This window comes from Bradyrhizobium sp. sGM-13 (assembly GCF_018398875.1).
Taxonomy (GTDB): Bacteria; Pseudomonadota; Alphaproteobacteria; order Rhizobiales; family Xanthobacteraceae; genus Bradyrhizobium.
This window is the reverse complement of record NZ_JAGWDK010000039.1, coordinates 1-44,196: the sequence shown is the minus strand read 5'-3', so window position 1 is coordinate 44,196 and position 44,196 is coordinate 1. Positions and strand designations below refer to the sequence as shown.

Sequence of the window (44,196 nt, the reverse complement as noted above, 5' to 3'; positions counted from 1 at the left end):
GGAGGAGGAGCGTGACCGCGGCAACGTATTCGACATCCCGCTGTTGGCATCACGGTTTGCAGACGCCGCAAACTGGAGCCGCAACAGGCCAGGGCTCGCGAAGTTTCCGATTGGCTATTTCGGCGCAAGCACCGCATCGCCACCGGCGCATCCGTGAAAGCCGTGCTGAGAGCGCTCGTTAGGGCGAAGTCGGGCCGTCTCGTCCTTGCGGTGCCGGTTGCGCCACGCGATTCGCTTGACGAACTGAGTGGGGAGGCAGACGAGATCATTTGTCTCAAGAGCCCCGATCCGTTCTTTGCGGTCGGCATGCACTACAGGGATTTCGGCCAGACTTCGGATCAGGAAGTTACCGAGCTCTTGCATCGTTCAAAGGCCAGCAGCCCGAACCAGGCGCGTGCCTGAGGAACGGCGATCAGTGATCGCCTTCAGGTTTTGTCGTGATCTTCTCGGCATTGGACCCCGGCCGGGTCAAACCTCTTCCGCATCACAATTTCGCGGTACCGGGCTCCGCCACCCTGCGGTGCTGCCGAGCCAGAATCGCCGCGGGAGTGACGTTGGCTACGGCGGACTGGATCTTGTTCTTGAGTCCAGTGACGATATCTCCTTCCCCAGACATCATCGCCTCAAAGCCCGCTCTTGCGACCTCGGCAGCGTCGTCCTTCTTCGCGGTACCGACATAGGTATCCATCATGTCGGCGCGGCGGAAGAATTCCGTCTCCGTCGCACCGGGCATCAGGCAAGTGACGGTGATATCACTGCCGCGCAGCTCTTCCCGAATGGCGAACGAGAAGGAATCCAGAAACGCCTTCGTTCCGTTGTAGACCGCCTGGAAGCTGCCCGGCATGAATCCCGCGATTGATCCGGTGATCAGGATACGCCCGCTATTTCGCTGGCGCATGCCGCTTCCGATGCGGTGGATCAGATTGAGGGTGCCGGTGATGTTGGTATCCACGACTCTCCTAATCCGGTTGAACTCCTGATCCAGGAACGCTCGGCCGAGACCCACGCCTGCATTTGCGAGCAAGGCGTCCACCGGACGTCCTCGCGTGGCGGCGCATAGCTGATCGACTCCTTCAAGGGATGCGAGGTCGACCTGGACCGGATCCACCGTCACACCAAGTTTGCGCAGTTCGTCTGCCGCGGTTGCGATCGCGGGCTCATCCGCTGCAATGAGGAGATCAAAGCCGGCGCCCGCACAGCATCTGGCAAGTTCCAGTCCGATGCCGGTGGAAGCACCGGTGACAATCGCGAAGGGGCCGTCGGCAGGCATCGCCGCCTCCTCAACTTGAGCGTTTGCCCTTCAATTGCCGCAGCGCCTGCTCGTTCCAATTCTCCGGGCGCAAAAATAAGGAACCGGCCGCAATTTTGCGATTTAAGTCTTTGGTCACTTATACGCCGGAGCTCATTCGATGCGCGCCCTCACTTGGCACGGCAAGACCGACATCCGCTGCGATACCGTGCCCGACCCGAAGATCGAGCACGGACGCGACGTCGTCATCAAGGTAACGGCCTGCGCGATTTGCGGCTCCGACATCCACCTTTACGACGGCATCATGCCAAGCATGGAAAAGGGCGACGTGCTCGGACACGAGACCATGGGCGAGGTGGTCGAGGTGGGGCCGGAGATCAAGACGCTGAAGGCCGGCGACCGCGTCGTCGTACCATTCACAATCGCCTGCGGGGAATGCTTCTTCTGCAAGAATGGCTTCTACTCAGGTTGCGAACGATCCAACCCTAACGCGAAAACCGCAGAAAAACTGTGGGGGCATTCGCCTGCCGGTTTGTTTGGCTATTCACACATGCTCGGCGGGTTTGCCGGTGGCCAGGCCGAGTATATGCGCGTGCCGTATGCCGACGTTGGACCCATCAAGGTTCCTGACGGTCTCAACGATGAACAGGTGCTGTTTCTCTCGGACATCTTCCCAACCGGCTACATGGCCGCCGAGTTCTGCGACCTCAAAGGCGGCGAGACGGTTGCGGTCTGGGGTTGCGGGCCGGTCGGGCAGATGGCAATCAAGAGCGCATTCCTGCTCGGCGCCGGGCGAGTGATCGCGATCGACACCGTGCCGGAGCGATTGGCACTGGCGCAATCATCGGGTGCCATCACACTCGATTTCAGGAAAGAAGAGATCTACGACCGTATCCAGGAGTTGACCCAAGGCCGCGGTGCCGACGCCTGCATCGATGCAGTCGGCACCGAACCGGACATCCGCTCCGGCTTCGACGCGGTCGTCGATCGGGTCAAGGTCGCCACGTATCTCGGCACCGACAGTCCGCACGTCCTGCGCCAGGCCATCCATTGCTGCCGCAATTTCGGCGTGGTCTCGATCGTCGGCGTCTATGGCGGATTGCTGGACAAAATCCCGATGGGCTCGGCGATCAACCGCGGCCTCACCTTCCGTATGGCCCAGACACCAGTGCAGCACTACCTGCCAAAACTGCTTGAGCGGATCACCAAAGGCGAGATTGATCCTTCCTTTGTCATCACCCACCGCGCCACGCTCGAACAGGGACCGGAGCTGTACAAGACGTTCCGGGACAAGAAGGACGGCTGCATCAAAGTGGTGATGAAACCCTAGTGCAGCTTGAAGGCACCTTTGACGGACGTGCAGCAGCGGTCCCGGCGCATCAGCTTCGGTCGCGCTGGATCGCTGCGGCGGAGCTTGGACTCATCAGCAGCACGTTCTCAACCATCGTCAGCCAGCTTTTTGCTGCGCGTATCGGGCGCGATGCATGGGTCGACTGGATGACGGTCGCCGCGATACCAGCACGCGATTGGGCGCTCAGTGCCGAGCCTTCTTGGAGCGCGGTCCTCGCGGGAATTGCCTTTCATCAATGGGCGGACTTTTCCTGGGCGATGGTGTTCTTCGGCGTGCTCGGCCGCTGGACCGCGCAGCTTCGCCCGCTCGCCATCCTGCTGCTCGCCCTGCTCTGGGCCGCGTTCTCGTCGGCGACGGAATGGCTCTTGCTGGTGCCGCTCCTTCCATTCTGGCAACCGCTGTTCACGCTTCAGCAGCCCTATTGGATCGCCCTCCTCGTTCACGGCGCATCGGCCCTCATGTATCCGCTGTTTGCATGGCTGCGCTGGGCGCCCGGCTGCGCCCCGAAGAGAGATCTGCGCGTCGCCAAAGTGTGGGCGGCAGTGTCGGCGGCTGTAATCCTCGTGCTCGGTGGCATAGCGTTGTTGAGCGTTGTCGGGCGCGAGTTGCCATGGATGGGCCAGGACAGGGATGCGGGCCAAGCCTATATCCGCCACATGACCACGCATCATGCCCAAGGCATCGAGCTGGCCAGTCTCGGCGCCGAGCGGGCCCGCGATCCGCATCTGCGCGCGCTCGCGGCTCTAATGGTCGCAAGCCAGAGCGGCGAGAACAGGATATTCGAGAGCTGGTGGCAAAGCTGGTTCAAGACACCGATGCCGGATTGCACGGCGGATGAGCGCGCGGCCATGCCGGGCTATCTGACGCCCATGCAGATACAGCAGGTCAGGACTGCAGCGCCGGAGCAATTCGATGCGCAATTCACCGCAATGATGACCCTGCATCACAAGGGTGCCGTCAAGATGGCCGATCTGGCTTGGCGCAGCCCCGCAGACTTTCGCCTGCGCATCATGGCGCACGCGATCCGACACGAACAGCAAGGCCAAATCGCGCTCATGCAGAGGATGGAAGGAACAGCGGCAGTCGCGACGGCGCTCCGCAATATGTTTACCGACAATGTCAACTAGCCGATCTCCAACGACGGCCGATCACCTGCGCATCCGAGCATACGGGCGTTAGCGGTTCGGTTGCGGCCGGGGAACTCGCGCCACCCAAAGAATGTTAGTGGCGTGAGGATCCTGCCCTCTCAAAGCAAGCGACAGTCATGAACATCATTTCAGTTTCACCCATTACGCGGACCATGCGCGCGGCTGTTCTTCGCGGGCCGGGCGTGGTGCGCGTCGAGACGGTGCATCGGCCAGAGCCTGCGGCCAATCAGGTACGCATCCGCTTGCAGGGCTGCGGCGTTTGCGCGTCCAACCTCGCGGTCTGGGCGGGTCCGCAGTGGGCGACGTTTCCAACTGAACCCGGCGGTCTCGGTCACGAAGGCTGGGGCATCGTCGATGCCGTTGGCGAGAACGTCACGGGTATATCGATCGGCGAACGGGTGGCCGCGCTGTCCTATCACAGCTACGCCGAATATGATCTGGCGGATGCGAACGCTGTGGTGCCGATCCCCGTAACGCTCAATGAACAACCGTTTCCAGGCGAACCACTCGGTTGCGCCATGAACATCTTTCGGCGGAGCGAAATCGGCGCGAGACAGACGGTAGCGATCGTCGGAATCGGATTTCTCGGCGCTATCCTGACGAGCCTGGCCGCCAGTGCCGGCGCCAACGTCATCGCTCTCTCCAGACGACCGTTCGCCCTCGAAATGGCCCGCCGAATGGGAGCAGCCGAGACCATTCTGATCGATGACAAATCCAGCGCCGTCGAGCGCGCAAAAGCGCTGAACGGGGGGGAGCTCTGCGATCGCGTGATCGAGGCGACCGGCAAGCAGTGGCCGCTGGATCTTGCCGCAGAGCTGACGCGCGAGCGCGGCCGCCTGATCGTCGCAGGCTATCATCAGGACGGACCGCGACAGGTGAACATGCAGCTTTGGAATTGGCGCGGGATTGACGTGATCAATGCGCATGAGCGCGATCCGCAGATCTACATGCGCGGCATTCGCGACGCCGTCGACATCGTCACTGCGGGCCAGCTCGATCCGAGCCCCCTGTACACGCACAGTTTTCCCCTCGATCGCCTTGGTGACGCCCTCGACGCCACACGCGATCGTCCAGATGGCTTTCTCAAAGCGCTGGTGACATGCATATGACGCAGGCATCAATCGAAAGTAGCTGCGCACCCACAACGACGCGCCCGCGGGTCGGCTTCCTCGGCGTAGGTTGGATCGGACACCATCGTATGAGAGCGATCGCCGAAGCGGATGTGGTCGAGATCGCCGCAATTGCCGATTCTGTCGATGCAATGATTGCGCAGGCGGCGCCGCTTGCGCCTGATGCCAAGGCGCTTTCGACGCTCGAGGAGCTTCTGGACCAGGACATCGACGGCGTCGTCATTGCAACGCCAACAGCGCTCCATGCCGAGCAATCGATCCGTGCACTCGCCCGTGGAAAAGCGGTGTTTTGCCAGAAGCCGCTGGGACGCACGGCTAAAGAAGTCCGCGCCGTGATCGATACGGCGCGCTCGGCAAACCGGCTGCTCGCAGTCGACCTTTCGTACCGATTTACTGAGGCTATGCGGCAGATCCGACGGTTGGTGCATAATGGCGAGCTCGGACACGTCTACGCCGTGGAGCTGACCTTCCATAACGCCTACGGGCCGGACAAGCCGTGGTTCTACGAACCGGCGTTGGCCGGTGGCGGTTGCGTGATCGATCTGGGAGTTCACCTGGTCGACCTGGCGTTATGGGTGCTTGATTTCCCCAAGATCGTGCGCACGTCGTCACGGCTCTTTGCCAATGGCCAGTTGCTTTCCACCTCTGCCGAGCGCGCCGAGGACTATGCACTCGCCACAATCGATCTGGAAACGGGCGCTACCGTACATCTCACCTGCTCCTGGCGGCTGCCCGCCGGGCGCGATGCCGCGATTTCCGCGGCCTTCTACGGCACCCGGGGCGGCGCCGCGATGCGGAACGTCAATGGATCGTTCTACGATTTTGTCGCCGAACTCTATCGCGGAACGGCAAGTGAAACGCTCGCGGCTCCGCCGGATGCATGGTTCGGGCGCGCCGCCGTCGAATGGGCGCGGGCACTCGCCGCGGGAACGAGCTTCGATCCTTCCGCCGAACGATGTGCCGAGGTGGCGGCGGTGTTGGATCGGATATATGGCAGGTGAAATCCTTGCCTGCAGCTACACCACGTTTGACGCGCCTCAGCGAGGCTTCAGGATGCGAGCGGTCTCGCCATCCAGTCTGATGTTGCCATCGATGCCGATCTCCTCACCGGTCAAGAGATCGCTCAAGCTCCCGCCGGACAGCTTTTCGACGATCTCGCGCGGAATCGGCACGTCTGCGGGCGACATACCGTAATTCAGAAGCACCAGCACGTTGTCTGACGGTGTGCCGGCCATTCGCAAATAGGCCAGCACATTCTGGCCGTCGGCCACGTCCAGCATGCGGATTTGGCGCGAACGCAGCGCGGGATGCTCGCGACGCAATGCGATCAGCCGCTTGTACCAGTGCAGCAGCCCGTAGCTATCATCCCATGCGATCGGGTGGGCGTTCTTGTACGGCTCGTAGGCTGCACCGACCTCTTCGCCCGTATAGATGCCGGGAATGCCGGGCAGCGTCAGCAGCATGGCCGAAGCGACCCTGGTCCGTCCAACTCCGTGTCGTGAACGGAAACGCGGCCCGGTGTCATTGTTATCCAGAAACCGGAATACCAGGACGTCGCCTGACGCTGATGCTTCGATCGCGGAACGCAGCCGTCGCGCCGTGTTTGGCTTGTCTTCGAATGCATCGCGCCAGGCCCACTCGCCAAGCTTCCCGGTCCAGTCATAGGCTGCATCAAACCCATGTCGGCCGTAATAGGGGTCGCGCGCGGAAGCCTCGGCAAGCAAAAACAGATCTGGTTTGATGCGCTTGAGCTCCGCACGCCAACGGGGCCAGAACTCCGGCGCCCGCTGCTTCGGGCCCCATGCGGCGTCGACGCGGAAGCCATCCACATCGAATTCGCGCACCCAATATGCGAAGGCCTCGATCACCAGGCGCTGCACCTCCGGGTTGGCGTAGTTGAGATTCTTGAGATTGCTCCAATCGAAGTAGTGCTCGGCCTTGCCATCCTGCCCGCGCGCGAAGAAGCTGAAGTAAGGTGACGAGCGCTTACGCCGCAGGGAATCTGCGAAATAGGCGTGCTGGTCCGACAAATGGTTCGGAACGAAGTCGATGATCACCCGGATCCCACGCGCGTGAGCGGCCTCGACCAGTTCACGCAGCTTCCGTTCGTCGCCAACGCTCTGCCGCATCCGAAAATAGTCCGTCACGGCGTAGCCGAAGTCGCCCGGCGGGCTTTCGGTAATCGGCGAAAGCCATAGGGCCGTCACCCCAAGCTCTCTGAGCTGATCGAGGCGCGCGGTAACATCGGCAAGGCCGTCAGGGCCGAACAGCGTGGGCACAACACCATATACGACGGCGCGGTCGATCCAGGCGGCGTGATCGTGCTCGGCATCAACCGTTCGCAGGATGCCGCCCCGCGCACGAAGCATTACCGTCGCCTCGTCGGCGCGACCGTTGGCGTCCGTGACCTTGACCGTGACGGAATACTCGCCATCCGAGGGCACATCGGAGAGCTCGATGCGCGCTCCGTTCGCCGGCAATCCAGCAAGCGGTGCCGGATTGTCATCGCGCGCTCGCCATTCGTACGTGGCGATCGCACTGCCGCGGACCGGCGCAGGCAAGCTTCGTTGCGCACTCAGCGTGACGCCCGTGCCGTTCTCGGATGCGTCGACCAATGCGATCGGCGTGTTGCGGAGCCGTACATTCCAGCTCTGCTGTGCCGATCCGCGCTCGATGCCGTTTTGCCGACACTCGGCCCTGACCTGATTATCACCAGGCTGAAGCGAAATCCGGGCGCGAGTCCGCCCTTGCTTGGCCGGCAGCGTGACGGCCGAGCCGGGTGAGGTCACCACAATTTGATCGCAGCGGCCTTTAGGGACAGTGACGTCAACCGATTTCGAAAAGTCCCACGCATCGCCTCCGGCGGTGCCGAATGAGACGGGAACCTGATCCGTAGCGCCCGTCAACAACAGGGCCGCGCCAAGCAGGCCGGCACGTATCAGATGCAGGTACTTGCGAGACGCAATTTGCCGGGACGCGATTTTCATGGCCGCTCCCGACCCGACGTCATTGGCCGAGACTTTCATCCGCTATCTCGAGGAACAGGTGCGGAATAGTCCGTATACCCGGTTCCATCAAGCCGTACGGATGGGTCGACATCGTTGGCGATCAAACCGCGACTTTGCCGTTTCACCAACGACGCGTAGTAGCCGCCGGTGTTCATCAGCGAGCCGTGGGTTCCGCTCTCCGCGACGGTTCCGTCCTTCAGAACGACGATGCGGTCAGCACTCACCACCGTCGATAGCCTGTGCGCAATGATGAAGGTCGTTCGGTGCCTCTTGAGATTGTCGAGCGCGTGCTGCACTGCCTCCTCTGACTCCGCATCGAGCGCAGACGTAGCTTCGTCGAGCACCAGGATCGGCGGATTCTTCAGCAGTGCGCGCGCAATGGTGATGCGTTGGCGCTCCCCTACCGAGAGCTGACTGCCACGCTCCCCTACGAACGTATCGTATCGATCCGGCAGCCGGTCGATGAACGCTTGTGCCTGGGCGGCGCGTGCGGCCGCCAGGATGTCCTCTTCACCCGCCTCGGGACGCCCATAGGCGATATTGGCGCGGATGGTATCATTGAATAGCAGCGGATCCTGCAGCACCACGCCGATGTTCCGGCGCAGCGAACTCTGCCTGACGGTACGGAGATCACGGCTGTCGAGGGTGATCCGGCCTTGCTGTGGATCGTAGAATCGCATCAGCAATGCCATCAATGTGGTCTTTCCCGACCCGCTCGGCCCGACGATGGCTATTGATTGCCCGGGCGCAACGTGCAGCGACACATTCTTGAGAACCGGTCGCGACGCCTGCTCATATGGAAATTGCACTTTCTCAAACCGTACGTCGCCCCGAATATCGCCGAAATCCGTCGCGTCCGGAGAATCGCCCAGATGTTCCTGGATGCTAAGTATGGAGAATATCTTATCCAGCGAAACGGCGGCCTTGCTGAGGCTGGAATAGACCCCGCTCAATCCCTGCACCGGAGCAAACAGGCCTCCGACGTAGCCTAGAAACGCAATCAATGTGCCTAACGTGACCTGCCCGTTCCATGCCAGGTAGCCTCCGACACCGATCGCCGAAAGCCGCGCGAGAGCGATCGAGAGATTGCTGGCGGCGCCGTAGCCCGCATCGGTCGCAACGCCGCGGACGACGACCTGGTTGGCCGCAGATACATCGCGCAGGAAGCGCGACTTCTCGGCATCCTCCATCGCAAAGCTGCGCACCACCACGATGCCGGACAGCACCTCGTTGAACCGGGAGTAGATATGCGCCCAGCGATCGAGCAGCGCCCGCTCCCGACGGGTCTGCTCGGGCCCGGCGTACATTGCGATCAATGCCGGTATCGGCGCGAACATCAAAACGATCAGGGCAAGCCGCCAATCAAGGCTGAACATGATGGAGCCGGCGACGCAGAGAAAGATCAGGGATGGCAGAACATTGAAAAGGATCAAGCTTACCGCGCTGGTAAACCCCTGGATGCTGCGGTCGAGCCGCGTCATGATCGCGCCGACACCTTCGCTGCGCTGCATTCGCAACGGCATCTTGTGAAGCTTGCCTATCGCCGCCTCGAGCAGCGCGTATTGCAGGCCAATGCGCGTACGCCAGGTCAGCCAGTTTGCCGTTGCGTCCAAACTTTCGCGCAGGAGTGCCAAGCCGCCCAAAGCGAGAATGCTCAGCACCAGATTTTCTGCACGATGGCCTGTCAGCTCATCGAACACCGTCTTGATGACGAGCGGCTCGACAGCATTGAGCGTGGCAATAGTAAGGGTGAGCGCCAGGATGATGCCGATCGCATGCTTCTGCGGGTAGTGCAAACCGCACTGCCTGGTATAATCGTCTGGGCCTGCTCTGCGATAACTGCCCCGCCAGAAATGTTCCTGCAGGTGATCGTCCGAGTTGTCATGCCTCTGCCCGACCCTTGCCAGCAGCCGCCCAAACGCTCCTCTCCCAAGTGTTCCTCTCAAGCCAGCAGACACATGCTTGGCCCCGTAAGCTGCGGAAGTGATGGAATGGGCAGGAAAAAAGGCAGGCCTGCCAGCGCGGCATCCATCAGGGCAATCAGCACCCATCCGATGGCCGGGCCAGCTTGGAACCTTCGTGTGGCGGGCTCTTACTTACTGCGCAGATGACCGATTGACGAACTTGTGAAACCGGCTCAGCTCACCTGACTCGGTCCGATCCTGATGCAGGAATGCAAGATCTTCCTTGTCGAACTTCTCGAAGAACTCATCCCACCCGATCGGTTCCAGGCTTTCGTCGCGCGGTTCGAAGTCGAGGCGAAGCACACCGGGCTCGCCACCCTCCTTCGTTCGTTTGACGGTGGCCGGCGTGCCGCCACGTTCCTCGGCCCAGCGCCTAATACTCTCATGGTTCGTCGTAGTGTTACCATTGGACATAGCTCGTCTCCTCGCTCACGTCCCTTCTCGAATCCCGTCTGGTGCGCGGGCGTCGCTACACTCTAATTCGATGACGGCAGCAAGCGTTCCAGACACCAAATCACCTGGTGGGAGTTACCTCTGACGCCCAGCTCGACCTTGTTTGCTATCCTGCTGTTGCCATCATCATCTTCATCATCTCCTTCTGTCGGCCATCCTCCTCCTCATCATCATCTTCTTCTTCATCATCATCTTCATCCTGCCGCTGTCATCAGCATCATCTTCCTCCGATCATCTCCAGAAAGAGATCGCTCGACGCGGCCAAGCAGGAACAAACAATCACACGCCGGCATTACGAATTGCAGAAACCGTCTCCAGCGACATGGCCTGCAATGCAACAGACATCCCTCTCTCAAAAGGTTCGCGTCGGCATCGTCGGCGTTGGCAACTGCGCTTCCTCATTCGTGCAAGGCCTCACTCACTACGCCGATGCTCATGCCAACGAGCCGCTTGCCGGCCTGATGAATGTCGATCTCGGCGGCTATCACATCCGGGATGTCGAGATAGCTTCTGCGTTCGATGTGAACGCAAAGAAGGTTGGACGGGATGTTTCGGAGGCGATCTACGCTCCCCCCAACAACACGTTCCGGTTCGCCGACGCTAGACCGACCGGCACTACCGTCGAGCGTGGCCCTACAATGGACGGACTGGGCCGCTATCTTCGTGAAGAGATCGAGGAATCGGACCTGCCCGTGGTGGATGTTGCCGAGCGCCTGGCAAGCACCCGCACTGACGTGCTCGTCTCCTATCTCCCCGTCGGCTCGCAGCGCGCCAGTGAATGGTACGCAAGCTGCGCACTGGAGGCCGGATGCGCCTTCGTCAATTGCATCCCTGTGTTCATTGCATCCAACCCGCTCTGGCGAAGCAAGTTCGAAAGCCGCGGACTTCCCCTTATAGGCGACGATGTAAAGAGCCAGGTTGGTGCAACCATTCTGCATCGCATGCTGGTCAATCTCTTTCGCGAGCGCGGCGTTCGGCTCGATCGCACCTACCAGCTCAACTTCGGCGGAAACTCCGATTTCAGGAATATGCTCGAACGTGAACGTCTGGAATCGAAGAAGATCTCAAAAACCCAATCCGTGCTCAGCCAACTCGACGTGCCGCTGCCCGATGGCGGTATTCACGTTGGTCCGAGCGATCACGTGCCGTGGCTCGCCGATCGCAAGTGGGCCTATATCCGGCTGGAGGGCACCACCTTTGGCGACGTTCCGCTCAATCTCGAGATGAAGCTCGAGGTCTGGGATTCGCCCAACTCTGCCGGGGTGGTCATTGACGCCGTGCGTTGCGCCAAGCTTGCGATCGATCGCGGCATTGGCGGAGCCCTGGTTGGCCCGTCGAGCTATTTCATGAAGTCACCGCCACAGCAGTTTTCGGACCACGAGGCTCGTGAGAGAACTCTGGGCTTCATCGCAGGGACGGGTTGAGCCGGATTCCGCCATGACGAAATTCTCGCTGATCAGACACGGAGTTCATGACGTCGTCGATCACATCCTGGTCGGCCGCATGGCGGGCGTGCGGCTGAACGGCCGAGGGCGCGATCAGGCCCGGCGGATCGCCGACATCTTTGGCAGCAGTAGCGACATCAACTCGGTGCACTCGAGCCCGCAGACGCGGGCGCTGGAAACGGCAGAGCCGCTGGCGCAACGGCTCGGGCTTGCCGTCCAAATCTTCGCCGGCATTGACGAACTGAACGCCGGGGCCTGGACTGGGCGCTCCTTCGCATCGCTCCATAACGATCCCCTGTGGGGTCAGTGGAACACGAAGCGAGGTCGCGTGCGCCCGCCGGACGGTGAAAGCATGCTGGAGCTACAAGTGCGCGCTGTTGACCACCTGAACAAAATCGCGGCATCGCAGCCGGACGGCCACATCGCCTTGTGCAGTCATGCCGAAGTCATCCGCGCCATCCTTCTGCACGCTTTGAGGCTGCCGCTCGATGACTATCACCGCCTCGATATCGCTCCCGCCACGATCAGCACTATCTCAATCGGTCGAGGCGGCACTGAAGTCATTTCATTGAACCAGCCGGTCGTATCATGAAGCTCGTCATCTTCGGTCTCACATTCAGTTCGTCATGGGGAAACGGTCATGCCACGCTCTGGCGCGGGCTGTGTTCTGCACTGATCCGGCAAGGACACGAAGTTGTCTTCTTTGAGCGCGACACGCCTTACTATGCGATGAACCGCGATCTGTTCGCCCTGCCCGGCGGCGAACTCGTTATCTACCCCGACTGGAGCTCCGTCCAGTCGAAGGCGCAGCGCGAAATACGCGAGGCAGACGCTGCGATTGTCACATCCTATGCCGCTGATGCCCTGGCCGCGAGCGACCTCATCATTTCCGCAAGCCGGACACTCAGCGTCTTCTATGATCTCGATACGCCGGTCACGTTGTCGCGACTCCGGCGCGGCAATACGATCCCCTACATCGGCGCACGAGGCCTCGCAGACTTCGATCTCGTCCTGAGCTACACCGGCGGCGCGGCACTTGACGCGCTTCGTGACGAGCTCGGCGCGCGGCAGGTCGTTCCGCTTTACGGTCACGTCGATCCGGACGTGCATCGTCCTCTCCGAGCGGCATCCCTGCGCCAGTTCGCTTTGTCATACCTCGGGACCTACTCCGCAGACCGACAGGATGCTCTCGATGCGTTGTTCCACGCTCCCGCACGAGCGCGGCCTGAGCTTCGGTTCGTCATCGGCGGCGCACAGTATCCGCAGGACTTTCCCTGGTGTCCGAACATCTTTTTCGTTCATCACCTGCCTCCGACCGATCACCCGGCATTCTATGCCTCGTCTCGCCTCACGCTGAATGTGACCCGCCGACCGATGGCCGATCTGGGCTGGTGCCCATCCGGACGGCTGTTCGAAGCTACTGCCTGCGGTGTGCCGGTTCTTTCCGATGCCTGGGCAGGGCTGGAGACATTCTTCACGCCAGGGGATGAGATCCTGGTTGCTCGCGATACTGCCGACGCGCTCGCCGCGATCGAGCTCTCCGATGCCGAACTGGCGCGCGTGGCCAGGGCCGCGCGTGAGCATACGCTTGCCGCGCACACGTCGGAGCAGCGGGCCCACGAACTGACCGCCACGATGTCCAAGACGCTGATCTCGCCAGCGCGTGAAATGGAGCAGGTATAGCCATGTGGGGTATCGTGCCCGCAGCAGGACGTGGAAGCCGGATCCAGCCGCTTGCATTCTCGAAGGAATTGCTGCCGGTCGGCAGTCGCACCGAAGGCGGCATCGAGCGTCCCTGCGCCGTCAGCGAGTATCTTGTCGAACGCATGGTTTGCGGCGGCGCGGACAAGATCTGCTTCGTCATCTCTCCCGGCAAATCCGACATCATGGAGTATTTCGGGGCGAGCTACGGCTCCACGCCAATCGTGTACGTGGTGCAGGAACAGCCGATCGGACTTTGCGACGCGGTGTTCGCGGCGCGGCCGATTGTCGACTGCAACGCGCCCGTTGTCATCGGCTTGCCTGACACAGTCTGGTTTCCCGAAGACGGGCTCGCCGAACTGCCCGACGACGTTCTGTCTTTCCTGCTGTTTCCGGTTGAACGGCCCGAATTCTTCGACGCCGTTGTTCTCGATCAAGACCAGGTGCGGGAAATCCAGGTCAAGCAACCTAGCCCCGATTCGAACTGGATCTGGGGCGCCTTCAAGATGCCGGGAGGCGTGTTCGAGGAGCTTAGGCAGCTCTGGCTGGCGCGAAACCGAACGGACGAATATTTCGGCACGCTGGTGAATGCCTACCTCGCCCAGGGAGGCAAGGCCGCCGCGGTGAAAGCAGGCCAGGCCTATGTCGATGTCGGGACCCTGCATGGCTATCGAGCCGCCATAAGCCTGCTCGAGGACATCAGGGGCAAGTCGCCGTCGGACAGCGGCGTTGCCGCGGCACTGCCTCATATGCGGCGCGACAGCAACCCGCTTGCACACGAGGTGCGGACGTGATGAGCACCGGGCATTTGACGACGGAGGACATCCGGCTGCGGATCGAGCAGCTCGGGCCATGGTTCCACAACCTCGAGCTCGGCGGCGTCAGCACGGCGCCGACGCATTTCCTCGGCGACTACCCTTCGGTGAAGTGGCGCCGGTTTGCGCAGGCGATCATACCGGAGATCGAGGGCCACAGCGTTCTCGATATCGGCTGCAACGCCGGCTTCTATTCACTCGAAATGAAGCGGCACGGAGCAACACGCGTGCTCGGCATCGATACGGATGAGGATTATCTGCGCCAGGCGCGCTTTGCTGCGGAAGTCAGCAGCCTCGACATCGAATTTCGCAACGTCTCCGTGTACGACGTTGGGACGCTTGGAGAACGGTTCGACATCGTGCTGTTTCTCGGCGTGCTCTACCATTTGCGTCATCCCCTGCTCGCGTTGGATCTGATTCATGAACATGCGGCACGCGATCTGCTCATTTTTCAATCGATGCTGCGCGGCAGCGCCGCAGTGGAGCAGTTGAAGCGGGACTATGGATTCTGGGAAGACGATCACTTCAATCGTCCCGGCTATCCCAAACTGCACTTCGTGGAAGATCGATACGCTGATGATCCGACTAACTGGTGGATTCCGAACAACGCCTGCGCGGAGGCGATGCTGCGCAGCAGCGGGTTCAAGATAGAGCTGCAGCCCGAGCACGAAGTCTATATCTGCCGACGGACCGAGGCCCCGCCGGGCGCCGGCGCGGTCTATCCGAAGAGAGGTCGCTCGACATGATCGAAGCCGTGATGATCTGGAACGAGCCGAACAACAAGTCGCATTGGGATCCCGAGATCGACCCCCACTGGGACCTGTTTGCCGAGATGGCGATCGGCGCCGGCAAGGCGATAGAACGGGTCAATCCGTCATTGCCACGCGTGCTCGGAGGCATCTCTCCTATCGATCCGGCTTTCATTGCAAATATGATGGGAAAGGGCGTGCTCGACCATGTCGATGCAGTGGCCGTGCACGGCTTTCCGCTCGACTGGAACCTTTGGCAGATCGAAGACTGGCCGGCCAAGATCCAGGAAATCAAAGCGGTTACCGATATGCCAGTCTGGGTGTCGGAAGTTGGCGTATCGAGCTTCGGCGCCGAGGAGGTGCAGGCTTGGGGACTTGATCGCACGGCGCAACTGCTGATCGGGCAAGCGCCGCGCATTCACTGGTACAGCCTTTATGACCTGCCGCGCGCGTGGCCGGCCACGACGCGGCACAAGGAGGCCGAAGGATCCTCGTACTACCGTCATTTTGCGATGGGCCTGTTGCGGGAGGATGGGTCTCCGAAGATGGCGGCTGAGCGCTTTCCGCGCCACGCACCTGCACTTGGAATCTGTCAGTGGTTTCATTTTGAAGATCATCGGCTCCACGAAGCCGTAGCGTGGATGAGACGGCTGGGCGTCCGCAGCCTGCGGACCGGCCTCTCCTGGGCGGACAGCTTTCGCCCCAACGCGCTCGACTGGTTTGACCGGCAGATGGAAGCGCTATCGGAGTTCGACGTCACGATCACCTACTGCTTCACGCCGGAACATCGCGGCATCGCATCGCACCACACGAGCGCGCCTCAGGTGCCGGAGGAGTTCGCCGAATTCTGTGCCGCTATGACCGACCGATATGCGCCGCCGAGAATTACCGGAAACCAACCGTTCAGATCGGCAGCCGCCGAACAGACGGAAGCCGCGCAATGACCGCCACGGCAATGAACGAGCAAAACGCAGCGCCGCAACGTGCGGCAGGCGAGGCACTGCTCAAAATCCTGGCCGATCCCAACCGCGCTCACGCCGCCGCAGATGACGTTGCCGTCATCGTTGCCCATCCCGACGACGAAACCATCGGCTGTGGAGCTCAGCTTCACCGACTTGATAACGTGATCGTGGTCGTCGCGACAAATGGCGCACCGCGTGACGGCGCAGATGCCCGGGCGCACGGCTATGCCAGCCCGACCGCTTACGCGACCGCCCGCGAGCGCGAGCTTTGCAACGCGCTGGGTCTGGCGAATCTACCGGCAAGCAGGATCCTCGAGCTCGGCTTTTCCGATCAGACCACCGCATTTCGTCTCGCCGATCTCGCGCGCGCAATCCTTGTTCTCGTTGCGGCACGCGACATCAAGGTCGTTCTCTCGCACGCGTTCGAAGGAGGACACCCGGACCATGACGCCACGGCATTCGCGGTGCATGCGGTCGCCGCATTAAGGCGGCACCATGGGCAGACGCTCGATCTAATCGAGATGCCGTTCTATCACCGGGAAGACCACGGCTGGGCGACGCAACGCTTTTCGCGCCATCCGAGACGACCCGCCATCGCGGTCCGGCTGAATGCTGCAGAACGGGACTGGAAGCGCCGCATGGTTGCGGCGCACACGACCCAGCGTGCTACACTGTCGGCCTTTGATTCCGACGTTGAACGCTTCCGATTGGCGCCTGCCTACGATTTCCACTCGCTGCCCAACCGGGGAAAGCTACTCTACGAGCAGTACAATTGGGGGCTCACCGGCAACTCCTGGCTCATGCTGTCCCGTTCCGCGCTGAGTGAACTTGGCCTGGCAGGCGAACGATGGTTCTGACGGTACTCAATGTCGCATATCCCTTTGCTCCGGTCGGCCCCAATTCGGTTGGCGGTGGAGAGCAAGTGGTTCATCAGCTCGATAAGGCGCTGATCAATTCCGGTCATCGTTCGATCCTGATCTCGTGCGAGGGGTCTCAGGCCGCCGGCATTCACATATCGGTTCCTCGCGTATCGGGCGATTTGCGTCAGGTCGAGATCGAGGCCGCGCAGTATCGACACCGCCACGCCGTCGCACTCGCCCTAGCGCGCTGGCCAATCGATATTGTCCATCTGCATGGTGTCGACTTTCATGCCTACCTGCCGCGAGACGGCCCGCCTGTGCTCGTGACCCTTCATCTTCCGATCGATTGGTATCCGGCGGAAGCTCTCAGCCCACGTCGACCGAATGTGTGGTTCAATTGCGTCTCGCGATCTCAGCATGCAGCCTCGGCGCCCAATCCGCACATGCTGGCTCCCATCGAGAACGGAGTTGCAGATCACTTCTTTGCCGCCAGCGGCGCAAAGCGCAATTTTGCCTTGATGCTCGCGCGCATATGCCCGGAAAAGGGCATCCATCTTGCGATCGAGGCCGCCAAGCGAGCAAACATGCCGCTCGTGATCTGCGGCGAAGTCTTTCCCTATGCGGCGCATCGGCGGTACTTCGAAACGACCGTCAAACCGGCGTTGGACCGCCTGCGTCGCTTCATCGGACCTGTCGGCCTCGCTCGCAAGCGCCGCCTGCTCGCGATGGCCAGATGCGTGCTCATACCCTCTCTTGCACCCGAGACAAGTTCTCTGGTTGCGCGCGAGGCGCTTGCGTGCGGCACACCGGTGATCGCGTCTGCCCGCGGCGCGCTTGCAGAAACCGTCGAACACGGCCGGACCGGTTTTCTCGTTCGCGATGAGGTGGAGATGGCCAAAGCCATCACGCAGGTGTCGGCGCTTGACGGCGAGGCCTGCCGCCGTTCGGCACGTCAGCGATTTTCACTTGAGCGGACGAACAGGAGCTATCTGTCGGTCTATGAAGCGCTCAGCCGAATGGCAGTATCAGGTGCGGCATGACGGCTCCGTTCACATGTCGCGTGATTACGGACGTATCCGAGCTTGCGGCGCTCGCGCCGGAATGGTGGGAGTTGTGGCGGCAATCGCCGACCGCGACGCCATTCCAATCGCCAGCGTGGTTACTGTCGTGGTGGAGTAATCTTTCGGACGGTGACGCTTGCGTTCTCGCTGTTCACTTCGATCGACGGCTGGTCGGGCTAGCACCGTTCTACTGCGAGCGCTGCCCGCGCGGACGGTTTGCTCGGCTGATGGGATTTCCCGTGACCGACTATCACGATTTTCTGATCGCCCCCAAGCTCGAGGGTCCCATACTGGCGCTGCTGAGTTCGCGTCTCGCCGACGTCGGCTTCTGGGACGTTCTGGAACTCACGGAGCTGCCGCCGGATGCTCACGCGCTCCGGATGGCAGTCCCGCCCGGCTGCGATGTGACCAGCGCGTGCGCCAGTGCATGTCCGGTCCTAAACTTGCCAGGCACGCCTGACGACTTGTCGCGGATACTGCCGCCAAGAAAGCGCCGTGCACTTCGCACCGCCCACAATCGCGCTGCGCGGCGTGGCTCGCTCCAGGTCAAGGCGGGCGACCGCAACTCCGTCGTCGATATATTCGAGTTACTTGTTGCGCTTCACCGGAATCGTTGGAGCTCGCGCGGCGAGCCGGGTGTTCTTGCCGATTCCCGTGTGCAGCAATTTCATCGCGATGCGTTGCCGGACCTGATGGCCGCCAACCTGCTGCGCCTCTATCTCCTGCAAATCGACGGCCAACCCGCGGCAGCCTACTACGGCTTTATGCACCGCAATCAGGCCTATGGCTATCTCACCGGGTTCGACCCTGCCTATGCCTTCGAGTCTCCCAGCGTGGTCCTCCTCGAACATGTTATCGCGGAATCGATCTGCGAAGGCGCCCACAAATTCCATTTTCTTCGCGGCCGGGAGCCATACAAATATGGGTGGGGCGCGCGCGATTGCTGGAACGAATGCCGCCTGTTTCATCGCATCAGCGTCGACAGCCATGACATCGCACGAAAAGCCTGACGATCTCATCGACGGACGGCTGCTCGAACCTGCGCTTCGCGGGGCATACGGCCGCACGCCTGAAAACGTCGCCCTGGCGCAGATATTAATGGCTGCCTGTTGTGCGGACGAGGCCAACCGGGCACTCGATGCGGCGATCCGCCATATCCGCTCCGATCCGCATGAGCGCAGCGAATCCGTAAGGCGACTCCAGCGCATGCGCGCACTCTGGGATCAAACGCCCGATGCATTTGCAAGCATAAAGGCCGTCATGCACTCGCTCGACCACCCTGGGGCGCGGGATTCCCACCCGTCCCCCGAAACATGGGCGACGATCTTTGACGACGCCGTCGGCGTCTCACGCGAGGCAAGCGTCGCGCTCTACAGCCTCGGCCGCGCGGATCTGTTGCGTGCTGCGACCGACGAAATTGTAGAGCGCATTCGCACGTGGAATTTGCTCAGGGATGATGCCTGCGTGCTCGATGTCGGTTGCGGCAGCGGACGCATCGTCGAGGCGCTGGCCCGACACGTCAAAACAGCAATCGGCATCGATGTGTCTATGCATATGCTTCAGGCTGCACGCGAGTGCTGCGCCGCTTGCCCCAATACCACCTTCGTTCGCACTTCCGGACAAGACCTGTCGGTCTTCCAGGACGAGTCCGTCGATCTGGTTTGTGCCGTCGACGTGTTTCCCTATTTCGTGATGTCCGGTCTCGCGCAGCGCCACATCGGCGAAATGGCGCGTGTGTTGCGCCGCGACGGTCATCTGCTGATCCTGAACTATGCCTACAGCGATGATCCGAGAGCGAGCGGAGACGAATTGCGGCGTTTCGCGCAAGAAGCGGGGCTAAGCGTGCGGCACGGCGCGACGCGGGAATTCTCCCTCTGGGACGGCACGTGCTTCCTGCTGCGGAAATCAAGCCAGCAGGAACGTTCGATATGATCCGGAGTTGGCCCGCAACTGCCGTGCGAACGGAGGAGTGACGATGGCGCGCGCTCTTGTCCTGGTACTTGATTCCGTTGGTATCGGCGCCGCTCCGGACGCAGCCCGTTACGGCGACGAAGGCGCGGACACCATAGGTCACATCGCAGATGTCTGCGCGCGGGGCCAGGCTGATCGCGCATCGCTGCGCACCGGTCCGCTTCGGCTACCGAACCTGGTGGAACTCGGGCTCGGAGAGGCGTGCCGACTTTCGACCGGTCGCGTGCCGCCCGGACTGCAGAGCGATGCACGTCCGATCGGACGGTATGGCTGCGCTGCGGAAATCTCAAAGGGGAAGGACACACCGTCGGGTCACTGGGAGTTGGCAGGCGTGCCGGTTCTGTTTGACTGGGGCTATTTCCCCCGCGAAGTTCCGTGCTTCCCGCCGAAGCTCATTTCGACATTGTGCCAGCAGGCCAAGCTTCCCGGAATTCTCGGCAACTGCCACGCGTCGGGCACCGAAATCATCGCCGAGCTGGGCGACGAGCACATCAGGTCGGGTAAGCCGATTTGTTACACGTCCGCCGACAGCGTCTTTCAGATTGCTGCGCATGAGGACGCCTTTGGACTTGAACGGCTCTACGAGATCTGCACCGTCGCTCGGTGGCTGGTCGATCCACTTCGGATCGGACGGGTCATCGCTCGGCCATTCACGGGCTCGTCGGCGGAGGGTTTCGTTCGCACCGGAAACCGGCGCGACTACTCCGTTCCACCGCCTAGCCCGACGGTCCTCGACCGCGCGACGCAGGCCGGCCGCTGCGTCCTTAGTATCGGGAAAATCGGCGATATATTTGCACACAGCGGCACCGGACGCGTGCTCAAGGCCAATGGCAATGCCGCATTGTTCGACCGAACGCTTGAAGGAATAGCCGCCCTGCCCGACGGCGGGTTGTTATTTGCAAACTTTATCGACTTCGACAGCCTCTATGGGCATCGCCGTGATCCGGCCGGATATGCCGCCGCGCTGGAGGCTTTCGACGCACGCATCCCGGAGATCCGCCGGATAATGCGCGAGGACGATCTCTTGGTCATCACCGCTGATCATGGTTGTGATCCGACCTGGCGGGGCACCGATCATACCCGTGAGCAGGTTCCGGTGCTGCTGTTTGGACCATCGCTGCCAAGCGGACCGATCGGCCGCCGCCAGACCTTCGCCGACGTCGCTGCGGCGGTAGATGAACACCTGGCGTTGGCGTCAGCATCGGTCGGAACCGGACGCGATATGCTGCACAGTCGAGCGCCTGCGTTCTGACGAGGTCTCGACGCGCCAACACATGCTGGTGCGACCGAATCCGCTCGTCGTTCGATCGGTGACTTACCGCCTCAACCATTTGACGAGGCCCTCGACCTCACGACTTCAGGAACAAACAAATTTTCTCTGCGTTCGACCGACGTGCGCTTCGCAAAGCCAATGTCGGCTTTACGACAGAGCCCGCAGCAATCGCCGGATCAAAACATTTCTCCCATGGCGGCATTCGGGTCCGCCGAGGTGAGCAACAGCCGTTTCTGGAGGGACGATGTCAAAGCGCATTCTGATCACGGGGGGTGCCGGCTTCATCGGCTCCCACCTAACCGACCTTCTGCTCTCGTCCGGCTACTCGGTGCGGATTCTGGATGCGCTTGCCTCGCAAGTTCACCGAGACGGTGCGCGTCCGAACTATCTCGACGAGGAAGCAGAACTGATTGTCGGCGATATCAGAAGCAGAAGCGAGGTCGACCGGGCACTTGCCGGCGTGGATGCCGTCATTCACCTCGCCGCCGCGGTGGGCGTCGGTCAGAGCATGTACGAGATTGCCACATACACGAGCATCAACGATCTCGGCACCGCCGTGCTTCTCGAAGCGCTCGCCTCCCGGCCGGTCGAGAAGCTTGTTTGCGCCTCTTCGATGAGCATCTATGGCGAGGGGCTCGCCAGGCGCGACGACGGAACGACTGTCGCGCCGCAGCCGCGTCCTGTCGAACAACTCCGTCGCGGCATCTGGGAAGTGCTGGACAGCGATGGCACGCCGCTGACGCCGCTGCCAACTCCCGAAAGCAAGCAGCCCTCGCTGAGCTCGATTTATGCGCTCGGCAAGTACAATCAGGAGCGCCAGTGCCTGATCATCGGCGGGGCCTATGGCATTCCGACCGTGGCACTGCGCTTGTTCAATGTCTACGGGCCGCGGCAGTCGCTGTCGAACCCATACACCGGAGTGCTCTCGATCTTTGCGTCGCGGCTGCTCAACGACCGCCCGCCCCTGATATTCGAGGACGGCAACCAGTGCCGGGATTTTGTCCATGTCCAGGACGTCGCACAGGCATGCAAGCTGGCGCTGGAATGCCACGACGGCGCTGGCGACGTCTACAACATCGGTTCGGGCGAGTGCCGGAGCATCAGCTCCGTCGCCAGTGATCTGGCCCGCGTGACGGGGAGGCCGCGCATCGCTCCGCAGGTGACCGGCAAATATCGCGCGGGCGATATCCGCCATTGCTTTGCCGATATCGGCAAGGCCCGCAGTCGCCTCGGCTACGTTCCGAAAGTCGATTTCGAGGACGGGCTTGCCCGGCTCGCGCAATGGCTCGCGGGTCAGGCGGCTGTCGATTCGGTTGAAGCAGCTACGCGCGAGCTGGAGGAACGGGGGCTCGTGGCATGACGTTCGCTAGTCCCAGTATCAAGAGCGCTTCCGAACGCATCCTGGTAACCGGCGGCTGCGGATTTCTTGGCTGCAACATCGCCGCCGGGCTTGCCGCACGCGGGCGCAGCGTCGTGGCCATGGACAACCTGTCGCGACGGGGATCCGAAGAGAACGCGGAGTGGCTGAGGCAGCGATACGGTAACCCTGTTTCGATCGAGATCGCCGATATACGCGATGCGAATGCCGTCAACGCATTGGTTTCGGCAAGCACCGCTGTCATGCACCTCGCTGCCCAGGTAGCGGTCACCACCAGCATCGAGGACCCGATCTCGGATTTCGAGATCAACGGGCATGGCACTCTCAACGTGCTGGAGGCGATACGCCGGCACAATCCGAACGCTCCTATCGTATTCGCATCGACCAACAAGGTCTACGGCAGGTTGCTCGATACATCCGAGGTGCATCGCGTCGACGGCCGCTATGTGCCCGACGAGCCGCGGCTCGCCTGTGGCGTGGCCGAGGACGCCCTGCTCGATCTGTATAGTCCCTACGGATGTTCGAAGGGCGTCGCCGATCAATATGTCCGGGATTACGCGCGCGTCTTCGCCTTGCGCTCGGTCGTGCTGCGGATGAGTTGCGTATACGGCCCGCGCCAGTTTGGCAACGAAGACCAGGGCTGGATCGCACACTTTCTGCTTCAGGCCATTCGGCGGCGGCCGATTACGATCTATGGGGACGGCCACCAGGTCCGTGACGCCCTGTTTGTCGATGACGCGGTCAACGCCTGGATCGCAGCGCTCGACAACATCAACGGCATTTCCGGCCGGATCTTCAATCTGGGTGGCGGTCCCTCCAACGCGATCAGCCTGCGGGACTTGCTCGAGCTCATCACCGAATTGCGTGATGATCGGCCGGATGTCCGCTACGCCGCCTGGCGTCCCGGTGATCAGCCTTGGTATGTCTCCGATATCAGCGCGGTATCGCAAGCGCTCGAGTGGGAACCACGGGTCCCGGTACGGCAGGGTCTGAACCTCATCGAGCACTGGCTGGACAGCCATATCAGCGCTGGCGGCGCGGCGGCCTCTGAACTGCTGGAGGCCCGGATATGACTACCGCAGTTTTCCGCATGTCGCGCAGAGCTCTGGCGGAGTTGAGGCCATGACTCCACCGTGTCGAGGACTCCGTGTCTTGATGACGACCGACGCCGTCGGCGGCGTTTGGGTCTACGCCTCGACGCTGGCGCGCGCGCTGTGTCAAATGGGAATGGAAGTCTCGCTGGTGACGCTGGGCCCCGCGCCACGCGACGATCAACTCGAGTCCATCGCTGGTGTTTCCGGCCTGACACTTGAAATCACCGATCTCGCGCTCGAATGGCTTGATCCCGAGGGTCGGGATTTACATCGCGCCGCCGATCGGCTAGCTGCGATCGAGAATCGCGTGAAGCCGGATGTCGTGCATCTCAACAGCTATCGCGAAGCGATCAGCACCTGGCGTGCCCCCGTTCTCGTTGTCGCCCACTCCTGTGTACGCTCCTGGTGGCTTGCCTGCCGCGGCGAGGAACCCACGGAGCCGCGATGGCTCGACTACATAACCAACGTTCATGCCGGGCTATCCGCGGCAGATCGGTGGATTGCACCGACGCATAGCTTTCGCGACAAGATAACAGAGCTCTACCAGCCGGAAAGTACCGGCCTAGTGATCCGCAACGGAGTAGAGGAGTGCGCTTCCCGCACAAGGAAGCAGCCATTCATACTAGCTGCCGGACGGCAATGGGACGAGGCCAAGAACCTTTCGATCCTTGGCGAGGTCGCGCCGCACCTGGCTTGGCCGATCCGGACCAATGGACCTCTGGGCATTGGCCGCGATGATCGGCATGCGGAAAGCTCGCCGGAGTTGTCGCATGCCGCATTGCTCGAGAGGATGCGATGCGCCTCGGTCCTGGCGTCGCCTGCCGTGTACGAGCCGTTCGGACTTACCGTGCTCGAGGCAGCGACGGCGGGTTGCGCGCTCGTTCTGTCGGACATTGCTACATTTCGCGAGCTTTGGGATGGAGCAGCGTTGTTTGTGGAGCCACGCGACCGGGACGAGTGGCAGACGGTGCTCGCCTGCCTGACGCAGAACGACGCCCTGCGCCATGACCTGCAGAAGCGCGCGACGCTGAGGGCGCGCCGTTACCGGCTGAAGGCAATGGCTGATGCGTATGCCGGGCTGTATCGCGAACTAACAGGCAGCGCCCGCGCTGCCGCGCCGAGGTCCCACCAACTGCTGGCCGAGGTGCAACCATGAAATTCGTGATGTTCTATCATTCGTTCGTGTCGTGCTGGAATCACGGCAATGCTCATTTCCTGCGCGGCATCGCACGCGAACTTCTCCACCTCGGACACCAGGTCACGATCTACGAGCCGTGCGATGGCTGGAGCCGGCTCAACGCGTTACGCGACGGCGGTGAAGAATATTTGCGGGAATCGGCGCAACTTGTGCCAGGTACAGACCTCCGGACGTATGATCTGGCGACATTGGAGCTGGATCAGGCGCTCGACGATGCCGACGTCGTTGTCGTGCACGAATGGAACGACCCCTCTCTGATCGAGAAGCTCGGCGCAAGACGCCGCAACCGCGGGCGTTTTCTTTTGCTGTTCCATGACACGCATCACCGCGCGGCGACGGCATCAAGCCAGATCGGCAACTTTCAACTTGGTGACTACGATGCAATTCTCGCCTTTGGCGAGGTACTGCAGCAGCTCTATCAGCGCCTGGGTTGGGGCCGCAGGGCCTTCACCTGGCATGAGGCCGCCGACGTCGCGCTGTTTCGCCCGCAGTCGGACGCGGCAAGGGATATCGACCTGATATGGATCGGCAACTGGGGCGACGATGAGCGCGATCAGGAATTGCAGGAATTCCTCGTCCAGCCGGCCGTGGAAGCCGGACTCAGAACGCAACTGTTCGGCGTGCGCTATCCAGACGACGTGCGTGAACAGTTGCGGACCGCAGGCATCGAATTCCGCGGCTGGCTTCCCAACCATCGCGCGCCGGACGCATTCGCCCGCGCGCGCATGACCATTCACGTGCCTCGCCGACCCTACGTGGAGAAGCTACCCGGCATTCCCACCATACGGGTATTTGAGGCTCTCGCCTGCGGAATTCCGCTGGTCAGCGCCCCATGGAATGATGCGGAAGGGCTGTTTCCTCCGGAAAGCTTCGTCACGGTGAAGAACGGTAGAGCGGCAGCTGCAGCGCTCCGGGCGCTGGTGCAGGACCAGGATTTCGCCGCCGAGACTGCGCGCAGAGGCCTGGCGGCGATTCACGCGCGCCACACATGCGCTCATCGTGCGCAGGAACTGCTTCGTATCATAGAAGTCCTCGGTGGGAAACGAAATCCGGCGCGGGCCGATCTCAGCCGTGCAACTGAACAAATGGTCTCGTCATGAAGATCGCCTTTTTCGGATCGAGCCTGGTGTCGTCGTACTGGAACGGTGCTGCGACCTACTATCGCGGCTTGCTAAAGGCGCTCGCCACGCTTGGCCAGGAGATCACCTTCTACGAGCCCGATGCGTTCGAGCGCCAGCGGCATCGCGACATTGCCGATCCGGATTGGGCACGCGTGGTGGTCTATCCGGCGACCGAGGACGGTTGGCGCCGCGCGCTGGAGGAAGCAGCGCACCAGGCCGATTTGATTGCCAAGGCGAGTGGGGTCGGCGTCTTCGACGAGGAGCTTGATTTGGCGGTGGCCGAGCTCGCTCGCACCGGATTGATGACCGTCTACTGGGATGTCGACGCTCCGGCGACGCTGGAGAGCATGACTACTGACCCCGTTCATCATCTGCACCGGACAATTCCGCGGCATGATTTGGTCCTCACCTATGGTGGAGGCGACGAGGTGGTTGAGCGCTACCGCCGCTTCGGTGCACGCCAATGCATTCCGATCTATAACGCGGCGGATCCTCAGACTCATCATCCTGCTCCGCGCCGGAATGACTATGCATGCGACCTCAGCTTCCTCGGCAACCGCCTTCCGGACCGTGAGGCCAGAGTCGATGAGTTCTTTCTTGCTCCCGCGCAAATGCTTCCCGGCCGCAAATTCCTGCTTGGCGGCGCGGGCTGGGACGATAAACCAGTGCCGGCAAACGTCAGCATCGCAGGCCACGTCGGCAGTGGCGATCACAACGCCTTTTTTTGCTCCGGGTTGGCCACGCTGAACATCAATCGCGACAGCATGGCGAAGATCGGCTTCTCCCCCCCGACGCGCATCTTTGAAGCCGCAGCCGCCGGCGCATGCATTATCACCGATGCGTGGGACGGCATCGACGATTTCCTCGAACCCGGAACGGAGATCCTCGTCGCCCGCGACGGCAGGGATGTCGTCGAGCTCATCGAAGGCTTGCGGCCTGAACAGGCGGAACGCATCGGCGAGGCCGCACGCCGACGCATCCTGGATCAGCACACCTATACCCAGAGGGCACGGCAGGTGATGGAAGTCTTGAACCTCGCAATCAGCAGCAGAGAGGCAGCGGAATGAAGCTCGACATCGTGATGTTCGGACTTTCCATTACCTCCTCCTGGGGTAATGGTCATGCCACGACCTATCGCGCACTGATCAAGGCACTCGCCGCACGAGGTCACCGGATCACCTTCCTCGAGCGCAATGTGCCCTGGTATGGCGATCACCGCGATCTGTCGAGTTCGCCGCATTGCCGGATCAAGCTTTATGATTCGTTGCGGGACGTATCACAGCACTATAGCTCGATGGTGGCCGCCGCTGACGTCGTCGTGCTTGGCTCGTTCGTTCCCGATGGTGCCGCTCTGGGCGACTGGATCACCAGCATCGCTCGTGGCGTCACCGCCTTCTACGATATCGATACTCCCGTGACGCTGAGCCAGTTAGCGACCAACAGCTCGGAATATATCAGCCCCTCGCTCATTCCCCGTTTTGACCTCTATCTTTCGTTCACGGGCGGTCCGATCCTGCAACTAATCAAGGGAATGTACGGCAGTCCCCGGGCACGTGCGCTCTACTGCGCCGTAGACGTCGACGTTCACAAGCGAGTCAGAGTCCCGACGCAGTGGACGCTGGGTTACATCGGCACCTACAGTGAGGACCGGCAGCCGCTGCTGGAGGAGCTTCTCCTGGAACCCGCCCGGCGCTTGCCGAAACACGACTTCATCGTGGCTGGAGCTCAATACCCCAGCAGACTGATCTGGCCGAAGAACGTCCGGCACATCGAGCACCTGCCGCCCGGCTCACACTCGAAATTCTATTGCAGTCTCCGCTACACGTTGAACTTGACTCGGCAGCACATGGCGGCGGCCGGATATTCGCCGAGCGTTCGGCTATTCGAAGCAGCAGCATGCGGTGTTCCGGTCATCAGTGATCGCTGGCCCGGCATCGAGGAATTCTTCGTCCCCGAACGCGAGATCCTTCTCGCCGGTAGCGCCAACGACGTCGTGAATATCCTTTCCCGATCTGGCGAACTGCAGCACCGCAAGGTTGCGGCCGCGGCGCGCGAGCGCGTGCTCAAGAACCACACGGCTGAATTTCGCGCGGCCGAGTTTGAGGGATACATCAAGGAGGTGATCAGCCAGCCCGCAAGCGCACCGTCGGTCGAAGCGGTATAGGCGGTCGAGATCCGGCGAGTTCCGACACTCGCTGCGATGACGCATGTCAACGCTTTGACGTTCTCGGGGCGAAGTCACGCTCATTCAGGAACAGTCGAGCGCAATAATTGTTTGTACCTTGTGGCTACGAAGGCAAGCCGAGCAATTTCGAAGAACATTGGCTTGCCGCAAGCATGGTCACGAGTTGCAAACGAGTGAAAGGACGTACAATGGGCTTCGCCTCGAAGCTGAACACGGTGGTGACAGGTGGTGCCGGCTTCATCGGTTCGCACCTGTGCGACCGGCTCATTCAGCAAGGTCACCGCGTATACTGCGTCGACAACTTCCTGACTGGGACGTTGTCGAACATCCGGCCGCTGCTCAACCATCCAGATTTCGAGTTCATCGAGCACGATGTTCGCGATCCCCTCGAGATCGCCGGACGAATTGATCGTATCTATAATCTCGCGTGCCCCGCCTCCCCACGTCACTATCAGCGCGACCCGCTCGGAACATTACACACGTGCGTCCTTGGCGCAGGCCATGTGATCGAATTTGCCAGGGAAAAACACGCGCGAGCACTCCAGGCATCGACCAGCGAGGTGTACGGCGACCCCGATGTTCACCCGCAGCCCGAGACCTATCTGGGAAACGTCAATCCGGTTGGTCCGCGCGCCTGCTACGATGAAGGCAAGCGCGCTGCAGAAACCATCTTTTTCGACTGCCATCGCATTCATCGCATGCCGATCAAGGTGGCACGCATCTTCAATACCTATGGTCCACGCATGTTGGAGAACGACGGCCGCATCATTTCGAATTTTATCGTTCAAGCGCTCAAGGGCACTCCGATCACTATCTATGGCGACGGATCGCAGACCCGTTCGTTCTGCTACATTGACGATCTATTGGCCGGTCTCCAGCTTCTCATGGAAAGCCCGCCCGAGATCACCGGTCCATTCAATCTCGGCAATCCTGAGGAGCAGACGGTCAGGCGAATCGCCGATCTCATCGTCGAGCAAACGGGATCGAAATCCACAGTCGAGTACCATCCGCTGCCTCAGGACGATCCCAAGCGTCGTCGCCCCGTCATTTCGCGCGCGCGCGATGTGCTGGGCTGGAGTCCCAAAATCCCTCTCGATGAGGGCCTGCGCGCGACCATCAACTATTTCTCGCTAAGACTCTTCACCGAAGAACGGCAGCGACGGCGGCCCGGAAACGGCACGCTAGCCGCGGGCAAATCAGGATCGCGGACAAGCGCGGCATCGCGGGCTGGACTGGTGCGGTGACGGTGCACGGCCTAAGCGCAGGAAATCAATTGCATTAACTGCACCGCACGAAACGTTCTGCTTGCATGAGGCCAACGCAATGCGCGCAGGCTCTTGGCTGGCGATTCTGCTCATTGCAGCCGCGATCGGCGCAATAGCTGCTGTCTCGATTATCACCGAGCCACGCCCCGCATTTTCAGCCAACTCGAACGCGGCATTGAACGAAGAAGGTGATGCTGCCAGGGGGCGACTAATCTTTGCAGCCGGTGACTGCGCCTCCTGTCATGCATCGCCGGGGCAATCGGATCGGCTTCGTCTGGGCGGTGGTTTGGCGCTGGCGTCGGCTTATGGCGTATTTCGCGTGCCCAACATATCAACGGATCCTGTCGATGGGATCGGTGCATGGCGCACGGTCGATCTCGCCAATGCTCTGCTAAGCGGCGTCTCTCCGGACGGATATCATTACTACCCCGCGTTTCCCTACGCGAGTTATTCGAAGATGCGGATCAACGATATCGGCGACCTCATGGCTTATCTGAGGACGCTTCCCGCGGTTTCAGGCAAGCCGCCTCCCCACATTCTTGCTGCGCCGTTTCGTATTCGGCGGCTGATCGGCCTTTGGAAACTCCTGTTTTTGGACAGGACGCCGATCCTGTATGATCCCGAGCGAAGTGCTGCGTGGAAACGCGGCCGATATCTCGTTGAAGCCGTGGCGCATTGCGCCGAATGTCATTCGTCCCGGAATGTATTCGGCGCCATCAAGCCTGAAACCCGCTTCGCGGGTGGGCCGGATCCGGAAGGTGTCGGCTATATTCCCAACATAACGCCAGGACGGATCGGCAACTGGACTGCAGCCGATATCGCGGAAGTGCTCAAGTCCGGCAACACGCCAAGTTACGGCCGAATAGGATCTTCCATGGCCGGCGTTGTAGCCAATACCGCAATGCTGCCTCATAGCGACCGGGATGCTATTGCGGCCTATATCAAATCGCTGGCTTCGCGCCCGACGGCAAGACCATGGTAATCCTCATCGCGAGTAGAGATAGGCCACGACATCGCGGGCTTCGGCCTCCGAAATTCCGGTTGCAGGCATCGCCGATCGCGGCGACAGTTCTTGCGGCGAGACTATCCATCGCACCAGGGTATCCGGGGAATGAGGTGCAATGCCGCCGACATAAACGCGGTGCTTGATGCCGGACAAGGACCCGCCAACCTGGCCGTCGGCGCCGGGAATGCCCGGTATCGTATGGCAGCCTGCGCAGCCGTAACGCCGGAGGATGGGCGGCGCGCGCGCGGGATCGCCGCCGACCAACGCGCGGGCAAGCACTTCCGATTGCTGCTGCCGATGCCAAATCGCTCCAGCCGCCGTCGCGGAAGCAAGCAGGAGCCCAGCGACTCCGCAGGCTTTCCATCGATGGCTAGATGGCGCGGACGGCATCGCCACATCTACCTGTCTCGCTGGAGCGCCTGATCCAGCGGGCGATCAGCGCAAGCGCTGCAGCTGCATAGATTGTCGCCGCTGGTACCCACATGATGAGGCCTGCCAGTTGCTGGTCCTCCAGCGGAGTAAGATCCCAGGCCGCGACCGTCGCGGGCTGAGGCTGATGATACAGCACCCGGGGCGCAAGTGCCATCAGCGCGCCCAGGATGCTCGTATGGAGCATAGTGACGAAGAGATGCCAGGCCGCCAGGCCGGCATTGCTTCGCCAAAGAACTGACCACCAGAACAAGACTGCGGTCAGCAAAAAACTTAGATGCTGCAGACGATGGATCGGCGCGCTGGTGACTGCGGCATCGAACAGGATCGGAGCATGCCAAGCCCATATCGCAATGCCATGGACCAGCGTCGCATTGCGGCCGGTCGTCAACCATGCCCATGTAAGACTTACAGCAGGTCTGTTCAGGAGGCGACCAGCCGCGGCCCGGACCTCGCGCGGCAGCGACCATAATAATGTTCCGATCGGCCGCGCCACCACCAGCAGCGGTGCAGAAACGGCCATGAGGATCTCGTGCTCGATCATGTGAAAGCAAAGGAGGCGCTCGCCGAGCCAATGCAACGGCGACGCCAGCGCGGCGGCGATCGTAAGCCAGCCGCCCAGGAAGCTCAGCGACCGCAATTGTCGAAGGCTCCGACCAACTGTGGCGCGCCGCCGCAGGACCACACTGCCGACTGCGTAAGGCACGCCGAGAACCAGCAAAGGGATGATAATCCAGGGATCGAACGTCCAACTCGGGTGGTTGCTGTACGTCTCCGGGCCATGCGCGAAGACGCGGTCTGCTGACCAAGATAGTGTCAACATTGCGAGGACTATCGTTGGCATCCGCTGAGCACCAGTGAAGCTGCGCCCTGCATCAAAAGAGTAAAAGCAAAGAGCAACGCCGACAGCGCGCTCATTGATCCGACGAAACTCAGTTCCGTCCTGGGCGACGGCTCTGATATGGACATGCGCTGCGCCGCGCGCCACGATATCACGGCCGTCGCGCAAGCTGCGACCGCGCCGGCAAATGACGCCATTGCAGAATATGCCGTCTGATGCTGGCAATCGAGATAAGGCAGGATCTGCCCGAGTTGAGTATTGACGATCCAAACCGCCGGCGCGACCGAAAGACCCGTACAAGCCTCCAGAGCAAGACGATTTCTGTTGGAGATCATAGGCGGGGAATCCAATAGATGCAGCCATATATCGGAAGCCAAGTCACGACGACGAAGTTCCAGTACATCGCGTTGTCTTGCACATCGCCGAAGCGGCGCGAAGTGTTGCCCTTTCTTGTGAACATGAGCGCAGCCAGTACAAGCGTGTCGACCAGATCAGTTATGAGGTGCGCCGTATGCAGGCCCAGCAGCGCCCATACGATTGAACCGTACGCATTGGTGTCCCAGTTGACATTAAGTGCTGGGAATTCGAAAGCCCGCACGGCAAGCGGTACTGTTCCGAGAACCGACATCAGAACCATGCCGACTCGTACCTTGCGCAAGTCTTCTCGCTCAGCCCATCGCGAGATTAAATAGTTGGGTATGGCGCTGACGAGAAGGATCACCGTCACCAGCGTTCCGGGCAGCAGGTTGGGTTTTGGCGCGTCGATCGGCCATATCGCGGCGAGGTTCATCAAATAGAGGTACACGGCGATCACGAGTGCAAAGCCGGCCGCCTCGATCAACATGAACGCCAGCGTTCCCCACCAGGTTACGCTGGCGCTGCGAAAGCCGTGAATGGGTAGGTCGGAAAAATCGGCGACCACGCGTGTCTTCATAATTCATCCTCGGGGGTTGCCTTGGGCCAAAACCAACCGATCAAAGCGACCGCAACTGGAACAGACCCCCAAACCACTGCCCATGGCGTGAAGATCGACCCGATCAGCATCACGCTGGTCGCGACTGCAGCCCAGAATGGCCAGATCGAATCTCTTGGTGAGGCCTCCCGTACCTGGGGTTTTGCTGTTGCGACCGTGCTGACGATCAGCTCGCGCCGGTCCGTGCGCAGCCCGCTTGCGACCATAAGGCAGGCCGGCTGATCCCAAAGCGGACTTAATCCATTGACGACGGGAATTTGCGCAAAGTTGTAACTTGGCGGCGGTGATGTCGTCGCCCATTCCAGCGTCGGTGCATCCCACGGATTTTCGGCTGCGGATGCTCCGACGCGCGCCGAACGGATCGCATCGACGAAGAACACGAGAAATCCCGCAACAAGAACGAGTGAGCTGATGCTCACGAACATGTTGAGCCCATACCAGGGCATATCGGGCTGATATGTGTAGATCCGACGCGGCATACCCGCAATTCCCAATATATGCATCGGAAAGAACGTCAGGTTGAACCCCACGAAAATCAGCCAGAACGCCCACTTGCCCAGGGTTTCGCTCATCATGCGGCCGGTGATTTTCGGAAACCAATAATAGATGCCGCCCAGCAACGGAAATACAGCGCCACCGATCAGCACATAGTGGAAATGAGCGACGACGAAGTAGGTATCGTGCACCTGAGTATCGAAGGGTACCGAGGCCACCATGACACCGGTTAGTCCGCCGATCACAAAAGTTACGATAAAGCCGATGACGAACAAGAGCGGCGTCCTGAATACGGGCGCGCCATCCCACAGCGTCGCCAGCCAGCAGAAGACCTGGACGCCGGCAGGAATCGCGATGGACATGCTGGATGCCGTGAAGAAGCTTTGGCCAAGCCGCGGCAATCCCGCCACGAACATGTGGTGGACCCACAGGCCAAAAGCCAGAATGCTGGTGGCGATCAGCGCCATGACCATGGCGAGATAGCCAAACACCGGGCGGCGCGCGAAGGTCTCGACGATGGCCGAGACCATTCCGACGGCAGGAAGAAAGATGATGTAGACCTCGGGATGGCCGAAAAACCAGAACAGATGCTGCCAGAGCAGCACATCGCCGCCTTCCGCCGGATTGAAGAAATGAGTTCCTACCAAGCGATCCAGAATCAGGCTCGTGCTTGCGAAAATGACGGCTGGCATCGCCATGATGACGACAAAGGAGGTCGCAAGCATCGACCAAACGAACAGCGGAATTCGGTCGAGCGACATGCCGGGTGCACGCTGCTTGAGCACGGTAACCACAATCTCCACTGCCACCGCCAGCGCCGCGATCTCGGTGAACGTGATCATTTGCGCCCAGACATCGGCGCGCTTTCCGGTGCCGTATTGCGGACCTGATAGCGGTACATAGGCGAACCAGCCGACGTCAGGTGCCATGTCGAGCACGAATGCGATCCAGAGCAGCGCTCCACCCGCCAGAAAGATCCAGTATGAAAAGGCATTCAGTCGCGGAAACGCAATGTTGCGCGTCCCCACCATCAGCGGAACGAGGTATACGCCGATGGCTTCCAGCACCGGCACGGCGAACAGAAACATCATGTTCGTGCCATGCATCGTGAAGATCTGGTTGTAACGGTCCGGGCTCAGTACCCTCGCCTCCGGCTGCGCCAGTTGCAGGCGCATGAGAAGGGCGAGAACGCCGCCGAGCGCGAGAAAAACGAATGCCGTAATGATGTAACGGCGAGCGATGATCTTGTGGTCGACGGCTGCCAGCACACCCCATAGACCAGCGGGCGTTCTCCACGTTTCTGCCAGCGCCGCTGCAAGAGCCGGTGGTGCCAGCTCGCTGTCGCGAGTGTCCGGCTTCGCCTCGTTCATTTGAGGCTCGCCAAGTAAGCCGACACGGACCGGAGTTCATCCGCGTTCAGCGGTACCATAGGCATGTTGTTCCCGGGCTTGAGCGCCTGCGGATCGGCGATCCATGCCGCAAGCGAGCCGCGCGTCGTTTCGAGAAGACCGGCGGCGATGTACTTCCGCCCGCCGACATGCGTGAGGTCGGGGCCGGTCGTGCCGGTTGCCGATGTGCCGCGGATCGTATGGCAAGCGGCGCAAGGCCGCGAGAGAAACACCTGCTGGCCGGCAATAACATCGGCATCGGAAGGATCTGTTGCGCTCTGCTGCTGCGAATTCACCCAGCGTTCAAAGGCAGCCGGCTCTTCGGCGATCACAAAGAACGCCATGTGCGCGTGTTGCAAACCGCAGAATTCGGCGCACTGTCCACGATACATACCCGGGCGCTCGGCCCGGATCGTGAGTGTGTTTGGCCGACCGGGGATCAAATCCTGCTTGCCTGCAAGGTTCGGCACCCAAAACGAGTGAATGACGTCAGCGCCTTCGAGCTGAAGCCGCACGTTCCGCCCGACCGGAATGTGAATTTCGTTCGCTGTCTGAAGGCGCTGCTCCGACGGGCTAAGATACTCGACGCTCCACCACCATTGCTGACCTCGCACCTTGATCGTGAGATCATCATGGTTTGCAAGGCTCAGTGCCCGGGTAGTGAAGAAGCTGGCTGTCGTGAACGCGGTGAGGATCACGACGGTCATAGCTGTCGCCGCTATGACGGCTCTTGTCATTCGGCGCTCGGTTTGGGGATCGAGATCGGCAGGACGGCCGCGCTCTTCGCGCTCTTGCCATAACGCACGGATCAGCACGGCCATCACCATTGCCCATACCACTGAGCAAACCGCGACGAACAGAATGATCAATTGTTTGATGCTGATTGCCGAGGCGCCCTGAACGTCGATTACGGATTGCCATCCCGCGCATCCGGCAAGCATCAGGACCGCTGCCGGCGCCAGCACCAATCCGCGTCCAGGTCCCTTTCTCACGGCCTCGGCCCCTGATCAGAATGAAGCGGTCGAGGCCCCTCATCGAACAGCAGAGCGGCCGGGCCGCGGTTTTCGGCAGGCCGGGTGTGCTTCTCGTCGTTGCGGCCGGGCGCGGCTGTCTTTACCGAATAAGCCCCGATGGTCTGCACGTAACCTGCGAGCTGCCAGATTTGCTCGGTCGTCATCTTGTCACGGAATGCGGGCATGCCATGCGGACGGCCATCGCGGATCGACGCGACGATCGACACGATCTCCGGTCCATAATTCCACCAGCCGTCGAGGAAGGCTGGCCCTGCTCCGCCCTGCCCGTCGGCATGACACGCTTTGCAGCCAAACCAGGAATACAACCGCTTGCCTTGACTGAGATTATAGGCATTCGTCTCGTAGGGCCGACCCAGCGCAAGGAATATTTCCGGCGGCGCGCCACTGATCCCGTTCGGCATCAGCGCGATCTCGTCGAGCGCTGCTGCAACCGGCGGGTCAAGCCGGAGTTGCCGCTCTTCTCTTTGACATCCGGCCATGGCGACTGCGATGCAAAGAGACACCTCTAGTATCCGCATATGCGTAATCGTTGACACGGGAAGACGTGACTCTGACAAGATTGGGATGGCAAATAGGTTCCAATTCGCGCATCGCCACCTCACCCTGAAAATGACCGATTGGTGGGGATGATCTCCGATCGCGATATTGCCACCCGGGGTATCGCATTGGGTCGCGGCCCGGAGACGCGGGTCCGCGATGTCATGACAGCGGACGTCAAGTATTGCTTCGAGGACTAGGACATCGAAGAAGTCACGCGCAACATGGCCGACATTCAGGTGCGGCGGCTGGCCGTGCTCAATCGCGACAAGCGGCTGGTCGGGATAATTGCGCTTCGCGACATAGCGGTCTCTGGGCGCGGCAGTGGCGCTGAATGGAATCTCGCAGCCGGGCGGACAACATGCGGGCGCGGTTACTGGTTGAAGACGACGAGCTAAGTTGCTTGCTAAGTGATCTCGCGGACAACGTCCGACACTACCGTCAGCGCGATTCTACCGCTCGCCGGCGTACCGCGGGCCAGAGACTCGGCAAGATGCGCGACCTGCTTCAATGTCGCTTTTGGCGGCATCGGTGGCTCGTGCGGATCAACTATGGCCTCCAACAATACCGGGCCGCGCGTGTTCATCGCCTGACGCAGCACTGCCCCGCAGCGGGTCGGATCGTCAACACTGAGACCGGTCAGGCCGAAACCGCGCGCTACCGCGGCAAAATCGATTGGCTGCAGGTCGCAAACGTATTCAGGGTTGCCCAGGAACACCATCTGCTCCCACTTGATCTGCCCGAATGAATTGTTCTTGATGACCACGATCTTGATATCCAAGCCGTACTTCACGCACGTGGCGAGTTCACCCATCAGCATGGTGAGGCCGCCATCGCCCACGAAGGCCACCACCTGCCTGCCGGGATGGGCCACTGCAGCGGCAATGGCGTAGGGCAGGCCGCAAGCCATGGTCGCCAGGTTGCCGGAACATGAGAACATCATGTTGCCGCGCATCACCAAATGCCGGGCGATCCAGGTGGTGATGGTTCCTGAGTCCGTTGCGACGATCGCATCATCGGCAATTAACTTGTTGAGCTCGTGCGCAACCACCTCGGGTTTCATCGGCTTGTCACTGCGGGTGCCCCTTTCGATCATCAAGTCATTCCACTCCTTCATCCCTGCCTGGGTTTGCTCCAGGAACGAGCGGTCGTCGCGGTAATCAAGCCGCCGAAGGAGCGCCTGGAGCGCCTTCGCGGTATCGCCGACTAATCCGGCCTCGACGGGATAGCGCAAACCGATCCGCTTGGGATCGACATCGATTTGCACCGCCCGCGCCTGTCCCGGCTTTGGGTAGAACTCTATGTAGGGGAAGCTGCTTCCCGCGATCAAAAGCGTATCGCAATTCTCAAGCGCCTCCTGTGCGGGCTTCGTACCAAGAAGGCCAATACCTCCTGCGGAATACGGACTGTCATCGGGGATGACACCCTTGCCCAGGAGCGGTTTGACGACCGGCGCCGCGAGGCGCTCCGCCACCGCGAGGACTTCATTGCGTGCATCGAGCGCGCCACGACCCGCAAGAATTGCGGTCTTCTTTCCGGCATTGAGGATCGCTGAGGCCCTGGCGAGCTGGTCGTCACTCGCGATGTTTGCGGAGCGAGCCATCAGTTCCGAAACGTGATTAGGTACATTGCGCTCGGATCTTTTGCCGGCGCTTGCTGGCTGCGATTGAATATCGACGGGAACGCAGACGTGCGCGACGCCGTGGTAGGCCAGAGCCGTGCGACAGGCCAGTTCCAATACGTTCTGAACGTGATGGGGCCCCATCACACGGGAATTGTAGACACATACATCCATGAAAAGCTTGTCGAGTTCCACATCCTGCTGCGTGAATGTGTGCAGCAGGTCGTGAAACTGCAGGCCGGTGATGGCGAGCACGGCCTGTCCATCGAGCTTGGCGTCGTAGAGACCATTGAGGAGATGAATGCCGCCCGGGCCCGAGGTTGCAAGGCATACGCCAAGCCGGCCGGTCCACTTCGCATAAGCGCAAGCATTGAAGGCAGCGGCCTCTTCGTGGCGCACCTGGATGAATTTGATCCGCTCCTGGCGAGTGCGCAATGCTTCGATAATGCCATTGATGCCGTCGCCGGGAAGGCCGAAAACAGTATCGACACCCCAGTCCAGCAACGTCTCGACCAGAACATCTGATGCAGTTGGGGATGCCATCGGATTCGTCCGATACCGTGTTGAGTTGTCGCCCGGTTGAAGAACCCGCTGCGTCGCCGCAGGTTCCTATTCGAATGGCGAACAGCTCGACGGAGTGGAACAGCTCGACGGAGTGATGCTCGCGAAGCGAGTGAAGGCTGCCGCGCCGTAGCCCGAAGGGCGAAGGCGGGCCGTGCGGCGGCGAGCTACGGCTCGGCAAGCGATCCCACGATCATCACCGGGACGACAGCCGCGAGACCGGCACCGGTCTCACTCCCACTAAATATCGAAAACAACCCCATGCAAAGTAGCCAAGTGGCTGCTGGCATGAATGCAGTTCGAGCAATCTAGGCCGTGAAATTATAAATCTGCCGGGCGGACGGCTTGCCAAAGTCCGCTATGCCCGGATAGCGACCACATTCCGCAGCGCAGCGAAATGACGCGACGTGCCAAAGGCGACTTCGCCCAACCCAAACGGGAGGTAACCTACGTTTCGCCCTTTGGCACCAATCGACCTTCATGAACTTCATGGCTGACGGCCCGTTGTTCGTCGGGAGGGGACAAGCGTTGAACCAGCCGCGTCCCGCTCCAGAGCTCCGCGGGCTGCTGGCCCACCATCTGCTTTGCCCACACGATAGCGTTCTCGTCAGTGTCGCAGACGAACGCGCGGGAGCTTTCGAAATGGCCATCCGAGCCAATGAGGTAGGCGCGATATTCTGTCACTGTAACGCTCTCTCCAAAACGAGGCCGCCAACTGCGGCGGCCTTACCGGACGCCTAGTTCTTTGATTGCCAGAGCTGGAAGCTGTGCCGGATCATAGAGACCAGTTTGCGCGATCTTGATGATCATCTTCGCAATCATTTCCGTGAGGGGATCGTCGCGATCCTTGACGCAGAGGGTGTGCAACGTTTGCTCGTATGCCTCTATAATGCAGTTAACCTCCTTCGGCCCCAGTTCCAAGGAAGAGTTCTCCAATAGGCGAAAAATAGCCATTTCTATTTGATCCTATCTTGCTTGCTTGGGTCCGAGGCCAGCCACTCGATCATATGAGAAGCCGTCTCGGCTCGGCGGGCTTTACGAACCAGGAGCTCGCGCTCAGCCTGCTTGCGCAACTGCGTTGCCTACTTTCAAGGCGCACTTTAAGGGCATTGTTTATTTGAAGGGAGCGCGACTGGCGGCCTCATCATCGATGAAGGCCAAGTGCGGAGCGGTGATACCGAAATATCCGACCGGTGATAACGAAATATGTTGCGTTCCTGAGAAGCGCCAGTGTGACAATATTAAGTTTCTGTCACTCCGCCTTTCTCTTGGTCAGATGCGTGCTCGACATGCGAGCGACTGCAATTCGCCGCAGAAAGCGCATAGGACACCGTTCACCATCAAACTAGAACACAAAGGGGCAAGCACCTTGCGTCAGGATTTTCCCGGTGCACCGTTAAACGATGCGTATAAGCGGTGCGGCGATCGCAGCGATCTTGAACAGGTTGGTCCCGACGATATCGCCGACGACCTCGCGAGATCCTCGAACACCGTGTTCCTCCGGGCACCAAAACGTCAGCCGAAGATCGCTGTTCCACGCAGCATTGCTGAAGGCGATGCGTGTTGGCGGCTGTCTCCCACGACGTCAGGAACCTTGTCCCTAAGCTTGAGTTGGCCCCGCAGGGAGGTCGCTTCCGAGAGAACAGATGCCGAGAACCAGGCTTCCGACCGTGCTCATCACCGGCTCAAGCGGCTTTCTCGGCCAAGCGATCGTGCGGAGCCTTTTGGATCGCTATCGCGTGATCGGGCTCGATGTCGCGCAGCCGAAGAATCCGCCCGAGGGCATGGTGACGATCGAGATCGATCTGACCTCGGACCGGAGCGTGGCTGAGACCCTTGAGGAGGTCCGCAAGCGCGCGGGCGATCGCATCGCATCGGTCATCCATCTCGCCGCGTATTACGACACGACCGGGGAAGACAACCCGAAATATGATGCCGTCACAGTGCAGGGCACGCGCCGTCTCCTCGACGCGCTGCAGAAATTCGAGACCGGGCAGTTCGTCTTCTCCAGCACGCTGCTCGTGCATGCCCCGAGTCCGGAAAAGGCCGTGCGGATCAATGAGGATTCGCCGCTCGATCCACCTTGGGCCTATCCGAGATCCAAGGCCAAGACCGAAGCGCTGATCGCCGAGAGGCGGGGCGGTATCAAGACGGTGGTCCTGCGGCTGGCGGGCGTATATGACGAGGATTGCCGGGCAACCTTCATAGCCCAGCAGATTGCCCGCATTTTCGAGCGCCTGCCGACCGCTTATCTCTTCACCGGCGACATCAGTCACGGCCAGCCCTACCTGCACCGGGACGATCTCGTCGATGCCGTGGCGCGGACGGTGGACCGCCGCGCGGAGCTTCCGGACGAGACGCAGCTCCTTATCGGCGAAGAGGAGACGCTCTCCTACGAGGATTTGCAGAAGCGCATCGGCCGGCTCGTCCATGGCGAGGACTGGCAGACACTCGCGCTGCCAAAGAGCGTCACCAAGCTCGGCTCTTGGGTCCAGGACAAGGTGCTCGGCGAGGATGCTGATATCCGATCCTGGATGATCGAGAATTCGGATGATCACTTCGAGATCGACATTTCGCGTGCGAAGACCCTGCTCGGCTGGAGGCCCCGCCACAGCCTCAGTGGCGTCCTGCCGGAGATGATCAGCCGGCTGAAGGAGGATCCGACCACTTGGTACGTCAAGAATAAGCTCGAACCTTCGGCGGTGGCCGCTTCGGAACCCGAACTCGAGCAGGCGGAACAGCGTCTCAAGAAGCCATTGGAGCGCAGCGAAAAGGAAGTGAAAGCGGCGGTTGAGCGGTACCGTGCGCTGACGCTCTGGGCGCCGCTCTCCAACGCGGCGTTGGCGCTTTGGCTGATCGCTTCTCCGTTTATCCAAGGGCTGTTTGACCCGGTCACCGCTCTTGCTCCGCCGGCGCTCGGCCACGAAATCGCGCCGGCCGAAGTCCGCAACGCCTGGCTGGGCGCAAGCGAGATGGTCTCGGGTTTCCTGATTCTGGGCTTTGCTCTCACGGGGATGTCGCGCCGCCGCATCTGGGTACAATGGCTCACGGCCTCCGTCGGAGTATGGGTGATGTTCGCGCCGCTTGTCTTCTGGACGACGAGCGCGGCCGCCTATTCGGTCGATACGCTTCTGGGCATGCTAGTCGTCGTGTTCGCCGTGATGGTGGCGCCCACACCGGGGATCAGCCGCCGCGCGCTGGCGGCGGACGATGACCGGCCTCTCGGATGGAGCTATTCGCCATCCTCCTTCACGCAGCGCATCCCGATCGTCGCGCTTGCCTTTGTGGGTCTGTTCGTGTCGCGCTATCTCGCGGCCTTTCAACTCGGTCATATCGATGGGCTGTGGGATCCCTTCTTCGGGCCAGGCACATCGATGACGAAGAACGGCAGTGAGGCCGTCGTGACCTCATGGGTGTCGAAGGGGTTTCCCATCGCCGACGCGGGGTTCGGCGCGTTCGCCTACGCGCTGGACATCCTCGCCGGCGCCATTGGTGACCGCCGCCGCTGGCGGACAATGCCGTGGATGGTGCTGCTCTTCGGTTTGCTGATCATCCCACTCGGCATCGTCAGCGTCAGTTTCATCATAATTCAGCCGCCGCTGATCGGAGCGTTGTGCACGCTCTGCATCCTCCAGGCCGCGGTGACAGTGGTGCTGATCCCCTATTCGATCGACGAGGTGCTGGCGACCTGCCAATATCTCCGCCGCGCCGCGCGGGCCGGCGAGCCGTTCTGGCGCACCTTCTGGACGGGCGGCCCGGCTTTGTCTGAGAACCAGACGCCGGAGCCGGACCTCGACCGTCCTGTCGGGCAGGTCCTGCGCGATTTCATCACCGGCGGCGTCAATTATCCGTGGACGCTGGTCGCCAGCACCGCACTCGGCGCGCTGCTGATGACTACGCCGCTCGTCGTCGGTACTGAGCCGCGGCTCTATTTCAGCGACCACGTCGTTGGCTGCATCGTGATTATGGTCGCCGTCACGGCCATGGCCGAGGTCGCCCGGCCGGTGCGGTTCCTCAACGTCGCGCTTGGCGCCTGGATTGCCGTCTCGCCCTTCCTGTTCGAAGGCGGCGTGACGGCGGGCATCGTCTTTGACGTGACCGCGGGCCTTATCTTGATCGGACTGAGCCTGCCACGCGGGACGCGCAGCGATGAACACTATGGCGGATGGGATCGGCTCATTATCTGAACTGCTCGATTTCAGCGGCTGGTCCGTCTGGATCAATATCGCCATCTTCTCCGCCAGCGCGATCGTTGTCTGGATCACCGGAACGCGCATGGTGCGGCTGGTGGACGAACTGGCCAGTCGCACTGGAATGGGCCACGGTTTCGCCGGCATGTTGCTGCTTGGCGGCATCGTCTCCCTGACCGAGATCTCCACCGTATCCACCGCCGCCTTCACGGCAAGTCCGCTGCTCGCCCTCAATAACCTTCTGGGCAGCGAATCCATCAACCTCGTCCTTCTCGCCGCAGTCGACCCGTTGGTCGGGCGCGAGGCGCTCACCTCCTTCATCACCACGCCGGCCATCCTGCTCCAGGGAGTGCTCGTCGTTATCGTGCTCGCCGTGATCTCCATCGCCATGGCGACCGGCGACTATCCTGTCTTCGGAGTCGGCATCTGGTCAGCGGCCGTGTTCCTGCTCTGTCTGGGTGCTTTGTGGATGTCCGCCCGCTACGAGAAGCGGAGGGTCTGGGTGGCCCTCGGCCGGGACGGCAAGGAAGAGGACGACTCCGCGAACGTACCTGTCCATAAGCCGCGGGGCGGAAGTCTCAGAATGCTTATCGTCGGGCTGATCGGGGTCGCGGCGGTCATTTTCGGCGCTGGGTTCCTACTTTCTGTCTCCGGCGATGCGCTCGCCGAGCAGACTGGTCTTGGAACGAGTTTCGTCGGCTTCTTGCTGGTCGGAATGTCCACCTCCCTGCCCGAACTGAGCACGATCACCGCGGCGGTCCGGCTGAAGCGTTACCACCTGGCCGTCGGCGACATTTTGGGCTCCAACGTCTTCAACCTTCTCCTCATATTCCTGGCGGACGTGGTCTATATCGGTGACCCGGTGCTGAACCATACAGGACGGTTCGAATTCGTTGCTTGCATGCTTGCGATCGTGATGACCGGAATCCTGCTGCTCGGCCTTCTCGAGCGAAGGAACTGGACGGTCCTCAAGATGGGCTACGACTCGACTGCGCTGATCGTCGTTTTCATGGCCGGAGTGGTCCTTCTCTACGCTCTGAGCGGCCCGTCCGCCTAGATGGCGCAATCGAATCGAGATCGTCCTTGTTCGCAAGAATCGCGTTCGGCCATCATTCAGGCGCCCGTCGGCGCCATCGAGGCGGGCGTTTGTTATTCAACCTCCGCCTGCCTTGCCCTCTTAGAGGGCCAGCGGATATCGAACAGCATCTTCAAGCCGATCAGGATGTAGAACGGCACCACGGTGCCGTATCGCCCGACAGCATTGCGCCGAAGATCACGGCGACCTGCATCAGCACTATGCGGATCAGCGGCGAGGCGATCGCAGGTCCGACAGTCAGAGGTCCGTCAATTGGTCAGCAAGACTGATCGATTCGTAAGCGGCCGGATGGCTCATTTCCGAGTTGGGTCACGTGTGGACGGCGCCCTGGCAAGAACTTTCTGACGTTTTGCAGCATTGGTCGGGTGCGGTCACGTGTCCGGCCTGTTGATGCGGCAGGTGTAGCCGCTGGCCCTAATGCTCTGCGCGGATCGGGTCCCAATCGTTCGCATGCACTTGAAAGTGCGTTGACCCAAACGGGCTCTCCCAATCCCCGGAACAACCGTATCTGCATTACGTCGTCATGCCCTCGCCAATCGTTGAAACTCCTATTGTCTATGCTGCTGGCAGCAATCTTGGCTCTTTGAACTGCTCTCCGCGTACCATCATGGCCCAGGCCATGCGCGCAATTTTATTGGCAAGCG

At 61.1% G+C, this 44,196-nt stretch carries 39 protein-coding genes and 1 pseudogene; 27 read left to right on the top strand and 13 right to left on the bottom strand.

The window, feature by feature from the left end:
• The first annotated feature begins 162 nt into the window (after nt 1-162).
• A complete protein-coding gene (locus KJQ96_RS33445; protein ID WP_213290530.1) occupies nt 163-402 on the top strand; it encodes a hypothetical protein in 240 nt (79 codons plus the stop codon).
• A gap of 82 nt (nt 403-484) precedes the next feature.
• Here the strand turns inward: KJQ96_RS33445 and KJQ96_RS33440 are convergent, their stop codons facing one another.
• The gene (locus KJQ96_RS33440; protein ID WP_213290529.1) at nt 485-1,270 is read right to left on the bottom strand and encodes an SDR family oxidoreductase; all 786 of its coding nucleotides are present in this window, start codon (nt 1,268-1,270) and stop codon (nt 485-487) included.
• A gap of 139 nt (nt 1,271-1,409) precedes the next feature.
• Here KJQ96_RS33440 and KJQ96_RS33435 point away from each other — a divergent pair, with 139 nt between their 5' ends.
• From KJQ96_RS33435 to KJQ96_RS33420, 4 genes are all read left to right on the top strand, one after another.
• The gene (locus tag KJQ96_RS33435; RefSeq protein ID WP_213290528.1) at nt 1,410-2,579 is read left to right on the top strand and encodes a zinc-dependent alcohol dehydrogenase; all 1,170 of its coding nucleotides are present in this window, start codon (nt 1,410-1,412) and stop codon (nt 2,577-2,579) included.
• Nucleotides 2,579-3,727, top strand: a complete 1,149-nt coding sequence (locus tag KJQ96_RS41845) for a DUF305 domain-containing protein (RefSeq protein ID WP_213290527.1) — start codon at nt 2,579-2,581, stop codon at nt 3,725-3,727. The genes KJQ96_RS33435 and KJQ96_RS41845 overlap by 1 nt, the downstream gene beginning before the upstream one ends.
• A 137-nt stretch (nt 3,728-3,864) precedes the next feature.
• Nucleotides 3,865-4,857, top strand: a complete 993-nt coding sequence (locus tag KJQ96_RS33425; protein WP_213290526.1) for a zinc-binding dehydrogenase — start codon at nt 3,865-3,867, stop codon at nt 4,855-4,857.
• Entirely contained in the window at nt 4,854-5,879 is a 1,026-nt protein-coding gene (locus KJQ96_RS33420) for a Gfo/Idh/MocA family protein (RefSeq protein ID WP_213290525.1), read from the top strand. Before KJQ96_RS33425 ends, KJQ96_RS33420 begins: the two co-directional genes overlap by 4 nt.
• Before the next feature lie 36 nt (nt 5,880-5,915).
• Here KJQ96_RS33420 and KJQ96_RS33415 read toward each other — a convergent pair whose 3' ends face one another.
• The 3 genes from KJQ96_RS33415 to KJQ96_RS33405 all read right to left on the bottom strand — a co-directional run bounded on the left by KJQ96_RS33415 (nt 5,916) and on the right by KJQ96_RS33405 (nt 10,264).
• Nucleotides 5,916-7,865, bottom strand: a complete 1,950-nt coding sequence (locus tag KJQ96_RS33415) for an alpha-amylase family glycosyl hydrolase (RefSeq protein ID WP_213290524.1) — start codon at nt 7,863-7,865, stop codon at nt 5,916-5,918.
• 35 nt (nt 7,866-7,900) lie between these two features.
• Nucleotides 7,901-9,844, bottom strand: coding sequence for an ABC transporter ATP-binding protein (locus KJQ96_RS33410; RefSeq protein WP_213290523.1), 1,944 nt, complete (start codon nt 9,842-9,844; stop codon nt 7,901-7,903).
• Between the two features lie 138 nt (nt 9,845-9,982).
• Nucleotides 9,983-10,264, bottom strand: a complete 282-nt coding sequence (locus KJQ96_RS33405; RefSeq protein ID WP_213290522.1) for a hypothetical protein — start codon at nt 10,262-10,264, stop codon at nt 9,983-9,985.
• A 371-nt stretch (nt 10,265-10,635) separates the two neighbouring features.
• Here KJQ96_RS33405 and KJQ96_RS33400 point away from each other — a divergent pair, with 371 nt between their 5' ends.
• The 19 genes from KJQ96_RS33400 (at nt 10,636) to KJQ96_RS33310 (ending at nt 30,363) form a co-directional block, all read left to right on the top strand.
• Nucleotides 10,636-11,727, top strand: a complete 1,092-nt coding sequence (locus KJQ96_RS33400) for an inositol-3-phosphate synthase (protein WP_213290534.1) — start codon at nt 10,636-10,638, stop codon at nt 11,725-11,727.
• 13 nt (nt 11,728-11,740) lie between these two features.
• The gene (locus KJQ96_RS33395) at nt 11,741-12,340 is read left to right on the top strand and encodes a histidine phosphatase family protein (RefSeq protein WP_213290521.1); all 600 of its coding nucleotides are present in this window, start codon (nt 11,741-11,743) and stop codon (nt 12,338-12,340) included.
• Nucleotides 12,337-13,431, top strand: a complete 1,095-nt coding sequence (locus KJQ96_RS33390) for a glycosyltransferase (RefSeq protein ID WP_213290520.1) — start codon at nt 12,337-12,339, stop codon at nt 13,429-13,431. The genes KJQ96_RS33395 and KJQ96_RS33390 overlap by 4 nt, the downstream gene beginning before the upstream one ends.
• A 2-nt stretch (nt 13,432-13,433) precedes the next feature.
• Nucleotides 13,434-14,243 carry a nucleotidyltransferase family protein gene (locus KJQ96_RS33385; RefSeq protein WP_213290519.1) on the top strand — a complete coding sequence of 270 codons (810 nt, stop codon included), beginning with the start codon at nt 13,434-13,436 and terminating at the stop codon, nt 14,241-14,243.
• The gene (locus KJQ96_RS33380) at nt 14,243-15,010 is read left to right on the top strand and encodes a TIGR04290 family methyltransferase (protein ID WP_213290518.1); all 768 of its coding nucleotides are present in this window, start codon (nt 14,243-14,245) and stop codon (nt 15,008-15,010) included. Before KJQ96_RS33385 ends, KJQ96_RS33380 begins: the two co-directional genes overlap by 1 nt.
• A complete protein-coding gene (locus KJQ96_RS33375; protein WP_249734824.1) occupies nt 15,007-15,957 on the top strand; it encodes a beta-xylosidase in 951 nt (316 codons plus the stop codon). Before KJQ96_RS33380 ends, KJQ96_RS33375 begins: the two co-directional genes overlap by 4 nt.
• Complete coding sequence (locus KJQ96_RS33370) at nt 15,954-16,832, top strand: PIG-L deacetylase family protein (protein WP_213290517.1); 879 nt, start codon at nt 15,954-15,956, stop codon at nt 16,830-16,832. The genes KJQ96_RS33375 and KJQ96_RS33370 overlap by 4 nt, the downstream gene beginning before the upstream one ends.
• Nucleotides 16,823-17,875, top strand: coding sequence for a glycosyltransferase family 4 protein (locus tag KJQ96_RS33365; RefSeq protein ID WP_213290516.1), 1,053 nt, complete (start codon nt 16,823-16,825; stop codon nt 17,873-17,875). Before KJQ96_RS33370 ends, KJQ96_RS33365 begins: the two co-directional genes overlap by 10 nt.
• Nucleotides 17,872-18,906 carry a GNAT family N-acetyltransferase gene (locus KJQ96_RS33360; protein WP_213290515.1) on the top strand — a complete coding sequence of 345 codons (1,035 nt, stop codon included), beginning with the start codon at nt 17,872-17,874 and terminating at the stop codon, nt 18,904-18,906. The genes KJQ96_RS33365 and KJQ96_RS33360 overlap by 4 nt, the downstream gene beginning before the upstream one ends.
• Nucleotides 18,884-19,828, top strand: coding sequence for a class I SAM-dependent methyltransferase (locus KJQ96_RS33355; RefSeq protein ID WP_213290514.1), 945 nt, complete (start codon nt 18,884-18,886; stop codon nt 19,826-19,828). Before KJQ96_RS33360 ends, KJQ96_RS33355 begins: the two co-directional genes overlap by 23 nt.
• A gap of 43 nt (nt 19,829-19,871) precedes the next feature.
• A complete protein-coding gene (locus KJQ96_RS33350) occupies nt 19,872-21,119 on the top strand; it encodes a phosphopentomutase (RefSeq protein ID WP_213290513.1) in 1,248 nt (415 codons plus the stop codon).
• A 265-nt stretch (nt 21,120-21,384) separates the two neighbouring features.
• On the top strand, nt 21,385-22,500 hold the full coding sequence (locus KJQ96_RS33345; RefSeq protein WP_213290512.1) for an NAD-dependent epimerase/dehydratase family protein: 1,116 nt from the start codon (nt 21,385-21,387) through the stop codon (nt 22,498-22,500).
• Nucleotides 22,497-23,591, top strand: a complete 1,095-nt coding sequence (locus KJQ96_RS33340) for an NAD-dependent epimerase/dehydratase family protein (RefSeq protein WP_213290511.1) — start codon at nt 22,497-22,499, stop codon at nt 23,589-23,591. The genes KJQ96_RS33345 and KJQ96_RS33340 overlap by 4 nt, the downstream gene beginning before the upstream one ends.
• 82 nt (nt 23,592-23,673) lie before the next feature.
• Nucleotides 23,674-24,768 (top strand): glycosyltransferase family 4 protein, encoded by a 1,095-nt coding sequence (locus KJQ96_RS33335; protein ID WP_249734823.1) that lies wholly within the window; start codon nt 23,674-23,676, stop codon nt 24,766-24,768.
• On the top strand, nt 24,765-25,910 hold the full coding sequence (locus KJQ96_RS33330) for a glycosyltransferase (protein WP_213290509.1): 1,146 nt from the start codon (nt 24,765-24,767) through the stop codon (nt 25,908-25,910). The genes KJQ96_RS33335 and KJQ96_RS33330 overlap by 4 nt, the downstream gene beginning before the upstream one ends.
• On the top strand, nt 25,907-26,998 hold the full coding sequence (locus KJQ96_RS33325) for a glycosyltransferase (protein ID WP_213290508.1): 1,092 nt from the start codon (nt 25,907-25,909) through the stop codon (nt 26,996-26,998). Before KJQ96_RS33330 ends, KJQ96_RS33325 begins: the two co-directional genes overlap by 4 nt.
• A complete protein-coding gene (locus KJQ96_RS33320) occupies nt 26,995-28,095 on the top strand; it encodes a glycosyltransferase (RefSeq protein WP_213290507.1) in 1,101 nt (366 codons plus the stop codon). Before KJQ96_RS33325 ends, KJQ96_RS33320 begins: the two co-directional genes overlap by 4 nt.
• Nucleotides 28,096-28,304: 209 nt before the next feature.
• Complete coding sequence (locus tag KJQ96_RS33315) at nt 28,305-29,360, top strand: UDP-glucuronic acid decarboxylase family protein (RefSeq protein ID WP_213290506.1); 1,056 nt, start codon at nt 28,305-28,307, stop codon at nt 29,358-29,360.
• Nucleotides 29,361-29,439: 79 nt separating this feature from the next.
• Nucleotides 29,440-30,363: a cytochrome c gene (locus tag KJQ96_RS33310; protein ID WP_213290505.1), complete on the top strand. Its 924-nt coding sequence runs from the start codon at nt 29,440-29,442 to the stop codon at nt 30,361-30,363.
• A 3-nt stretch (nt 30,364-30,366) separates the two neighbouring features.
• Here KJQ96_RS33310 and KJQ96_RS33305 read toward each other — a convergent pair whose 3' ends face one another.
• The 6 genes from KJQ96_RS33305 to KJQ96_RS33280 form a co-directional block, all read right to left on the bottom strand.
• Complete coding sequence (locus tag KJQ96_RS33305) at nt 30,367-30,666, bottom strand: c-type cytochrome (protein WP_375293229.1); 300 nt, start codon at nt 30,664-30,666, stop codon at nt 30,367-30,369.
• A gap of 91 nt (nt 30,667-30,757) precedes the next feature.
• Nucleotides 30,758-31,927: a cytochrome c oxidase assembly protein gene (locus KJQ96_RS33300; RefSeq protein WP_249734819.1), complete on the bottom strand. Its 1,170-nt coding sequence runs from the start codon at nt 31,925-31,927 to the stop codon at nt 30,758-30,760.
• 61 nt (nt 31,928-31,988) lie between these two features.
• Entirely contained in the window at nt 31,989-32,591 is a 603-nt protein-coding gene (locus KJQ96_RS33295; RefSeq protein WP_213290504.1) for a cytochrome c oxidase subunit 3, read from the bottom strand.
• The gene (gene ctaD, locus KJQ96_RS33290) at nt 32,588-34,495 is read right to left on the bottom strand and encodes a cytochrome c oxidase subunit I (protein WP_213290503.1); all 1,908 of its coding nucleotides are present in this window, start codon (nt 34,493-34,495) and stop codon (nt 32,588-32,590) included. Before ctaD ends, KJQ96_RS33295 begins: the two co-directional genes overlap by 4 nt.
• Complete coding sequence (gene coxB, locus KJQ96_RS33285; protein WP_249734818.1) at nt 34,492-35,481, bottom strand: cytochrome c oxidase subunit II; 990 nt, start codon at nt 35,479-35,481, stop codon at nt 34,492-34,494. Before coxB ends, ctaD begins: the two co-directional genes overlap by 4 nt.
• A 20-nt stretch (nt 35,482-35,501) precedes the next feature.
• Nucleotides 35,502-36,065 (bottom strand): cytochrome c, encoded by a 564-nt coding sequence (locus tag KJQ96_RS33280; protein ID WP_213290502.1) that lies wholly within the window; start codon nt 36,063-36,065, stop codon nt 35,502-35,504.
• A gap of 78 nt (nt 36,066-36,143) precedes the next feature.
• Here KJQ96_RS33280 and KJQ96_RS33275 point away from each other — a divergent pair.
• Nucleotides 36,144-36,468, top strand: a pseudogene (locus tag KJQ96_RS33275) (CBS domain-containing protein); the annotation flags it as partial.
• Between the two features lie 22 nt (nt 36,469-36,490).
• On the opposite strand, the gene KJQ96_RS33270 reads toward KJQ96_RS33275, so the two are convergent.
• From KJQ96_RS33270 to KJQ96_RS33260, 3 genes are all read right to left on the bottom strand, one after another.
• Entirely contained in the window at nt 36,491-38,248 is a 1,758-nt protein-coding gene (locus KJQ96_RS33270; protein ID WP_213290501.1) for a thiamine pyrophosphate-dependent enzyme, read from the bottom strand.
• 465 nt (nt 38,249-38,713) lie between these two features.
• Complete coding sequence (locus tag KJQ96_RS33265) at nt 38,714-38,950, bottom strand: hypothetical protein (protein ID WP_213290500.1); 237 nt, start codon at nt 38,948-38,950, stop codon at nt 38,714-38,716.
• A 42-nt stretch (nt 38,951-38,992) separates the two neighbouring features.
• Nucleotides 38,993-39,220: a hypothetical protein gene (locus KJQ96_RS33260; RefSeq protein WP_213290499.1), complete on the bottom strand. Its 228-nt coding sequence runs from the start codon at nt 39,218-39,220 to the stop codon at nt 38,993-38,995.
• 692 nt (nt 39,221-39,912) lie between these two features.
• Here KJQ96_RS33260 and KJQ96_RS33255 point away from each other — a divergent pair.
• The gene (locus KJQ96_RS33255; RefSeq protein WP_213290498.1) at nt 39,913-42,453 is read left to right on the top strand and encodes an NAD-dependent epimerase/dehydratase family protein; all 2,541 of its coding nucleotides are present in this window, start codon (nt 39,913-39,915) and stop codon (nt 42,451-42,453) included.
• On the top strand, nt 42,425-43,513 hold the full coding sequence (locus KJQ96_RS33250; RefSeq protein ID WP_213290497.1) for a sodium:calcium antiporter: 1,089 nt from the start codon (nt 42,425-42,427) through the stop codon (nt 43,511-43,513). Before KJQ96_RS33255 ends, KJQ96_RS33250 begins: the two co-directional genes overlap by 29 nt.
• Nucleotides 43,514-44,196 lie beyond the last annotated feature (683 nt).

Bases quoted from the DNA above. Each gene is read 5' to 3' on its own strand.
- KJQ96_RS33440 (WP_213290529.1), bottom strand. From the start codon at position 1,270: ATGCCTGCCGACGGCCCCTTCGCGATTGTCACCGGTGCTTCCACCGGC.
- KJQ96_RS33435 (WP_213290528.1), top strand. From the start codon at position 1,410: ATGCGCGCCCTCACTTGGCACGGCAAGACCGACATCCGCTGCGATACC.
- KJQ96_RS33425 (WP_213290526.1), top strand. From the start codon at position 3,865: ATGAACATCATTTCAGTTTCACCCATTACGCGGACCATGCGCGCGGCT.
- KJQ96_RS33420 (WP_213290525.1), top strand. From the start codon at position 4,854: ATGACGCAGGCATCAATCGAAAGTAGCTGCGCACCCACAACGACGCGC.
- KJQ96_RS33415 (WP_213290524.1), bottom strand. From the start codon at position 7,865: ATGAAAATCGCGTCCCGGCAAATTGCGTCTCGCAAGTACCTGCATCTG.
- KJQ96_RS33405 (WP_213290522.1), bottom strand. From the start codon at position 10,264: ATGTCCAATGGTAACACTACGACGAACCATGAGAGTATTAGGCGCTGG.
- KJQ96_RS33400 (WP_213290534.1), top strand. From the start codon at position 10,636: ATGCAACAGACATCCCTCTCTCAAAAGGTTCGCGTCGGCATCGTCGGC.
- KJQ96_RS33395 (WP_213290521.1), top strand. From the start codon at position 11,741: ATGACGAAATTCTCGCTGATCAGACACGGAGTTCATGACGTCGTCGAT.
- KJQ96_RS33390 (WP_213290520.1), top strand. From the start codon at position 12,337: ATGAAGCTCGTCATCTTCGGTCTCACATTCAGTTCGTCATGGGGAAAC.
- KJQ96_RS33385 (WP_213290519.1), top strand. From the start codon at position 13,434: ATGTGGGGTATCGTGCCCGCAGCAGGACGTGGAAGCCGGATCCAGCCG.
- KJQ96_RS33380 (WP_213290518.1), top strand. From the start codon at position 14,243: ATGAGCACCGGGCATTTGACGACGGAGGACATCCGGCTGCGGATCGAG.
- KJQ96_RS33375 (WP_249734824.1), top strand. From the start codon at position 15,007: ATGATCGAAGCCGTGATGATCTGGAACGAGCCGAACAACAAGTCGCAT.
- KJQ96_RS33370 (WP_213290517.1), top strand. From the start codon at position 15,954: ATGACCGCCACGGCAATGAACGAGCAAAACGCAGCGCCGCAACGTGCG.
- KJQ96_RS33365 (WP_213290516.1), top strand. From the start codon at position 16,823: ATGGTTCTGACGGTACTCAATGTCGCATATCCCTTTGCTCCGGTCGGC.
- KJQ96_RS33360 (WP_213290515.1), top strand. From the start codon at position 17,872: ATGACGGCTCCGTTCACATGTCGCGTGATTACGGACGTATCCGAGCTT.
- KJQ96_RS33355 (WP_213290514.1), top strand. From the start codon at position 18,884: ATGACATCGCACGAAAAGCCTGACGATCTCATCGACGGACGGCTGCTC.
- KJQ96_RS33350 (WP_213290513.1), top strand. From the start codon at position 19,872: ATGGCGCGCGCTCTTGTCCTGGTACTTGATTCCGTTGGTATCGGCGCC.
- KJQ96_RS33345 (WP_213290512.1), top strand. From the start codon at position 21,385: ATGTCAAAGCGCATTCTGATCACGGGGGGTGCCGGCTTCATCGGCTCC.
- KJQ96_RS33340 (WP_213290511.1), top strand. From the start codon at position 22,497: ATGACGTTCGCTAGTCCCAGTATCAAGAGCGCTTCCGAACGCATCCTG.
- KJQ96_RS33335 (WP_249734823.1), top strand. From the start codon at position 23,674: ATGACGACCGACGCCGTCGGCGGCGTTTGGGTCTACGCCTCGACGCTG.
- KJQ96_RS33330 (WP_213290509.1), top strand. From the start codon at position 24,765: ATGAAATTCGTGATGTTCTATCATTCGTTCGTGTCGTGCTGGAATCAC.
- KJQ96_RS33325 (WP_213290508.1), top strand. From the start codon at position 25,907: ATGAAGATCGCCTTTTTCGGATCGAGCCTGGTGTCGTCGTACTGGAAC.
- KJQ96_RS33320 (WP_213290507.1), top strand. From the start codon at position 26,995: ATGAAGCTCGACATCGTGATGTTCGGACTTTCCATTACCTCCTCCTGG.
- KJQ96_RS33315 (WP_213290506.1), top strand. From the start codon at position 28,305: ATGGGCTTCGCCTCGAAGCTGAACACGGTGGTGACAGGTGGTGCCGGC.
- KJQ96_RS33310 (WP_213290505.1), top strand. From the start codon at position 29,440: ATGCGCGCAGGCTCTTGGCTGGCGATTCTGCTCATTGCAGCCGCGATC.
- KJQ96_RS33295 (WP_213290504.1), bottom strand. From the start codon at position 32,591: ATGAAGACACGCGTGGTCGCCGATTTTTCCGACCTACCCATTCACGGC.
- ctaD (WP_213290503.1), bottom strand. From the start codon at position 34,495: ATGAACGAGGCGAAGCCGGACACTCGCGACAGCGAGCTGGCACCACCG.
- KJQ96_RS33280 (WP_213290502.1), bottom strand. From the start codon at position 36,065: ATGCGGATACTAGAGGTGTCTCTTTGCATCGCAGTCGCCATGGCCGGA.
- KJQ96_RS33270 (WP_213290501.1), bottom strand. From the start codon at position 38,248: ATGGCATCCCCAACTGCATCAGATGTTCTGGTCGAGACGTTGCTGGAC.
- KJQ96_RS33260 (WP_213290499.1), bottom strand. From the start codon at position 39,220: ATGGCTATTTTTCGCCTATTGGAGAACTCTTCCTTGGAACTGGGGCCG.
- KJQ96_RS33255 (WP_213290498.1), top strand. From the start codon at position 39,913: ATGCCGAGAACCAGGCTTCCGACCGTGCTCATCACCGGCTCAAGCGGC.
- KJQ96_RS33250 (WP_213290497.1), top strand. From the start codon at position 42,425: ATGGCGGATGGGATCGGCTCATTATCTGAACTGCTCGATTTCAGCGGC.